Annotated in this window: 42 protein-coding genes, 1 tRNA gene and 1 pseudogene (1 of these 44 running past the window's edge); 21 read left to right on the forward strand and 23 right to left on the reverse strand. The window is 43.5% G+C overall.

The features are described 5' to 3' along the window. Together DES35_RS07415 and DES35_RS07420 are read right to left on the reverse strand one after the other, a co-directional pair. Positions 1 to 3,990 (reverse strand): annotated as a pseudogene (locus DES35_RS07415) (hypothetical protein); the annotation flags it as partial. A gap of 547 nt (positions 3,991 to 4,537) precedes the next feature. Then, on the reverse strand, positions 4,538 to 5,926 hold the full coding sequence (locus DES35_RS07420; RefSeq protein ID WP_114366262.1) for an SLC13 family permease: 1,389 nt from the start codon (positions 5,924 to 5,926) through the stop codon (positions 4,538 to 4,540). 181 nt (positions 5,927 to 6,107) lie between these two features. Between DES35_RS07420 and DES35_RS07425 the strand changes: the two genes are divergently transcribed. The 13 genes from DES35_RS07425 (at position 6,108) to DES35_RS07485 (ending at position 24,571) form a co-directional block, all read left to right on the forward strand. Beyond that, positions 6,108 to 7,346: a c-type cytochrome gene (locus DES35_RS07425; RefSeq protein ID WP_037361329.1), complete on the forward strand. Its 1,239-nt coding sequence runs from the start codon at positions 6,108 to 6,110 to the stop codon at positions 7,344 to 7,346. 18 nt (positions 7,347 to 7,364) lie between these two features. After that, complete coding sequence (locus DES35_RS07430) at positions 7,365 to 10,412, forward strand: TAT-variant-translocated molybdopterin oxidoreductase (RefSeq protein ID WP_114366264.1); 3,048 nt, start codon at positions 7,365 to 7,367, stop codon at positions 10,410 to 10,412. Between the two features lie 17 nt (positions 10,413 to 10,429). After that, on the forward strand, positions 10,430 to 11,833 hold the full coding sequence (nrfD, locus tag DES35_RS07435; protein WP_037361318.1) for an NrfD/PsrC family molybdoenzyme membrane anchor subunit: 1,404 nt from the start codon (positions 10,430 to 10,432) through the stop codon (positions 11,831 to 11,833). Further along, the gene (locus DES35_RS07440; RefSeq protein WP_037361320.1) at positions 11,805 to 12,368 is read left to right on the forward strand and encodes a DUF3341 domain-containing protein; all 564 of its coding nucleotides are present in this window, start codon (positions 11,805 to 11,807) and stop codon (positions 12,366 to 12,368) included. Before nrfD ends, DES35_RS07440 begins: the two co-directional genes overlap by 29 nt. Next, positions 12,352 to 12,945 carry a c-type cytochrome gene (locus tag DES35_RS07445; protein ID WP_051889493.1) on the forward strand — a complete coding sequence of 198 codons (594 nt, stop codon included), beginning with the start codon at positions 12,352 to 12,354 and terminating at the stop codon, positions 12,943 to 12,945. Before DES35_RS07440 ends, DES35_RS07445 begins: the two co-directional genes overlap by 17 nt. A gap of 11 nt (positions 12,946 to 12,956) precedes the next feature. Further along, the gene (locus DES35_RS07450; RefSeq protein ID WP_037361322.1) at positions 12,957 to 14,216 is read left to right on the forward strand and encodes a hypothetical protein; all 1,260 of its coding nucleotides are present in this window, start codon (positions 12,957 to 12,959) and stop codon (positions 14,214 to 14,216) included. A 13-nt stretch (positions 14,217 to 14,229) separates the two neighbouring features. Next, positions 14,230 to 15,261 carry a cytochrome c oxidase subunit II gene (locus DES35_RS07455; RefSeq protein WP_114366265.1) on the forward strand — a complete coding sequence of 344 codons (1,032 nt, stop codon included), beginning with the start codon at positions 14,230 to 14,232 and terminating at the stop codon, positions 15,259 to 15,261. A gap of 26 nt (positions 15,262 to 15,287) precedes the next feature. Beyond that, positions 15,288 to 17,087 carry a cytochrome c oxidase subunit I gene (locus DES35_RS07460; RefSeq protein ID WP_051889494.1) on the forward strand — a complete coding sequence of 600 codons (1,800 nt, stop codon included), beginning with the start codon at positions 15,288 to 15,290 and terminating at the stop codon, positions 17,085 to 17,087. A gap of 67 nt (positions 17,088 to 17,154) precedes the next feature. Continuing rightward, entirely contained in the window at positions 17,155 to 20,013 is a 2,859-nt protein-coding gene (locus DES35_RS07465; RefSeq protein WP_244906335.1) for an FAD-binding and (Fe-S)-binding domain-containing protein, read from the forward strand. Positions 20,014 to 20,063: 50 nt separating this feature from the next. After that, positions 20,064 to 21,218, forward strand: coding sequence for an exo-beta-N-acetylmuramidase NamZ family protein (locus DES35_RS07470; protein WP_114366362.1), 1,155 nt, complete (start codon positions 20,064 to 20,066; stop codon positions 21,216 to 21,218). 37 nt (positions 21,219 to 21,255) lie between these two features. Further along, entirely contained in the window at positions 21,256 to 22,092 is an 837-nt protein-coding gene (locus DES35_RS07475; protein WP_160171970.1) for an aminotransferase class IV, read from the forward strand. An 8-nt stretch (positions 22,093 to 22,100) separates the two neighbouring features. Continuing rightward, a complete protein-coding gene (locus tag DES35_RS07480) occupies positions 22,101 to 23,207 on the forward strand; it encodes a M14 family metallopeptidase (RefSeq protein ID WP_037358188.1) in 1,107 nt (368 codons plus the stop codon). Next, positions 23,189 to 24,571 (forward strand): NAD-dependent succinate-semialdehyde dehydrogenase, encoded by a 1,383-nt coding sequence (locus tag DES35_RS07485; protein WP_114366267.1) that lies wholly within the window; start codon positions 23,189 to 23,191, stop codon positions 24,569 to 24,571. Before DES35_RS07480 ends, DES35_RS07485 begins: the two co-directional genes overlap by 19 nt. On the opposite strand, the gene hemB is transcribed toward DES35_RS07485, so the two are convergent. From hemB to DES35_RS07530, 8 genes are all read right to left on the reverse strand, one after another. Then, complete coding sequence (hemB, locus tag DES35_RS07490; protein WP_037358190.1) at positions 24,568 to 25,548, reverse strand: porphobilinogen synthase; 981 nt, start codon at positions 25,546 to 25,548, stop codon at positions 24,568 to 24,570. The two genes, DES35_RS07485 and hemB, sit on opposite strands and share 4 nt — an antisense overlap. A gap of 367 nt (positions 25,549 to 25,915) precedes the next feature. Beyond that, positions 25,916 to 26,974 carry a DUF1972 domain-containing protein gene (locus DES35_RS07495; RefSeq protein ID WP_051889268.1) on the reverse strand — a complete coding sequence of 353 codons (1,059 nt, stop codon included), beginning with the start codon at positions 26,972 to 26,974 and terminating at the stop codon, positions 25,916 to 25,918. Position 26,975: 1 nt separating this feature from the next. Next, positions 26,976 to 29,000: a dipeptidyl-peptidase 3 family protein gene (locus DES35_RS07500; RefSeq protein ID WP_051889269.1), complete on the reverse strand. Its 2,025-nt coding sequence runs from the start codon at positions 28,998 to 29,000 to the stop codon at positions 26,976 to 26,978. A gap of 61 nt (positions 29,001 to 29,061) precedes the next feature. Then, complete coding sequence (gldA, locus tag DES35_RS07505) at positions 29,062 to 29,979, reverse strand: gliding motility-associated ABC transporter ATP-binding subunit GldA (RefSeq protein ID WP_037358198.1); 918 nt, start codon at positions 29,977 to 29,979, stop codon at positions 29,062 to 29,064. A gap of 2 nt (positions 29,980 to 29,981) precedes the next feature. Further along, the gene (gene xseB / locus DES35_RS07510; RefSeq protein WP_037358199.1) at positions 29,982 to 30,230 is read right to left on the reverse strand and encodes an exodeoxyribonuclease VII small subunit; all 249 of its coding nucleotides are present in this window, start codon (positions 30,228 to 30,230) and stop codon (positions 29,982 to 29,984) included. A gap of 9 nt (positions 30,231 to 30,239) precedes the next feature. Further along, positions 30,240 to 37,517, reverse strand: a complete 7,278-nt coding sequence (sov, locus tag DES35_RS07515; RefSeq protein WP_114366268.1) for a T9SS outer membrane translocon Sov/SprA — start codon at positions 37,515 to 37,517, stop codon at positions 30,240 to 30,242. 6 nt (positions 37,518 to 37,523) lie between these two features. Next, positions 37,524 to 38,108: a Holliday junction branch migration protein RuvA gene (gene ruvA / locus DES35_RS07520; RefSeq protein ID WP_037358201.1), complete on the reverse strand. Its 585-nt coding sequence runs from the start codon at positions 38,106 to 38,108 to the stop codon at positions 37,524 to 37,526. A gap of 759 nt (positions 38,109 to 38,867) precedes the next feature. Beyond that, positions 38,868 to 39,635, reverse strand: coding sequence for a DUF2797 domain-containing protein (locus DES35_RS07530; protein WP_235183063.1), 768 nt, complete (start codon positions 39,633 to 39,635; stop codon positions 38,868 to 38,870). A gap of 73 nt (positions 39,636 to 39,708) precedes the next feature. Between DES35_RS07530 and DES35_RS07535 the strand changes: the two genes are divergently transcribed. Both DES35_RS07535 and DES35_RS07540 read left to right on the forward strand, forming a co-directional pair. Further along, a complete protein-coding gene (locus DES35_RS07535) occupies positions 39,709 to 41,226 on the forward strand; it encodes a GH3 auxin-responsive promoter family protein (protein WP_114366269.1) in 1,518 nt (505 codons plus the stop codon). Continuing rightward, the gene (locus DES35_RS07540) at positions 41,223 to 42,053 is read left to right on the forward strand and encodes a hypothetical protein (RefSeq protein WP_037358209.1); all 831 of its coding nucleotides are present in this window, start codon (positions 41,223 to 41,225) and stop codon (positions 42,051 to 42,053) included. The genes DES35_RS07535 and DES35_RS07540 overlap by 4 nt, the downstream gene beginning before the upstream one ends. Here DES35_RS07540 and mtgA read toward each other — a convergent pair. Genes mtgA through DES35_RS07555 form a run of 3 tightly spaced genes read right to left on the reverse strand, consistent with a single transcriptional unit; the run spans position 42,050 to position 44,679 of the window. Beyond that, positions 42,050 to 42,748, reverse strand: coding sequence for a monofunctional biosynthetic peptidoglycan transglycosylase (gene mtgA, locus DES35_RS07545; RefSeq protein WP_185714354.1), 699 nt, complete (start codon positions 42,746 to 42,748; stop codon positions 42,050 to 42,052). The two genes, DES35_RS07540 and mtgA, sit on opposite strands and share 4 nt — an antisense overlap. Then, positions 42,741 to 43,346 carry a Maf family nucleotide pyrophosphatase gene (locus DES35_RS07550; protein WP_037358211.1) on the reverse strand — a complete coding sequence of 202 codons (606 nt, stop codon included), beginning with the start codon at positions 43,344 to 43,346 and terminating at the stop codon, positions 42,741 to 42,743. Before DES35_RS07550 ends, mtgA begins: the two co-directional genes overlap by 8 nt. 10 nt (positions 43,347 to 43,356) lie before the next feature. After that, positions 43,357 to 44,679: an MFS transporter gene (locus DES35_RS07555; protein WP_037358213.1), complete on the reverse strand. Its 1,323-nt coding sequence runs from the start codon at positions 44,677 to 44,679 to the stop codon at positions 43,357 to 43,359. Between the two features lie 260 nt (positions 44,680 to 44,939). Here DES35_RS07555 and rocD point away from each other — a divergent pair, with 260 nt between their 5' ends. Beyond that, entirely contained in the window at positions 44,940 to 46,190 is a 1,251-nt protein-coding gene (gene rocD, locus DES35_RS07560) for an ornithine--oxo-acid transaminase (RefSeq protein WP_051889271.1), read from the forward strand. Next, entirely contained in the window at positions 46,187 to 46,807 is a 621-nt protein-coding gene (locus DES35_RS07565) for a thioredoxin family protein (RefSeq protein WP_051889272.1), read from the forward strand. The genes rocD and DES35_RS07565 overlap by 4 nt, the downstream gene beginning before the upstream one ends. A gap of 16 nt (positions 46,808 to 46,823) precedes the next feature. Here the strand turns inward: DES35_RS07565 and DES35_RS07570 are convergent, their stop codons facing one another. Next, positions 46,824 to 47,333 carry a DUF1648 domain-containing protein gene (locus tag DES35_RS07570; protein WP_125039426.1) on the reverse strand — a complete coding sequence of 170 codons (510 nt, stop codon included), beginning with the start codon at positions 47,331 to 47,333 and terminating at the stop codon, positions 46,824 to 46,826. A gap of 236 nt (positions 47,334 to 47,569) precedes the next feature. Here DES35_RS07570 and DES35_RS07575 point away from each other — a divergent pair, with 236 nt between their 5' ends. Genes DES35_RS07575 through DES35_RS07585 form a run of 3 tightly spaced genes read left to right on the forward strand, consistent with a single transcriptional unit; the run spans position 47,570 to position 50,956 of the window. Then, the gene (locus tag DES35_RS07575) at positions 47,570 to 48,667 is read left to right on the forward strand and encodes a Nif3-like dinuclear metal center hexameric protein (protein WP_084180136.1); all 1,098 of its coding nucleotides are present in this window, start codon (positions 47,570 to 47,572) and stop codon (positions 48,665 to 48,667) included. A gap of 6 nt (positions 48,668 to 48,673) precedes the next feature. Further along, positions 48,674 to 49,450 carry a zinc ribbon domain-containing protein gene (locus tag DES35_RS07580; RefSeq protein WP_037358220.1) on the forward strand — a complete coding sequence of 259 codons (777 nt, stop codon included), beginning with the start codon at positions 48,674 to 48,676 and terminating at the stop codon, positions 49,448 to 49,450. A 54-nt stretch (positions 49,451 to 49,504) separates the two neighbouring features. Then, entirely contained in the window at positions 49,505 to 50,956 is a 1,452-nt protein-coding gene (locus DES35_RS07585; RefSeq protein WP_037358223.1) for a tetratricopeptide repeat protein, read from the forward strand. Positions 50,957 to 51,042: 86 nt separating this feature from the next. On the opposite strand, the gene DES35_RS07590 is transcribed toward DES35_RS07585, so the two are convergent. From DES35_RS07590 to DES35_RS07625, 8 genes are all read right to left on the reverse strand, one after another. After that, a complete protein-coding gene (locus DES35_RS07590; RefSeq protein ID WP_037358226.1) occupies positions 51,043 to 51,522 on the reverse strand; it encodes an ExbD/TolR family protein in 480 nt (159 codons plus the stop codon). A 1-nt stretch (position 51,523) separates the two neighbouring features. Beyond that, positions 51,524 to 52,057 (reverse strand): ExbD/TolR family protein, encoded by a 534-nt coding sequence (locus DES35_RS07595; RefSeq protein ID WP_037358229.1) that lies wholly within the window; start codon positions 52,055 to 52,057, stop codon positions 51,524 to 51,526. Between the two features lies 1 nt (position 52,058). After that, positions 52,059 to 52,379 carry a hypothetical protein gene (locus DES35_RS07600; RefSeq protein ID WP_125039427.1) on the reverse strand — a complete coding sequence of 107 codons (321 nt, stop codon included), beginning with the start codon at positions 52,377 to 52,379 and terminating at the stop codon, positions 52,059 to 52,061. 22 nt (positions 52,380 to 52,401) lie between these two features. After that, entirely contained in the window at positions 52,402 to 53,223 is an 822-nt protein-coding gene (locus tag DES35_RS07605) for a MotA/TolQ/ExbB proton channel family protein (RefSeq protein ID WP_037358232.1), read from the reverse strand. Between the two features lie 40 nt (positions 53,224 to 53,263). After that, positions 53,264 to 53,351 (reverse strand) — tRNA-Ser (locus tag DES35_RS07610). A gap of 71 nt (positions 53,352 to 53,422) precedes the next feature. After that, on the reverse strand, positions 53,423 to 54,451 hold the full coding sequence (locus DES35_RS07615) for an asparaginase (protein WP_084180137.1): 1,029 nt from the start codon (positions 54,449 to 54,451) through the stop codon (positions 53,423 to 53,425). Continuing rightward, positions 54,448 to 55,227 carry a TatD family hydrolase gene (locus DES35_RS07620; protein WP_037358236.1) on the reverse strand — a complete coding sequence of 260 codons (780 nt, stop codon included), beginning with the start codon at positions 55,225 to 55,227 and terminating at the stop codon, positions 54,448 to 54,450. The genes DES35_RS07615 and DES35_RS07620 overlap by 4 nt, the downstream gene beginning before the upstream one ends. A gap of 25 nt (positions 55,228 to 55,252) precedes the next feature. Beyond that, the gene (locus DES35_RS07625; RefSeq protein ID WP_125039428.1) at positions 55,253 to 55,660 is read right to left on the reverse strand and encodes a hypothetical protein; all 408 of its coding nucleotides are present in this window, start codon (positions 55,658 to 55,660) and stop codon (positions 55,253 to 55,255) included. Positions 55,661 to 55,792: 132 nt separating this feature from the next. Here DES35_RS07625 and DES35_RS07630 point away from each other — a divergent pair, with 132 nt between their 5' ends. Continuing rightward, positions 55,793 to 56,773 (forward strand): LuxE/PaaK family acyltransferase, encoded by a 981-nt coding sequence (locus DES35_RS07630; RefSeq protein WP_037358485.1) that lies wholly within the window; start codon positions 55,793 to 55,795, stop codon positions 56,771 to 56,773. 111 nt (positions 56,774 to 56,884) lie between these two features. On the opposite strand, the gene DES35_RS07635 is transcribed toward DES35_RS07630, so the two are convergent. Beyond that, positions 56,885 to 57,671, reverse strand: partial view of a fibronectin type III domain-containing protein gene (locus tag DES35_RS07635; protein ID WP_114366270.1) — the 3' portion only. Its footprint extends 3,842 nt past the window's final position; 787 of the gene's 4,629 nt are visible here — the last part of the coding sequence; its start codon lies beyond the right edge, outside the window; it ends in the stop codon at positions 56,885 to 56,887.

Genomic DNA, 57,671 nt, shown 5'->3' on the forward strand with positions numbered 1-57,671 from the left:
CTGAAAGGCCCATGCGCCAGTACAGGGTAACGGCGTGAACTCAATGGCACCTGGGTCAGGGGTTGTGGTTCTGGGGGTTCCGTTGATGTCGGTAGAGACGATGGAGAGCAGATTGGCCCCTATGTTGTTAATCGCACCGGAGGATGGGGTGTAGTTGTTTTGAGTAGGATTGAGGAAACCCGGATTGGCGAAGACGGAGTTCTGGTCCTTACCGGTAGCCTGCCATGCAGCAAAGTCGTTTAAGGCTGAGCCATGAAACCAGACGTTGTTTTGGTCGCTGAAGTAGCCGTTGTTGTTGTAGGAGATACCGGTATTGGCAGTGCCCTGGTAGACGACGTATTTGGTACCACCGTTGGTTCGGGTATTGACAAAGAGGTTGTTTCTTACGTCCACATTGGTGAACGTTCCGGTGAAGAAGGCAGCAGCATTGGTGCTGGAACCCGGGAAGAGGGCATCTTCAACGACTATGGTATTGTGGTACACATCCCAGTGCTGAGAGCTGATCATATAGAGGGCATAGAGGAGGCCACCTCCGTTCATGTTGTACACTAAGTTGTTAAATAATCTGTTGCGTTGGCCTGCAGTAGTACTGCCGCTGATATAGAGGGGATACATGCTGGCAGTGTTTGCCGTAGTGGAACTTGTATGGGAGTCTCTTACGCGGTTGTTGGAGAAGACCGAGTTGTTTATCCATGAGAACAGTGTTATGCCATAAAAGGTCGTCACTGTGGTACGGCCGGCTCTGGATATGTCGTTGTTGTTGAAGATCATGGAATCCTGACCTCGGATGTAGGTGCCATACACATAAAAGTCTTCGATGAGGCAATTTTCAATTTTGTTACCAATAGCCAGATCAGTGGAAGAGGAACCGCCACCGATGCTCAATCCGTAATATCCTCCACGTATAATTGAATTGGTAATTTCGATGTAATCACCACCTTTTCCGATAGCTGTGGGTGAGGATTCGTTGGTACCGATGACTACGGGGTTGTAGTTAAGGGAAGTTAAGGTAGAGTTGACTTCAAATCGGCATTTGTTAAATTTTAGTCTTTGGGAATTTCCTGTGACGAAGAGTGCGGTGCCGAATTGAGTCGTTGTATTGCCCTGCGATAGAATTTCAAGACTATCGATTTCAATCCATTGACAATTGTTGAAAGTTAGAGTGGAGCGCTGGGAGGTATTGGTAGAGGTGAACTGCAGCACATTACCGTTTCCGTTAATTTTTATTGTGTTTACGGAAGAGGTGGACGTAATGTTATTGAAGGCGACTTGCTCGGTGTAGGGTCCCGAAAATGGAGTCACATTTACTGTAATGGGGCCACAGACTCCGGAACTGGAGACTGCGCTTGCAAAGTCGTTAAAACTGACAAAGTTGGTACCACTGGGAGCGGAGAGGGCATTGATGGTGTAGGTGCCGGCGAGTCCTTTTCGAATGCCGAGTCTTTCGATGGAGTTGTTGGAGGGGTCAGTATCAACGCCTGGTCCGCTGGCGGAGATGGTGGCGGTCAGGTCGTAGATGGTGGAGCTGTTGATGGCAAATTTTCCGAGGATAATGTCTACGAAGTTACCTGTTGCCAGCACTCCGTTCCATGTGACAGGGTTTTGGGTTATTGTATTTACCGTCCAGGAGATGGTGAGTGTATTGACGGTATCTTGCCCGACATTGACAGCCCTGACAACTACATCGGCCGAGTCTCCACAGAGAGCGCCGGAAGGTTGGATAAAAGTTGTGAGACCGGGATTGGGGCCAGGCGGGGGATCGAATTCATAGACACCGGGATCTGGCAGAAAGGCTCTGGGCATTGAGTCAAAGTCGAAGGGGACGAGTCCTCCGAGGTTTTTTCCCATTGAGTTGAGTTGGGGGGCCAGAGGCCTGTAGTTGGCCTGAGCCATGTTGATGAATTGTGGGTCTGTAAATACGCTGTTGGAATCAGCACCGGCATTTTGAAAGTCTTGCAGGGTGTTAAAGGATGCACCTCTGAAGAAAGTAGGCGCTGACATAGTGACATTAGGGTCTTTGAAATAGGCATTATTACTGGTGCGTATGTTGTTGGTATTGCTGGTCAGGTAGGTAAGAAATCGTTCACCTGTGCCAGGTCTGGAGAGGTAAAGGAGGTTGTTTCTGACTTCGCATCCAGCCGTGGGAGTACCTGCCACCCAAATCAGACGGGTAGTAGAAGAGGATGAAGAAATGGTGTTGAATACGATGGTATTGTGAAAGATTTTGGTGTAATCGGTCGTACCAGACAGATAGATGCCATAGTACACTCCATTGGTTTGGATGTCGTAAATCAGATTGTTGGCAATGATGTTGGGGCTATTGGCTGTACCGGCTGCTACACTGATAAAGATGGGGTAGGCCGTAAATGTATTGGTGTATGGTGCTGCCCCGTGGGCATTGTGGATGCGGTTGTTGAAGACTCGGACACCGCTGCCACTGGTTCCCTGGTAGAAGCCGTAAAATGTACTGATGGTAGTCCGGGTAGGGCGGCTGATGTCGTTTCCAAAGATTTCGAAGTTGTCTTGATTAAGGGCATAAATACCGTAGAGGTAGAAGTCTCGTATGGTGTTTCGGATGATTGAATTGCCGGTGCCGCGGGCGGTGGAGGAGGATCCGAGTACAGTGATTCCATAGTAACCTCCAATGATCACATTCCGCTCGATGAGATTGTTGTTTCCGTTTAATCCTGCGGTGGTAGCAGAGGTAGTGCTGTTTGAGAAGGCGATGGCGGCATATGCTATGGAGGTGGAGGAGGAGTTGGAGATGATGGAACAGCGCCTTATTACGTTCCAGTCAGCCCCGTTTCTAAACAGTACGCTGAAACCCTGAGCACCTGAGTCGCTGCGGATGGTCAGGGAGTCGATGGTCATGTATTTGGTGCCGTTGAGCTCAAGGGTTATGCGATCGTTGGTATTGGGGGAGAAAAAGTTCAATACGGCACCATTGCCATTTATGGTAATGGTATTGGTGGCAGAAGTTCCCGTGATGTTGCCAAAGGAAACTTTTTCCAGATAAGGGCCTGAGCCTGGTGCTACGTTGACGGTGACCGGACCGCAGACGCCAGCTGAGTTGATAAAATTGGCAAAAGCAGTGAATGTTTGAAAATTTGTTCCGGAGGTTGGAAGTGCGGAATTAATTGTATAAGTTCCTGAAATAGAAGGTATGAGTGTTGCATTTAGGGTGTCATTGGCATTAAAGGGGTCATTTACTCCGTTAGGATTGGAGGTCCAGACCTTAATTTGGTAGATTGTATTGGCCATAAAATTCCAGGTCCCTAAAGTCAGGGGCAATTGGCTTGGTCCTGTACCTCCAACGGTATCTAACGTTTGGGTAAAGAGAATGGGAGTTTGGGGGATTCCGTTCATGGACCAGTTTACGGTAACAGTATCGATTTTATTGGTTCCAAAATTGGCAACTTTAACGATTATGGGATGGAGTCCGGGACAAAATGCCTTTGGGGAATCGAGTGAGGCAATTCCTGCATCGTTGGGAAGGGTTGGGGCTGAGATGATTTCCCACTCGCGAAAGTTGGGATTGGAGGTCTGACCCGGACCGGTCATTTGAAAAGAGGTAATCCGAACGCGAGTAGTAGTGACTTTTGGAAAGCTTACCTGATTGGAGCAAGCCGGGGGTAGGTTGGAAAACGTATGGTGATTGACCCAGTTAGTTCCATCCCATCGTTGTATCAGTCCTCCGGTAAGTAGTCGAGCGTTGTTTTGAGCATGGTGAATGATGAATTGATCAAAAGTTTTTGGCGAAGTCCATTCAAACATAATCCAGTCTACTCCAGGGGTAGATGTGGGTGGGTTGGAGGTGGGAATCCACATCTGCTGTGTGCCACAGGTTCCAAAATCCAAATCGTTGAGTGTACTACAGGGTCCGGTGTTGCACTGGCTCGCAGAAGCCACGGCCTGCGGGGCTATATTAATTTGTGCATAGAGCCCATTGGCTAACAGGATTGCTGTAAGAGATGGTAAAAATTTCTTCATCGGGAATTTGATTTGAATGTTTATACGAATTTAAGGTTTTTTTTAATGTATATAAGAAATATTTATGTGTAATAAAATTTCCATATATCATCATTAAAAGGGCTTGTTTTGCAAATTAAGATTGTTCTTTTCGAATTATTAAAATCAGCCTAAGTCTTTATTTTTTACTAAGATAAAGTGAAGGCGGGAAGAACGCTTAGGTAATTAGTGGTATTGGTTGGTTTAAAAAACTTTAAAAATTTGGCAATCATCCTGGTTTTGCGTGGAGAGGTTTGCTGCTTTGGATGGTTTTGTAGCATTCTACTGAACGAGTTGAACAAGTGCATCTCATCAGAATTGTCGTGTCCATTGATTTTTGCGCCAGGGCGTAGGCGGATATGAGCCGCAGCGGGCGGGCAGTGTGGCACACGGGCGAGGAGGCGGAGCGGCAGCAAGCCACCGCAGCCCAATGTGCCAGGCCCGATCCGCAAGGGGAATAGGAGCCGTAGACCGGCCTCCGGCCGCTGGTGTCAAGCGGCCGGGGGAGGCGCCCACATAATACGCGTGATTAGGAAAAGTTTTTAGAAATGAGCATTAGGGCGGTGAAAATGCCAATGCTGATCAGGTTGAGCAGCAGTCCTTTGCGCAGCATGGAGCTTTGTGCTATGTGACCGGTGCTGAAGGCAATGGCATTGGGAGGGGTGGCGATGGGCAGCATAAATGCACAACTGGAGGCCATGGCGATGGCCATACCGGTGTAGAGGAAAATTTGAGTATCGGTGACTGTAAGTGCAGCGGCCACAGGCAGCATCAGACCTGTGAGGGCTACATTGGACATGAATTCGGTAAGTAATACGGAGGCTGAAATTAAGCCTAGAGATGCGATGAGATCGGAATTTTCCTGTTGACTGAAAAAGGTGGTGAGTAGTCGGGTGAGATGTGTTTTTTCGACCATAAGTGCCATGGTAAGTCCTGCGCCAAAGAGCAGCAGGATTCCCCAGGAGAGATTACGGGTGTCGGACCAGTCGAGTAGAGGTTTTCCGGTGTCTTGGCCTGAAGGGATAAGAAACAGCATCAGGCCACCTGTGAGGGCTATGGTGGTGTCGTTGAGGTAATCAAATGGAAGAAAGGGAGCCGTAAACCACAGGATGACGGTAAATATGAATATGTAAAACACTCTGTACTGGGCAGTGGAAACCGGGGGTAGCTGGTGGTACAATCGTTTGATGTGCTCTTGCAGATTGGGGTCGAGGGGTGAAGATTTTTTTGAAAGGAAATACAGAAATAGAAAGGAAAGCAGCAGGAGGCTCACTGGCAAGCCTATGGATGACCACTGCAGAAAAGTAATGGGTGGCCAGTGCTGCTCATTGTAAAAGCCGGCAAATACCAGGTTGGGTGGTGTGCCAATAAGGGTGGCAATGCCACCTATATTGGCTGCATAGGCGATGGTCAAAAAGATGTTTTCCTTAAACGAGGAGGATATATGTATATGCGATTCGATCACGGAAATCAGGGCGGTGCATATCGGGAGCATCATAATAGCTGTGGCGGTATTGCTTATCCACATGCTCAACAAGTAGGAGGATAGACCGGTTGCGATTAGTACGGAATTGAGATTTTTGTGAAAATGGTACAGGAGCCACAAGGCCAGACGGCGATGGATCTCCCATTTTTCTATGGCAAGGGCTAGCAAAAAGCCGCCGAGAAATAGAAAAATGACGGGGTTGGCGTATTGAGAAGTGGCTTCCTTGAGGGTGGTTGTACCTGCAGCGGGGAGCACTACGATCGGAAGCAGGGCCGTGACGGCGTAATGAACTACCTGATTGGTCCACCATATGAGCATCCACGCAAAGAGGGCCAAGACCAGAGATTGATCAGAGGTAAGAAAATTTTTTAAAAAAATCAAAACAAGAAGGAAAGCAACTACACCTGAGAGCGCTTTTAAGAATTGTTTCATCAAAGAGAAGAGTGAAAATAAAGGCAATTTTCAGCAAAGAAGCTGAAATTGTAAAGGATTCTGAATTGTTTAGAACGATTTTAAATTGTGAAGATGCATTTAAACCTGGGCGATTGAAAAATAGTTAGAAACATAAATTTGCGAGCAAAGTGTAAAAGCATCGAAATCATTTATGAAGATTATGAAAAAGTGTGTAAGCAGGCTCAGAATGGTGTGGGTAGTCCTGTGTGTGATGCTGAGCAGCCTGATGGTTTCAGCCCAGGATTTACCTGGAGATCCAGCCAATGGTAGGAAATTGTTTAATGCGCAGTGTGCAGCTTGTCACAAGCTGGACAGAAGGCTTGTGGGTCCTGCGATGGCTGGGATTACCGAAAGAAGATCGCAGGAATGGTTGATCCGATGGATCAGAAATAATGCTGAGCTAAGGGCTAGTGGGGATAAAGATGCCATTGCCGTTTATGAAGAGTACAACAGGTCTGCAATGCCGGCTTTTCCGTTGCTTTCAGACCAGGATATATTGGATATTCTCGCATATACCATAGTCGGTGATCAACCTGCCAGTCCAGCCGGTGATGGTCCTGTGACTACACAGGCACCTGCCAAACCTGAGCGGGGTCTCAATGTGTGGGTGTTGGCCGGTTTATCCCTCTTCTTGTTGATTTTGTTGATGATTTTGGTCAAGGTAAAGAATACGTTAAAAGTAATCAAAGGAGAAGAGCCGACCTCAGTCCTTGAGGATTTTTCAAAAGGTGTACAGGTAGCGGTTAAAAATCAAAAGCTGATTGTACTCCTTACGGTTGTGGTATCAGTTTTTTTATTAAAGGAGTTGTACTGGGGATTGATGTCAATAGGTGTGGAGCAGGGTTATATGCCTGAGCAGCCTATCGCATTTTCGCATAAAATACATGCAGGCGAAAATGGTATAGATTGTAAATACTGTCATTACGGTGCTGAGAAAGGAAAGCATTCCAACATTCCTTCTGCAGCGCTGTGTATGAATTGTCACAAGTACATACAGGAGGGTCCCAAATATGGCACAGCTGAAATAGATAAAATTTATGCGGCTGTTGGTTTTGACCGCGAAACACAGTCGTATATCGAAGGTTATGAAGAGAAACCGGTGAAATGGGTAAGAGTGCACAACCTTCCGGATCTGTCTTATTTCAACCATGCTCAACACGTAAATGTAGCTGGCCTGGAGTGTCAGACCTGCCATGGTCCTGTAGAGGAGATGGAAGTATTGTATCAGTATTCAGAGCTTACCATGGGTTGGTGTATCAACTGCCACAGAGAGACGGAAGTCAATATCGAAAATGGTTATTACAAAGACCTTCACGACAAATTAAAGGCTAAGTACAAGTCCGATAAAATCACCGCTGAAATGATTGGCGGACTGGAATGCGGTAAGTGTCACTATTAAAAAAAATCAAGGCTTAGTATGGCATCAAATAAAAAATACTGGAAATCAGAAGAGGAATTGTACAATCCTGCTCTGACGGAGCAGCTTGCTGCCGCTGAATTTCCCGCAGATTCGGAATCGCTTTTTACAGCATCCGAATTGCTCCTTCAGTCCACGCAGACAAGCAGAAGAGACTTTTTGAAATATCTGGGCTTCAGTACAGCAGCTGCTACATTGGCTGCATGTGAAGCGCCTGTCATAGAATCAATACCATATGTAACCGCACCTGATAAGCTTGTGCCCGGAGTTGCTGCATATTTTGCTTCTCTGTACGACGATGGAAATGACTATGCGGCCATACTTGTTAAAACACGTGAAGGACGACCGATAAAGTTTGAGCCAAATAAGGAGGCAGGGGTAAACAGTGGAACTAATGCAAGAGTACAAGCTGCAGTACTCAATCTCTACGACAGTACCCGCCTGAAGTCTCCTTTAAAAGATGGAAATGAAATCAGTTGGGACCAATTTGACAAGGAGATCGTAGAGGGGATTAAAAAAGCTGCCGAAACCGGAAAAATATTTGCCCTAGTAACACCGACAATCAATAGTCCAGCAGCTCGCTCTATCATCGAGAAATACAGAAGTAACTACAACAACTTTACCCATGTAGAAATCGATGCATTCCCGACAACCCGTTCATTGGATGCATGGGAAATGGCCACTGGTGTAAGAAAGTTTCCGTTTTATCAACTAGACAAGGCAGATGTAATTGTATCTTTTGGGTGCGATTTCATCAATGGAATACATGGCCAGGCTGTAGAAAGTGATTATGCTACCAGAAGAGTACCGGGGCCGGATATGTCAAAACACATTCAGATCGAAGCTAATATGACACTTACCGGTGCCAATGCCGATAAGAGAATTAAGTTAAGAGCTTCGGAAAATACTGCCGCGTTGCTTTCACTCTACAATGCACTTGCCCGTAAGATGGGTGTTCCGACTGGCAAAAATGTTTCGACAAGTATCGATGCAGATATCAATAAAATCGCCGAACTTCTTGCATCCAGGAAAGGAAAGTCACTCGTATTGAACGGTTATGACAACAAGGAAGCGGAGCAAATAGCCATAGCCATCAACATGCTTCTTGAGAATTTTGGAAGCACCATTTCTCTGACCAAGAGAAATAATCTAAGAGCGGGCGACGACAGGAAATTTGCTCAGCTGGTCGATAATATGGAGAAAGGCCTTGTAGGATTGGTAGTATTTGCGGGAGTTAATCCGGCCTATAACAAAGTAAGTTCAGAGAGACTTGAAAAAGCTTTGGCCAAGGTGCCAGTTACAGTTTGCTTTTCTGACAAACTTCACGAAACCTCCCGTATCTGCCAGTATGTAGGAGCACTAAGCCATGTCTGCGAATCATGGGGTGATGGATCACCTAGTACCGGTGTGGTGCATTTCATGCAACCTACCATTCATAATATATACAATACCCGGCAGTGGCAGCAATGTCTATTGAACTGGTTAGGCATCGATGGGTCGTATTATCACTACATCAGGTCCTTATATGCCGGGAATGATTTCAATGAACTTCTGCATGACGGAGTATACAAGACAGATGAAACCACTTCGATTTCACTGGTTCAAACACCCGAAGTACTTGTAAATGTGCAAGTACCAAAGACAAGTTCAGCCATCGAGCTTATTGTCTATCAAAAAGTTTCACTTGGAACCGGAGAACTGGCCAACAATCCATGGCTTCAGGAGATGCCAGATCCAATTACGCGGGCTTCATGGGACAATTATGTAACCATGAGCCGAGCAGATGCCGAGAAGCTAGGAATAATTAATAGAAATGTATCCAACGGAGCCTTGAACGGTAGTTACGTAAGTTTATCCGTGGGCGATAGAAAAATTGATAAAGTCCCGGTATTAATACAGCCTGGTCAGGCTGAAGGCACTATTGGCCTGGCGGTAGGCTACGGACGAGAGGGCATGGGCAGAGTAGCGGATGGAATAGGTGTAAATGCTCATATTCTCGCAGGTAATGCACATGTTCTGACAGGTGTTGAGGTCAATAAAGTAGATGGTGAACACGAATTTGCCTGTGTTCAGCTACATCATACCATGATGGGCCGAACTATTGTGAAGGAAGTTTCTCTTGAAGACTTCATCAACAGGCCTGCTCAAGATAATGGAAGAGGATGGAATGAGAAACCAAAATTTGAAACCTACAGAGGTCCATTAGATTCAAAAGAAACAAGTCTCTGGGACGAATTTGACCACGAAACCGGTCACTTTTGGAATATGTCCGTCGACTTAAATCTGTGTACCGGTTGTGGAGCTTGTGTGATTGCCTGTCACGCAGAAAACAATGTGCCTGTTGTAGGTAAAAAAGAAGTTCGCGTTTCACGCGACATGCACTGGCTTCGCATCGACAGGTATTACTCGAGCGACATGACTGAGGAAATTGCTGAAGAACAAGGATTGTCCGGAGTCAAAAAATTTGCATTGATGGAAATCCCCTCCGACAATCCTCAGGTAGTTTTTCAGCCGGTGATGTGTCAGCATTGCAATCATGCACCATGTGAAACTGTATGTCCTGTAGCTGCTACTACACACAGCTCAGAAGGTTTAAATCACATGACATATAATAGATGCATCGGTACCCGCTACTGTGCCAATAACTGTCCATATAAAGTTCGTCGTTTTAACTGGTTTTTGTATAATGAAAATCCGGAACAATTTGAGATAAACTATGCCATGAACGACGACCTTGGCAAGATGGTGCTAAATCCGGATGTAACGTTGAGGTCACGCGGGGTTATGGAAAAATGCTCTTTCTGTATTCAAAGAATTCAGCTCGGAAAGCTACAGGCGAAAAAAGAAGGCCGAAAAGTAAAAGACGGTGAGATCCAGACAGCCTGTATGAGTGCTTGTAGCACGGGTGCCATTACTTTTGGGGACGTAAACGATCCTGAAAGCCGCATAGCAACACTTAAAAACGAAGAACGTATGTATCACCTGCTCGAGGAGGTTGGCACAAATCCATCCGTATTCTATCAGGTAAAAGTCAGAAATCTTGTATAACATAACGAAGAGGAAATATGCATTACGAATCATCAATTAGAGAGCCATTAATTATAGGTGATAAGACCTATCACGACATAACGGTAGAAGTGGCTCGTCCTGTGGAAACAAGCGCTCCCAGATCTTGGTGGATAGTATTTTCCATATCCTTATTTGCTTTTTTATGGGGAGTAGGTTGTATCCTCTACACCATTGGAACCGGTATTGGAGTATGGGGACTGAATAAAACTGTTGGTTGGGCATGGGATATTACCAACTTTGTTTGGTGGGTTGGAATAGGTCATGCTGGTACATTAATTTCAGCAGTGCTTTTGCTGTTTCGCCAGAAATGGAGAATGTCCATCAACCGTTCGGCCGAAGCTATGACGATATTTTCCGTTATTCAGGCTGCTCTTTTCCCCGGAATTCACATGGGTAGAATCTGGCTGGCATATTTTGTATTTCCGATTCCCAATCAGTTTGGTCCGTTGTGGGTGAATTTCAACTCTCCGTTGCTTTGGGATGTATTTGCAATTTCTACCTATTTTACTGTTTCCCTGGTGTTTTGGTACACGGGATTAATTCCCGATTTTGCAATGCTGAGAGATCGGGCAGTCAGACCTGTTCAGAAGCACATTTACAGCATCCTCAGCTTTGGCTGGGGGGGTACTGCCAAAAGCTGGCAGCGATTTGAAGAAGTATCTTTAGTACTTGCCGGATTGGCTACTCCATTGGTTTTATCTGTGCACACCATCGTATCGATGGATTTTGCTACCTCAGTGATTCCTGGTTGGCACACGACAATATTTCCTCCATATTTCGTCGCCGGAGCTATATTCTCCGGATTTGCCATGGTGCAAACGCTGCTTATCATCATGCGCAAAATGTTTAAAATGGAACACTACATAACCATACAGCACATTGAGTTGATGAATATCATCATCATGGTGACAGGCTCAATTGTAGGGATTGCTTACATTACCGAGCTGTTTATAGCATGGTACTCGGGAGTGGAGTATGAACAATATGCGTTTCTCAACAGAGCTACCGGACCTTACTGGTGGGCATACTGGAGCATGATGACCTGCAATGTAATCTCACCGCAAGTGATGTGGTTTAAAAAAGTTAGAACCAGCCTGATTGCTTCTTTTGTGATTTCGATAATCGTGAACATCGGAATGTGGTTTGAGCGCTTTGTAATTATTGTAACCTCATTGCATCGCGATTATCTGCCATCTTCCTGGACTATGTTTAGTCCGACTTTTGTGGACATTGGAATTTTTATCGGAACCATTGGATTTTTCTTTGTACTCTTCCTGCTATATGCCAGGACTTTTCCTGTCATAGCACAGGCTGAACTTAAAACAATTTTGAAATCTTCATCTGAAAAGTACAAAAAACTTCACACAAAATATGAGCACAGCCATTCAGACGCACACTAAAACGATAATTTCTGCCATTTTTGATGACGATGACGTAATGCTTAAGGCAGTAAAAAGGGTTAGGGGAAAAGGTTTTTACATTCGCGAAGCATACACACCATTCCCGGTTCATGGCCTTGACCATGCCATGGGCTTAAAACCCACCAACATAGGCACTGCAGCTTTTTTCTACGGATTGCTTGGCCTGTCGTTAGCCATCTGGCTTACCTATTATACCATGATTCACGATTGGCCGATGAATATCGGAGGAAAGCCCAGTTTTACATGGGGTAAAAATATGCCGGCATTTGTACCGGTCATGTTTGAGCTTACGGTCTTTTTTGCAGCTCACCTGATGGTGTGGACTTTTTTTATCATCAATGGCCTGTATCCGGGAAGAAAGCCCATTAATCCGGATCCGAGAACCACAGATGATAAATTTATGATCGAAATAGAGGCCAATGGCAATGAGAACGACCTGATAGAATTGCTGAAAAATGAGGGAGCAATTGAAATCAATAAAAAAGAAGAAGAGACAAATGGGAACCATCACTGAAATGAATTCACTAAAAGTTTTTGCTGCAATAATTTTCTTATCCGTTTTTGCTTCGTGCAGTAGAGACTATTCCAAACCCGGAAGAGAATATATGCCCAATATGTATAGGGTAGCATCCTACAAGACGTACGAACCTAATCCAAATTTTAAAGATAGCCTGGGCGCACGGCCAGTCATAGAGGGCACTGTACCGAGAGGATATTTTGTCTATGAGGCACAAAATACACCTGAGGCGTATGAAGCTTCCTTAAAGAGGAAGGAGTTTCCTTCCAGATACAGAGAAATCAGCGAAAAGGATTTCGAAGAAGGAAAAAGACAATACACTATTTATTGCGCTGTGTGTCATGGTGAAAAAGGCGATGGCAATGGCATATTGGTTGAAAAGGAAAAATTTGCCGGAGTACCTTCCTATGCTTCAGCAAGTCGTCCGGGTCTCACTCCCGTTTCCATCTATCATGTTATAACTTATGGCAAAGGGGTTATGGGTTCACATGCTGCCCAAGTACTACCAGATGACCGGTGGAAAGTTGTTCACTATGTATTGCATCTAAGAGAAGAATTGGATAAAAACAACTAAAACGACACAAAATGAATTTTACGCTTAGCCCAAGACTAAAAAATATTGGTATAGTCCTTTTGGTGGTTGGCATTATCTCCCTGATGTATAGTTTTTTTATGGCTGACTACGGGCACCATGCTGGCCACGATTCAACCCATGAAGCTGTACATGCGGCTGGTCACGAAGACCATTCAGCTCATAATAGACCATGGGCCGCGCTTATGGTAAATACATTCTTTTTCCTCGCCATCGCTCTTGGTTCTCTTTTCTTCCTTGCCATTCAATATGCTGCACAAGCAGGCTGGTCAGCAGGAATTAAAAGGGTGATGGAGTCAATCGCAGGTTTTCTCCCAATTCCTGCTGCTGTTATGTTTATCATTGTGATTGCCGGAGTGGTACTTCATAAGCATCACATTTGGCATTGGACGGCTGAGGGCATCAGTGATCCAAATCATCCAAATTATGATGCAATCATTGCCGGTAAAACAGCTTATTTGAATACACCCTTTTTCCTGATTCGAACTACTGTCTATTTGATTGGCTGGTACATGTTTTTCTACTTTTTGAAAAAAAATTCTATCATCGGCGAATCCTCCGGAAATTGGGAATGGTGGAAGAAAAACTGGAGAATATCCGCAGGTTTTCTTGTGTTTTTTGCCATTACATCCTCCACAAGTGCATGGGATTGGATCATGAGTATTGATACTCATTGGTTTAGCACTTTGTTTGGCTGGTATGTTTTTGCCACCATGTTTGTGACTGCTGTTACAGTGCTAACTTTAGTGGTTTTGTACCTTAAGGCCGAAAACTATTTGGAATGGGTCAACGAAAACCATTTACATGATCTGGGAAAATTTATGTTTGCATTTTCAATCTTTTGGACCTATCTGTGGTTTAGTCAATACATGTTGATTTGGTATTCCAACATTCCGGAGGAAGTAACTTATTTTATGCCAAGGTACACTATTTACAAATTGCCGTTTTTAACAATGTTAGCTCTGAACTTTGTTTTCCCAATACTGGTGATTATGTCCCGAACAGCAAAAAGAATCGGAGGCTTTATTGTTATAGCCGGAGTGTCGATTTTGGTTGGTCACTGGCTGGATGTCTTTAACATGATCATGCCAGGCACTGTTGGTGAGAATTATGGTTTTGGAATTGCCGAAATCGGTATTTTCCTCGGATATGTTGGGGCTTTTATTCTGGTTGTTGGGCGGAATTTGGCGAAAGCGCCTTTGCTTATGAAAAATCATCCCATGTTGATAGAAAGTAAACATCACCATATTTAAAAACTAAACGAAAATGATGACATTGATTGGAATTGTAACAATTTTACTTGTACTTTTGGTAGCTTGGCAGTTGATACGAATTGCCGAACTCTCAGCAGAGATTAAAAAAGAAAACCTTACCGGACTGCCAAATGTCAAAGAAAACGATGTTCAAGGTAAACTGCTTTTTGGCTTTCTAATATTTTTAATGGCAGGTTTTTTGTACACAGTGGTAGCCTGGGGACCTAAAGTATTGCCCACTCCTGCCAGTGTGCATGGTGAGAAAACCGAATTCCTGTTTTATCTTTCACTGGGAATAATTACTGCTGCATTTTTAATAACACAGCCGATTTTGTTTTATTTTTCGTACAAGTATCGCGGAATAAAAGGGAGAAAGGCTTCCTACATGGAGCACAATAACAAACTGGAACTGATTTGGACGCTTGTACCTGGTGCAGTACTGGTATTGCTTATTTCGTATGGACTGGCCACCTGGGTCAGAATTATGAATCCTAAGTTTGATGAAGACCCAATAGTCATTGAGCTATATGCAAAACAGTTTGGCTGGACTGCACGAATTGCCGGAGAGGACAATAAGCTTGGATATGCCAATGCGCGGTACATCGAAGATGTTAATATTCTTGGCATTGATAAAAATGATCCCAACGGCCTAGATGATATTGTAGTACAGAATCTGATAAAGATACCTGTCAACAAACCAATTAAATTAAAAATGCGTTCGCAAGATGTAATTCACTCTGCCTATCTTCCTCATTTTAGACTGCAAATGAATTGTGTTCCCGGCGCTATTACGGAATTTTCCTTTATACCAAATAAGACTACAGCCGAAATGAGAAATGATCCAATGGTAGTACGGCAAGTGAGTGAAATCAATAATATCAGAACAGCAAAAGGCGAAGACCCGTACGAATTTAACTACATTTTACTTTGTAACAAAATCTGCGGCTCTGCACACTATAACATGCAAATGGTTTTTGAAGTAGTGTCAGAGGAAGAATATAAAGATTGGCTCAAAGAACAAAAAACCTTCGCACAAAGTATATAATTTAAAAAAATAAATATTCCTGTCCTATGGCTAATGATGTTTTGACACCCGAAGTAGCTCATCACACTGAGCATCACCATCACAAGGAGACTTTCTGGACAAAATATGTCTTCAGTATGGATCACAAGATGATCGCCAGACAATTTTTGATCACGGGTATTGTGATGGGTACCATCGGTATGCTGATGTCGATTTTATTTCGTTTACAACTGGCCTGGCCTGAGCAACCGTTTCCCATCCTAAAATTTTTTCTGGGTAAATGGGCCAGTGAAGGCGTAATGGATCCATCTATGTATTTGGCTCTAGTCACCATACATGGTACGATCATGGTATTTTTTGTATTGACGGCAGGATTGAGCGGTACGTTTTCCAACCTTTTAATTCCATTGCAGATAGGCGCCAGAGATATGGCTTCTGGTTTCCTCAACATGTTATCGTATTGGTTTTTCTTTGCCAGCAGCCTGGTGATGGTCATTTCCCTTTTCGTACCTGATGGGCCTGCTGCAGCAGGATGGACTGTATATCCACCACTCAGTGCCCTTCCGCAGGCGATGCCGGGTTCAGGAACTGGGATGACCCTATGGCTTGTATCAATGACTCTGTTCATAGTCTCTTCACTACTTGGAGGCATAAATTACATCGTAACGGTACTCAACATGAGGACTAAAGGAATGTCGATGACCCGCCTGCCGCTCACCATTTGGGCATTTTTTGTCACTGCCATTTTGGGTGTTTTATCGTTTCCTGTGCTGTTGTCAGCTGCCTTACTACTGTTGTTTGACAGAAGCTTAGGCACAAGTTTCTATCTTTCAGATATCATGATTCAGGGAGAAGTATTGTCCAATACCGGTGGAAGCCCCATTCTCTATGAGCACCTTTTCTGGTTTTTAGGACACCCGGAGGTTTACATCATTTTGCTACCTGCTTTGGGCATTACCTCTGAGGTAATTTCAACCATGTCCAGAAAACCCATATTCGGATACAGAGCAATGGTGGGTTCCATCCTTGCAATTGCCTTCCTTTCATTCATTGTTTGGGGGCATCATATGTTTGTTACCGGGATGAATCCCTTCTTAGGTTCAGTATTTACTTTCACTACGCTGCTTATAGCTATACCTTCGGCAGTTAAGGCTTTTAACTACCTTACGACATTGTGGAAAGGAAATCTTCAATTTTCACCCGCTATGTTGTTTTCCATAGGTCTGGTGTCTACCTTCATTACAGGAGGTCTTACTGGTATTATTCTGGGTAATTCCGCACTGGATATCAATGTGCATGACACGTATTTTGTCGTAGCTCACTTTCATATTGTAATGGGTCTTTCGGCAATTTTCGGAATGTTTGCCGGCATCTATCATTGGTTCCCGAAGCTCTTCACCAGAATGATGAACCGAAAGCTCGGCTACTGGCATTTCTGGCTTACTTTCATTTCTGCATATGGTGTGTTCTTCCCGATGCATTTCCTGGGAATGAGCGGACTGCCAAGGAGATATTATACCAACACTGCATTCCCTATGTTTGACAATCTTGCGGATATCAATGTTGTTATTTCTGTTTTTGCCATAGCTGGAGGTATTGCCCAGTTGATTTTCTTCTACAACTTTATTTACAGCGCTTTCAGAGGACCAAAGGCTCCACAGAATCCCTGGAAATCCAATACCTTGGAGTGGACCACGCCCGTTGAGCACATACATGGCAACTGGCCGGGTGAGATACCCACCGTGCACAGATGGGCATACGACTACAGTAAACCGGGCGCTCCTGAGGATTTTGTACCTCAGACCGTTCCCCTGAGTGATGAGGAAAAGAATACATTTCACAATTAAAATTTCCGAATGCAGTTTGAGCCCCGCATATTAGCGGGGTTTTTTGCTTATGAAAGCTGATTTTTTAATGAAAAAGCTGAGGAAGGCTGGTTTTGCCGGCGAAATTTATACAGATTTACTCCGAAAGTCACTTTATGCTACGGATGCGAGTATATACAGAGAATATCCCATAGCTGTAACCTATCCGACCGGTGAGAGGGATGTGCAGATACTCATCAATCTATGCCGTGAATATTCCCTGCCCATCATACCGCGTGCTGCCGGTACTTCGCTTGCCGGGCAATGTGTTGGAACCGGAGTGGTCGCCGATACATCAAGGCACATGACTTCAGTGGTCAGATTTGACCAGGTAAATGGTGTAGTAAGGGTTCAACCAGGAGTGATTCGCGATGAATTAAACCGATACCTGAAACCTTACCGATGGTTTTTCGGGCCCAATACATCGACTTCAAACCGATGTACGATCGGCGGCATGACCGCCAATAATTCCTCTGGTTCTACTTCCATTAAGTATGGTACCACCAGGGATAAACTTCTAGCTGTGAGGGGAGTGCTGTCCACCGGGGAAGTTGTGGAATTTTCGGAAGGGAATCATCCTGATGCAATTATTCATAAAATCCGGCAGCTGCTGAGCGAAAGGGATCTTCTGGAGGAAATAGAAAGAAATTACCCCAAAAAATCCATCCACAGGCGCAATACAGGATATGCTCTCGACATTATAGCTGACCAACTCAAATCGTCCAAAGGCCTACAGGGCGTGAACCTTGCCAAATTAATAGCTGGCTCAGAAGGTACTTTGCTGTTTCTCACTGAAATAACACTGAAGCTGGATCCACTTCCTCCACAATATCCGGCTGTGATCTGCGCACATTTTACATCGGTGAAAGACAGCCTTAAAGCTGCCCGTATTGCTATGGCTTATGAGCCGTATGCCTGTGAGCTGGTTGATAAGATAATACTCGATTGTACCAAAGAGAACCTTGAACAGAGAGAAAACCGCTTTTTCATTCAAGGGGATCCAGCAGCCATTTTGGCTATTGAAGTAAGGGCAGACGACAGGGAGGTATTGAAATCAGTGGCTCAAAAAGTCGTGGAGCATTTGCAATCTGAAAAGCTTGGCTATGCATACCCCGTTCTCTATGGTGAGGATTCAGATAAACTTTGGTCCTTGCGGGCTGCGGGACTGGGGCTGCTGTCAAATATTCCCGGCAGCGCCAAAGCAATAGCTTGTGTAGAGGACACTGCTGTGGATGTAAAAGACCTGCCTGAATACATTGAAGAGTTCGACAAGATGATGGAAAGTTTTGGTCAGCGGGTCGTACACTATGCACATGCCGGAGCTGGTGAAATCCATCTCCGTCCGATTCTGAATCTCAGAGATGAGCGTGATTTTAGGCTACTTCGCCAAATCAGCACATCCTCAGCACAATTGGTAAAAAAATATCGGGGATCGCTATCCGGTGAGCATGGAGATGGGAGAGTAAGAGCTGAATTTATACCTACTTATTTTGGTGAAAAGATCTTCAATGCATTGGTGCAGGTAAAAAAAATTTTCGATCCCTATAATCTCCTGAATCCCGGAAAAATCATAGAGGCTCCCCCAATGGATATCTCGCTCAGGGAAGATCCTAAAACCCCACTTCAGCAAGTTTCAACTTTTTTTGATTACAGCAAGGAAGGGGGTTTTTTGGCTGCAGTTGAGAAGTGCAATGGTTCGGCTGACTGCCGTAAGCCGTTTAGCTCAGGTGGGGTTATGTGTCCGTCCTACCAGGCGACATTGGATGAAAAAGACAGCACACGCGCCAGAGCTAATGCACTGAGGGAGTTTGTATCAGGAGTAGCCAATGGACAAAAGGGTTTTGCGCATCCGGAACTGAAAGAGGTGCTCGATTTGTGTCTCGCCTGTAAAGGGTGCACAAGAGAGTGTCCCAGCAATGTAGATATGGCCTCCATGAAAAGTGAGTGGCTCTACCAATATCAAAAAATTCATGGAAAAAGCATTCAAACGCTCTTCTTTGGATATTTTGAAAAATTGGCCCCTTTGGCCTCGGCATTTCCAAACCTTTCCAACGGCATTTTGAATTATCCCCTTTCAGAAAAATTGCTGAAAAAATTCATTGGAATTACCCCTTCCAGAAGTTTACCGCCTTTTAAACAACCTACTTTATGGAGGCGATTGAAAGAACTGAAGAAAAACAACCCTGCTCATCCGAAAAAATCGGTTTACCTGTTTGTAGATGAATTTACCAACTACTACGAACCGGAAATTGGCGAGAAAGCAATTTCATTTTTGCAAAAAAATGGATATGAAGTAAGAACAGTAAAGCATCCCGGGAGTGGCCGGGCGATGATATCCAAAGGACTGCTACCTGCGGCCCGTAAGAATGCCGATACCAATGTAGCCTTATTTTCTTCGATCCTCTCGGAAAACGTGCCACTTATAGGTATTGAACCATCTGCTATACTGACTTTCAGAGATGAATATCCAAGACTTGTAAGTAAACAATTTCGGGAAAAAGCTAAATGGATTTCAACCTACACCTTCACACTGGACGAATTCATTCATACCGAATTACGTGCAGGCAATATCTCTGTCTTCAAAAAGCCGGAGTCAAAAACAATACATTTACACGGCCACTGCCATCAAAAGGCGTTAAGCTCCATGCGCTATACCAAAGAAATACTTCGGGATGTAGGTTACCCCGTTAAGTTAATTCCGGCTGGTTGTTGTGGCATGGCTGGAAGTTTTGGTTACGAAGTACAGCATTTTGATATCAGTAGGAAAATTGCTGAAATGGTGCTTTTTCCTTATATCCGTCAGTTGGAGGTTACCGATCACTTAGTGGTAGCCACCGGCATATCTTGCCGACATCAGATTCTGGATGGTACCGGTATAAAGGCCTTACATTGGATCGAATTACTTTAATTTGGCCGTAAATATTGATCATAAAACTTCCTTGCAGCATTCCAAAAGTTATGAATAAAGTTTGTTTAGCCATTTGTTTTATTTTAATTGGAATGGGTTTAGGACGCTCACAACCCCTGTCGGGAATTTATCAGGGTTCGGAGTGGTTGCCGTTGTTGTATGGGAAGAAATTTGCTGTGGCAGCACACCATGCTTCAGTACTCGATAGCGTTCATTTGATTGATTTTTTATTAGAAAAACGCCTAAAACCTGTAATGATTTTCACTCCTGAACACGGGCTATCGGGCATGGCATCTGCAGGAGAAAAAATCGTTGATTCTGAGTATAAAGGCATTCCTGTGATATCGTTATACGGCAACAAGAAAAAACCAACAGCCGAGGAGATGAAATCAATTGATCTTGTGCTTTTCGATATGCAAGACATGGGAGTGAGGTTTTTTACCTACATCTCTACACTGACCTATCTGATGGAGGCATGTGCCGAAAACAAAAAGCCAATCATTGTACTTGACCGGCCCAACCCTCATGCTCATTATATTGATGGACCAGTTCTTAAACCGGGATTTGAGTCATATGTAGGTCTTCATCCCGTCCCCATAGTATATGGATTGACGATCGGAGAGTATGCGCGGATGGTCAATGGAGAGGGATGGCTGAAAGGCGGGATGAAAGCGGATCTCACCGTAGTAAAAATCAAAGGATATCATCGAAAGATCCGTTATTTTCCACCCATTCCGCCATCGCCGAATCTGCGTACCAAAGCAGCCATGATTTTATATCCTTCACTTTGTTTATTTGAAGGGACTCAGGTGAGCGTTGGAAGGGGAACAGAGAAGCCGTTTGAAGTTTTTGGAGCTCCCTTTTTCTCCGAAGGCGATTATTACTTCATTCCCGAATCCAGAGCAGGTGCGACTAATCCACCGTATCAAGGTCAAAAATGCAGAGGTTTTGATGTGAAAATTTTTGCTGAAAACTTCATGGCACAAGCCGAGTTTATTTACCTTGACTGGTTGATTGCAACTGTCGAACTGCATGAGAATCCCCCAAAATTGTTCAATGCATTTTTTGACAAATTAGCCGGTACTGACCAACTACGCAAACAACTGCTCTCCGGAAAAAAGGCTTCTGAAATCAGAGACAGCTGGAGAAGTGATTTAGAGCAATACGCAAGAATCAGAAATAAGTATTTACTTTATCCGGATTAGACGATTGCAAATGGTGTATAATTTCAACGGATCATTATTGGAATCAAAACAGATTGAACTCCCAGTGGATAACAGGGCATTGCTCTATGGCGACGGTGTGTTTGAAACGATTAGGTATTCCTACGGAAAGTTGCTTTTTTGGGAAGATCACTATTTCAGGCTTATGGCCTCACTGCGAATTATCCGGATCAGAATACCCGTGCATTGGACTCCTGAATATCTTCGTGATCAAATACATGAAACACTAGAAGCCAATCATCTGGAAAAACAACCGGCCAGAGTGCGGCTGACCGTGTGGCGTAAGCCGGGAGGCAGGTATCTACCAGATGTGCATGACCCCGAATTTTTAATCACATGCCATCGACTCATATCCGATGAATATGAGGCCCCGGAAAATAAAGTAACTGTAGATATTTACAGAGATATTTTCAAACCTGCCAATTTGTTGTCCAACTTAAAATTAATCGGAAGTCAGCTTTATGTGATGGCGTCCATTTTTGCCGATGAAAACGGTCTGTACGATGCGCTGCTGATCAACGACGCAAAACAAGTGGTGGAGTCTTCCAAAAGCAATCTTTTTGCACTTTATGGGACAGAAGTAGTAACACCACCTCTCACCTCAGGTGCATTGAGAGGAGTAATCAGACAAAGACTTTTAAAAGCGTTACCTGACATTGGTCTTAAGGCTGTGGAAAAAGATCTTACTCCATTTGACTTGCTGAAAGCGGATGAGCTCTGGCTCACCAATGCGATAGTGGGTATTGTACCCGTACATCAATACAGAAGCAAAGAATATTCTACCCTCAAAGCCCTGGCAGCCCTTCGCTTGCTGAATGAACTGGCCAGACAGGACACCTTTGACCTTTCATTTTGACTTAGAAGATGATCAGCAATCTCTCATCCCATATACACCTCACGCCGGAAAGGTGGTATGCCTGGCTTCAACATTTTTTTACCGATAACAACGATTGGTCCATTGACCGGGGGTTTTCGATCGAAAAAAGACCAATTTATTGTATCTCAGCAGGAAATGGAAGCCAAAAAATCGTATTTTGGTCTCAAATGCATGGCAATGAGGCGACAGGTACATACGCCCTGAGTGATTTGCTGACTTACCTAAGCCGCGAAAGACCACTATTTGAAGCATTGAAAAAACACTACACCCTTGTTTTTTTACCAATGCTCAACCCTGATGGAGCTCAACGATTTTCGCGCTACAATGCTCTGGGCTCAGACCTGAACCGGGAAGGTTTGAAAACCATATCTCCCGAAATGGAGATTCTTAAAAAAGCACTTGAGAGCTCTACGGCATTGGCTTTTAATCTTCACGACCAGCGGAATATTTTCAGTGTAGGGCGCTCATCCTTACCGGCATCACTTTCTCTGTTGGCTCCGTCAACCATCACCACAAAGGGGCTTGAAGCAAGAAAGCATTCCATCCGTCTGATTTCAGCCGCATTGGAGAGGTTTACAGTCGAAGAGATTCGATACGTGGCCAGATTTAGCGACGAATATTATCCAAAGGCTATGGGCGAATGGTGCACAGATCGCGGTATTTCAGCGATTTTGGTGGAGGCAGGTGGTTATTACAATGACCCTCACCGGATTTTTGCCCGAAATCTGATGACAAAATTTTTACTCTTTTGCCTGGAAGACCTCCTTACCAAAGACACAGGCCATAAAAACCTCTATCAAACATTACCCGTCAATGCTCAGGATCTCAGAGATTTGGTAATCAGAAATGTCAGAATGCAGTCACCATCTGGTGAGATTACTTTTGACATTGCTTGTACTGGAAAATATTTACCAGATCAAAACCAATGGAGGTGGATGATAGACGAAATCGGGGATTTAGATATGATATACGGTTATAAGGAGGTTGATTTGAAATCTGAAGAACCCATATCTTTTCAATTGTTTAGTCCAGGAGATTTTCTGTACATTGACAAACTTCCCAAAAGCTGGCATCAATGGTTTACCACGATTTAAATTCATTTGAAAGTATTAACCCTTTCACCGGCGAGAAATATGCACGGTTTGAACTGCTGAAATCCTCCGAACTTGAAGAGGTCATCGCCAAGGCTGCGGAAGCTTCCCGAAAATGGAGAAAAACTTCTCTGAAAGAGCGATTAAAGCACATCGAAAACCTGGCTCAGCTACTGGAAAACGAATCGGAGCATTATGGCCAAATCATTACCCTGGAGATGGGTAAACCTCTGAAAGAAGCTGTGGCTGAAGTCAAAAAGTGTGCATTGGCCTGCAGATATTATATAGAGCACAGTACTGCTCATTTGAAGGGCAGGAAAGTCTCCCTTGAACCAGGTCGGCAGGCTGAAATCCACTACGAGCCTACAGGCGTTGTTCTTGGAATTATGCCCTGGAATTTTCCCTTTTGGCAGGTGATCCGATTTGCGATACCTACTCTGGTGGCTGGCAATACTGTATTAGTAAAGCACGCCCCTAATACACCACGGTCGGCTTTGATGCTGCAGCAGCTCTTTATTAGAGCAGGATTTCCGCAAGGTGTTTACAACAACATTTTTATTCACACATCGCAGGTAGAAAACCTCATAGCAAAAAGGGAGATCACAGGAGTGTCGCTTACAGGTAGTACTCGGGCGGGCAGGGCAGTAGCTGCCCTTGCCGGGCGATATTTAAAGCCATCGGTATTGGAACTGGGAGGAAGCAATACCTTATTAGCCTTGCCAGATGCCAACATAACTAAAGTAGCCGACCAGGCTGTAAATGCTCGCTTTATGAATGCCGGACAAAGCTGTATATCTGCCAAGCGAATACTGGTACCCGCTGAAAAATACGATGCCTACACTAGAGAACTGACTCTGAGGATAAAAAAATTAAAAACTGGCAACCCCTTGCTTGCTGATACGCAAATCGGCCCGTTGGCAAGACTTGACCTGGCAGAATTGGCAGAGCGCCAAGTGGAAGAGAGTTTGAGGGCCGGAGCCAGGCTTGTGACAGGTGGCAGCAGATCAGGTACTCTATTTGCCCCAACTCTACTCACAGATGTAAAGCCCGGAATGGCGGCTTTTGATGAAGAACTCTTTGCACCAGTGGCGGTGCTTATTTCCTATCGGAATGAAAAGGAAGCAGTGAATCTTGCCAATAATACTTCTTACGGACTAGGAACAGCAATATTTACCAATGACATAGAACGTGCTCGCAAGCTTATTCCAAAATTTCAGGACGGTGCTGTCTATATCAACGAGTGGATTCATTCGGATCCCAGACTCCCCTTTGGTGGTGTAAAAGACAGTGGCTATGGACGGGAGCTTTCCAAAGAAGGATTGCTGTCTTTTGTGAACATAAAAACCGTAGTAGTCAACAACAATTAACGCTCCTGAAGCCAACCGGCTATTTCCGGGGCAAAATAGCTGGCGATCAGGTCGGCACCTGCTCTTTTGATAGCAAGAGTAGCTTCCAGCACAGCTGATTGATAGTGAAGCCAGCCTTTTTCAGATGCGGCTTTGATCATGCTGTACTCTCCGCTCACGTGGTAAGCAGCTACGGGTACATGAACCTGATTTTTGACTTCCCTTATTATATCCAGATAGTGTACAGCTGGTTTAACCATCACAATGTCGGCACCTTCCTTCACATCGTCGAGCACTTCCTTTATAGCTTCAATTCGGTTTGCAGGATTCATCTGATAGGTTTTTTTATCACCAAAACCCGGCGCACTGTCGAGGGCATCTCTAAACGGACCGTAAAAGCAAGAAGCATACTTGGCTGAGTATGCCAAAATACCGGTCCTGGTATGGCCTGACTGTTCCAATGCTCTGCGTATGGCTCCTACTCTTCCGTCCATCATATCGGAAGGTGCGACAAAATCAGCTCCAGCTTCTGCATGCGATACAGCCATTTCAGCCAATACCTCCACTGTTGGATCGTTTAGAATCTCACCATCTGCCACTATTCCGTCATGGCCATACGTGCTGTAAGGGTCGAGCGCTACATCGGTCATCACCACCAGGTCAGGTACGGCAGTCTTTATAGCGCGGATGCTTCGCTGCATCAGGCCTTCCGGGTTCAACGCTTCTGCTCCGGTATTGTCTTTTAGTTCATTCTTGCATTTGACAAAAAGCAAAACGCTTCTCAAACCCAGATTCCGGTATTTTATTGCCATTTCAACAGCTACATCGAGCGTATATCTCTTATATCCGGGCATGGATGGAATGTCTTCCTCTTTCCTATGTCCTTCGATAATAAACATAGGTACTATAAAGTCTTCTGTTCGGAGGGTAGTTTCTTCTACCATTTTCCTTATACTTTCGTTTTTGCGTAGCGTTCGGTTTCTTCTGTGGAGATGCATAGGGAGTTATTACTAGTGACAGGCAAATGTCTTTATTAAATTCTATTGGTTTTTTACCTTGTGAAGCAATCAAAAGGTTAAAATAATTTTCGATACATATGCAACCTGTACGTATGCTGAAACAACGACCAAAACCTGCGGACACGCGTTTGCCAGATTTTTATGGATGTTTCAAGCGGCAAGGTTCGGCCTCATCGATTCGAGGTGTTCAGGAATTTATATTTTTAATCTGAAATTTTTTCAGAGGATCTCTCGAGTAGTTGAAATTTGTGTAGTGGATTGAATTTTTTCTCAAAAATCCAACTCTGACTGCTGAAGGCACGAAGCAGCTGATGCCTTTACTTTTTGTTTCTGAAAAAGGTTTTTTTTAAATTCTCTCCCGGAGCAGTATTTTTTCATAATGCTTGTAAATAGTGTTCCATTGATGTTCAGCTCTCAGCACAGGAATGCCCTTGGGCGGATCCAGATGCAACTGATGGGAAAGTTCGTCTGCATTTCTGAATGTTGGAAAACCGTACATATCAGCAAGATATTGGTTGAAGGGATTTCTGTGTGCCAGGACCCTGCGATGATGGGAAAGTACCTGTATTAATGAAGGATTGGTACCTCCGGCCGAGTGACCATGGAGATAATACCTGCAATTTTTTCGCAGCCATAGCGCATGCTCCTTTTTGAAAACACTGCCAATAAATTGAATATTCGGAGTCTGACAATATTTTTTTTTGAGAAATCTTCCATGGTTGGTATCGGTAGAACCGGCGATGATCAGTTCTGCCGGGCTATTTGCTTGAATCCAGCCTTTTATAATGGTTTCAATTTGATTTTCCGGTTCAAGTCGTGCCATTACCAAATCAAAGATACGATCCTTCCAGTGCTCGGGAGGCTTCGGAGTCACGGAAGTGTCATCCTCGCCATAGGCGATGTAGGTAATTTGTGCCAAAGGATATTTTTCTGTCAGATAGGAATGAATCACCGGATGATCCGCTATCAAAATATCAGCTGCTGATGCCGCTGTTCTTTCGCTCCATCTCAAAAAACGTCTGACCGGAGCCGTGTATTTTTCTCTTTTCCACTCAAGGCCGTCCATATGCTGGACTATCTGGCAGTTACCAGGTAACAGGTTGCTCCAAATTGCTGAACTGGTATAGCCCAAAAGCAGGATGGCATCAGGTTTCCACTTTCTGGTTTTCATTATTGAAAGCAGGTCGTATATGAACTGGCCTGCTGCTCCTATCGGAGGGTCGAAGATGTTTACAATGTCAAGATTGGCCGCTGAAGTGTCTTTATCGGGATGTCTTGAAGACCGGCTGACAAGCACCTGATGGCCTGATGCAGAAAAGTAAAGGGCGAGCTTTTCTGCCAGCCATTCAAATCCTCCATATGCATTGGGGATCCCTCTGCTTCCAAGAATGGCTATTCTTGCCATATCAATTGGTCAAAGGAAGGAAGCTGTATTGTCTTCCATACTCCAGCATTTGCTCCTTGAAAGATGTAGGATATTCAACCTTGATGTCAACAATTTTTCCGTTGAGCTCTACAGGAACGAGCTTAGGATTAATAAAACCGGCATAAGGCGGAATATTCAGGGCCTCCGTCCTGCGCAGGACTTCTGCATGCAGTTCTTGGTCTACTTTTACTCCATACAATTCTACAAGTCTTTTTGCGGCAGCAAAATCGCCTTCGCTTTTGATGCGTTGTATTTCGCGTAGCAGTTGTCCGATGAGGTTGCGCATTTCATTATAGTCGTTTACAATGAAATACGTTTTGCCGTTGAGGGATTTTTTTTCAATTATGTTGTTTGGCTTTCCATGTTCATAGAGCCATTTGGCTATGAGCTGCCGGTTTCTCATATGGTCTTCTTCAAGTTGTTCTCCAGGTTTTAGTCTTCTTAACTGAAGCATAAGACCGTTTCTGATATAGCTGTCGTACTCTGCTTTTCCTATTTCGGGGGAGTCAATCAATCCTAGTTGTAACAGGTATGGGTCGGTAATGAAGTACAGTGCTACAAGGTCTGCGCGGGCTTCTTCGATGGTGGAGTAGTAAAGGGAAAGCCTTTCGCGTGCATCGTTTATTCCAGGTTTTGGCTGGCCTGAAGCATGGCCAATGACTTCATGCAGGGCGGTATGGAGTTTTGAAGCCTGACCGCCATATTTAAGTGCTCTTTCCAGTTCAGCGGTGGTAAAGCAGAATTCTTCCAATATAGGTTTTAAACCGGCTTTCTCATATGCGTCTTCGATATTGCCAAGGCTTACGGATTTGGAGCCGTATTGTACTCTGATCCAATCTGCATTGGGCAGATTCACTCCGATGGGGGTAGCCGGCGATGCATCACCGGCCTCTCCTGCTACATGTACCACTCTGTAAGAGATGCCTACTACCCTTTCTTTTTTGAAGATCGGGTCAATGGGAGAGTTTTTCTCAAACCAGTTGGCGTTTTCAGAAAGTACTCGCATTCTTTTTGTCGCCTGAAAGTCCTCGATTTGTACTATGGATTCATAGTTGGCTTTATAGCCTATGGGGTCGTTGTACACTTCAATGAACGAGTTGATGTAATCAATGGCGCCGTCGGTGGCTTGCACCCATGCAATGTTGTACTGGTCCCATATGCGCAAGTCACCGGTTTTGTAATACTCGATCAGAAGTTGGAGAGCTTTTTTTTGTTTTTCATTTTCAGCTACTTCGGTAGCCTTTTCAAGCCAATAAACGATTTTTTCAATAGCTGCGCCGTACATTCCGCCTACTTTCCAGATCTTTTCTGCCAGAGAGCCATCAGGTAGGCGTACCAGTTTGCTGTTTAATCCATACGATGGTGGAGTAGGGTCATCGGGTTTCATCATTGCTTTGTAAAAATTTTCGGCTTCTGCAGTGGTGATTCCAGGCTCGTAGAAATTTACTGCACTTTCGAGTACCGGATCGCTGCCCTCGTCGCGTACTACTTTTCTGGCTTCAATATTTGGATTGAAAATAAATTCCAGAACATCCTCGGGCAGGCTCTGATGGGTTTTTTTCAGAAGTGTAAGAAAATAATCCCTGGAAAAGCCGGGCTGAAATTTCTGGTGGGAGTAGTGGTGATGTGCTCCATTGGAAAACCAAAAGCGCTTGACATATTCCTCAAATGCGCTCCACTGGGGGTCAGTTTCTGTATTGTCTAACTCGGATATGATTTTGTCAAAGCAGTGTCGTAGCGTGAGGTTGTAGCGGTGGTTTTGGTCGTAGATGATATCACGCCCTGATAAGCCGGCTTGCACGAGGTAGTATACCAGAAGTTTCTGATTGACTGAAAGGCTGTCAAATTCAGGGATTTGGTATCGAAGAATGCGTATATCTGCGAAGCGTTCTGCTTCCCACTGAAAGTCATCTGTCATGGAGTTTTGAGTTGGTGTATTGGTGTTGCAGCTTTGAAGAGCTATGGCTGTGGAAACAAATGCGGAGGTAATTTTTTTAGCTACCATCAGAGATGCGGTTTAAATTCGACATGGATTGTATAAAAGCTTGGCGGAGGGGGTGGTACGGTTATGTGGATTCTTGTGCGGGCAAAACTTTGGTAAGTTCTCTGAAGATGTCTTCAATTTTAGTTTCCCTTTGCTGAATATTGAGTATGGCATTTTTTGTCCGCACTGCTTGTTCGAAGATGTTCTTGCGGACATCGACCTGAGCAGGGGCCTCTATGATCCAGTGCTTGCCCTCGCGTCTGGCCCGAGTGATGCCATCGATGGCTTTGAACCATGCATTTGATACTTCTTTTTCCAGCTCTACGATCAGGGTTTGTCGGCCGGAGGCTTTTCGTAGGTTTTCTGTAGAAGTGTCGGCTACGATTTTTCCTTTATTGATAATGATGACTCTGGAGCAGAGAATTTCTACTTCTTGCATGATGTGGGTGGAAAGCATTACCGTTTTCGAATGCCCTAGGTCGCTTATCAGACGGCGGATTTCGACGATTTGGTTGGGATCAAGACCGGTAGTTGGCTCGTCGAGGATAAGCACTTCTGGGTCGTGAAGCAGTGCATGTGCCAGTCCTACCCTTTGCCGATATCCCTTGGACAGCTGGCCGATTCGCTTGCTTACTTCGGGGGTGAGGCCGGTCTTTTCGATCATTTCATCGACTCGAGCTTTTGAGACGCCGGTGATTCCGGCCATAAACTGAAGGAATTCTCTAACGTACATGTCCAAATACAGGGGGTTGTGTTCAGGCAAATAACCTACTTTTCGCCTGACGGTCAGGCTATGAGTGGATATATCGAGTCCGTCGATTAGTGCCGTGCCGGAGGTTGGTGGAATAAAACCAGTCAGAATTTTCATCATGGTACTTTTTCCAGCCCCATTGGGTCCTAAAAATCCTACGATTTCTCCCTTTGATATGGAAAACGAAACTTCATTCAGGGCTTTTTGAGTGCCATATAGTTTTGAAATGTTTTTTACTTCAAGTGACATAATCAAGGGATATCGTTGGTGGTGATTTCCTGCCCTTCATTTTCTGCTTCCTGCAGTCTATTGAGGATATCCTGAACGGTTACTTCCGTTTCAGAGAGTTTATCCCGGCAGAATTTGATCAGGGTTTCCGCTTGGCGCACCAGTTCTACCAGTTGGTCTGGGTCGATATCGTCCTTTTCCAGTTGACTAGCGATGTCGTGCAGCTGATCCATTGCTTCTGAAAAGGTAGTCTGTTTCTGTGTGTTTTCCATCGGGCGTGGTTATTGAGCCAAATTTACGCGAATTGATATTCCCACATTGGTGTTGGAAGTGGGGAAGGCATTGGAAGTTTTATAGGTGGAGATGATCTGGTCATAAAACACTTTTGCATTCACGCGGGCGCTGATGGCATAATCGGCCGATACCTTAATGGTAGTGATGCGACTGCCGGCTGTTACTTGGTCAACTCTTTCTACGATTCTTCTAATAATGACCTGATTATCACGGATCGACACATCGGCTCTAAGTTCCAGGTTGCTTTGTGGTTTACGACCGGTTTCGCCCAGACTGACAAATTGGAGTTTAACATCTTTGACTACATATCCTGCTCCTACGACAATTTCATTTCCACGGGAGTCAGTCAGCTGATTGTTTGCCAGACTGAGGTTTTGCATCCGGTCTTTTTTGTAATCGATTCTGAGGGTCATGGAGTTTTTCATTCGTACATTAAAGCCAATCAGTGGCGACCATTGCTCTACGATGGTAGCTGAGGCGATCTGGAATTCAGGCAGAAAATCTCCATTTTCGTTGATGGGTGGTTCACCGTCTTCCAATCGCTGCTGAAGGATGAGATTTGTGTTGAAATTGCCAAGGGTATAGGTGCCCGTATAGCCGTGGCGGAGGGCGATGTTGGTGAAGTGTTTGTTGAAAAAGGGAATCTTGTTGAGCCCGTCATAAGTAAGCTGCCAATTGGGCAGTGGGATGGAATTCCGGCTGAATCTTGGGTCCAGGTCAATGGTTTTTGGGTCAAGTCCTGCAAATGCTGCGATGAAAGCCGGTATCAATACATCCTGTGAAGCATAGCTGTAGCCTTGCCATCCGTAGGCAGAGGTATCGGGATTGTCGATAAAGGTGGGATTATAAGTTGGGTCTGTTTGTTGCCGTTGATTTACCAGTCTTAAAGAAACATCTTCGCGGTATCGCAGGAATCGCTCGTACACATCGCTGCGAAACTCAGGACCTCTAATCCTTTCGAAGGAAGTGCGAAAAGCCCAGAACGAGGTGGTGTAAGTACCCATTTGAAAAAGGTTTTGCACCTGATAATCGAAAGCTGTGGCATCGAACCGGAAAAATCCGTTTTGATTGAAGGTGCTGTTTCGTTGTGAGGTGAGTTCGATTCGAAAGGTATTGATGGGTTCCAGAGTGGCGCGTAGGTTGAGGTTTTCGGTTAAGGTATTTGAAAATTGATTGTTGAGCAATGGGGTTTTGGTGATCCATTCATTTTCTGCGGCCAGGGGTTTAATGTCTTTTTGTGAGCCGAAGGCAAAGTCTAGTCCGGGAGCTCTCCCTTGCTGGCCCAGCAGTTCAGGCTGTGGCATGAATCCGGGCAGCAGGGTTCCTCTGGTCAGAGTGTAGCCTCCTCCAACATTTCTGACGGTCATAAGAATTCGGGCTGATGTCTTTGCAAATTTCCTCAAGACAGATTCCTTATCTTCTTCTTGTTGTTTTTCGGATGGGTTTTGGTTGGTATTCCCGCGCAGATTGGCTGGTATATTGGGCCTTTGCTGACCTGGTCTTTGGGGTTGTTTAATCTGATTTGCTTCTTTGAAAAATTTAATTTTATTGTAGAAATTGACCAGATTGGCCTGTCCGTTTACTTGCCAACTTTGGGAGTTTTGGATGGTGTTGCCCAAATTGAGGGAGTCGTTGTCTACGGCTGTGAGGGCGAGCAGGGAGTTCGACATCCAGTCGTAATCGGCTGTGTATCGTACGCTGGCGTTTATGAAGTTAAGCAGTGGTATTTTGCCAAATGGCAGGTCGTAGTTGACATTCAATGTGTGGTGGTAGTTGGTAGGTCTTCCACCGGCCAGGAGGTTTTCACGGATGGCGTTTCTTACGGAGTCAGCTGTCGATGGGCCATCGGGTTCGTCCACACGGGTAAACATGCGCGCCTGAAAATCAGCTCTTAGGGCCTTGGTAAGATCCCAGCTTAGGTCGTAGATGCGGTTGAAGGTAAAAGCCTTTTGGTAAGTGGTAGGAAGTCTGAAAGTTGGATTGTCTGTGTTGCGCATTTCGGCTTCGTTGTAGATACGCCAGAGCTCGGTTCTAAAGGTGAAGCGCGAAGGCATGTAGTTGAAATTAAAGTCCCTGATCAATGCCAGGTGCTTGTTTTGGAGGAATTTGATTTTTTTGAAGGGTTCGACTGGCTTTACCTGTGCCTGATAATTGTAATTGAGTGCGCCCTTGTAATCCCGCCTTACATCAGAAACGGTGTTGATATCTCGGAAATAAATTTCATTGAATGAATAGGAGAGTGCAAAATTTTCAATGTCGTACAACTGGGGTTTTCGCTTGGTATTGGTGCGTTCTTTTCGAACATTGGCAAAGTTGATACCGCGCCTAAGGGTATAGGTTTGGGCAATTCGGCGCAGGGAATCGCGTTCGCGGTTGGTTTCTAGATTTCTAAGTGCATCGGGAAATTCGATGTCCATGTCGAGTGGGTTGAACATGGGATTGCGCCATTCTTCGGCATAGCCAAAGAACATGGGAATTCTCAGCCGTACTTTTTCAGAAAAAAACTTCCCAAGCTCAAAGTTCGACTGCAGGTCGTAGGCAATGATTTCTTCCTTGCTTCTGGCGTTTACATTTTGGTCGATGGACCCGAAGCCTACGGTGGAATAATTTCCTGTAAGGGTAATGTTGGCAAAATCGGCCAGTTGGGCATTTACCCTTCCGGCGGCTGCATATCCTCCACGATTGTCAAACCCGCCGAGTCGAAGTTCGTTTACCCAGATTTCGGCACATTTTGGCAGGCCATCGTCATTGGGGTCACCGAGTTGTTTTTTGGGATTTCTGACACCTATCATGATGGTCCGTACATTGCCCAGATTGGGCACACCTACGATGGTGATTTTTCGTCCACCTCTATCTACTGTGAAGCGGGTTTGCAGCGGCACTCCTGCTCTGTCACGCTCGAGTTTGATTTTTCTGATTTCATCCAGGTCAATGTCAAATTCGTTTTCGAGTGGCCAAATTTGTCTTGGGTCGACCTCTCCCCATTGGGTCACGACCAGTGGGATTTCATATTCGTAGTAGTTTTGGCTAAAGTCGGCTCCAAGGCGGATGAAGGCGGTGAGGTCCCCGTCTCGAAGGGGATTGGTCAGGTCCCGGGCTTCGGCATGTACAAACATCCTCAACCTTTTGTAAAGACGCATGTCCATTGCCAGGTTTCTGAATACGGCTCTTGCGTCGCCATCTTTGAGGTCGCAGACCCTGATGGCCAGGGATTGTTCATCCTGCTGCTGGATAGAAGAGGTGGCAAAGAGTTCCTGCCGCTCGATACCCGGAGGTAATACATAGTTGATGGGTACGCGTTGGCCGTTTTCTTCCAGGTTTACAACATTTACTTCGAATAGGGTGCCATCGCTGTCGTCGTTGGCCAGGTCGTCGCGCATGCCGCTCAGGGAAAAAGGATATCGTCGCCATTCGCCCCTTACCAGCTCAAAGGCTGCAAAGCGCAAAACGATGGGATTTTCCCAATTGTGCAAAAACAAGCGAATGAATCGGATGGATCTAAAGTCGCTGATAGGACCTATTACTTTGTCGGGCGTAAAAATCGGAACCTTAAACTGATACCAGGTTACGGGTTTTCGGCTGCCGTCAGGCAATACATCTGTGGTGGTCTGGTACACATCGGTGATGTGATTTCGGCCAACTTGCAGGTCTTGAGGTCTGATGGAAATTCGATACTGGAAGTAGGTCTCCGAGCGCTGAAGGGTTTGGTCCATGTTTACATCTTCCATATCAGGGCGGTTGGTAGCAGTATTTGGGTAACCATCGGGCTGAGAGATGTCGCTATTGCCCTGGGGATTATTCCATTTTTTATACCGCTCGAGAATATCGGCCTGCAGATTATCGTAATTGTTTGAGCGGTAGAACTCGTAGTTGTCGGCTGCCGGATCGTTGAATACGGCATTGTATACTGCCGAACCCGTTCCAAATTGCGCAGCTAAGCGCTCCAGGAAGGTTTGATTTCTCAGTTTAAACCATTGTCGCTCTAATTCGTCATTGAGGCCGTCCATACCGACGTCTTGCACTTCCCTGGCTCCGGGTTCATTGTTAAAGGCTTGTACCTGAGGAACAATTTTCGGTACATAGCCCCAGGCGGTGGAATCAAGTTGTGCAAAGTTGCCATCGATCGGAAGTCCTTGTTCGAATGCCTGGCGGCCATCTTTCAGAATGTCTTCTGAGATATTGCCCAGGTTGATGTAGAGGTCACCTCCTTTGAGCGTGGGATCTTCCAGAAAAGGATCCAACAACCAGAATTGGATGAATTCAATGTTTTGTTCCTCAAAATTGTTGGTGAGCAGTTCGCGCATGATTCCTCCCCACCTGGAGCGCGGATTGTTGAGCTTTCCATCTGAATTAAGTCCGGCCGAAATACCGGGTTCTCCTTCTACATCAAAGTTGTAGGGACCTCTTTCTTCGGGATAGTAGGCGATATCGAGAGTGGGAATGTTTCGAGGCATGGCCGGGTCGAGCCTTCGGTTGGGGAAAACCTCCTTTACAAGGATTTCGCGCATGTAATGGTTGGACCGCATGACCCGGTCGGCACGCACATTGGCCGGGGTCTGGGAGTTGGCCTGAAAGAACAGGGGATCAATGGTGTACCAGGCGATCCTTGCCCGGTTAAAGCCGATTCGAATGTCGTTGTTGAGTTCGGCTTCAGGGAAGAGTTCGCTCTGACCGGAGGGTATACTGGCCAATTGCCATCGCATGGGGTTTCGTATGTCGATGAGTGTTTGTGAGCTTTCGAAATCATCGATGTAGGTGGTTTCTTCACGGTCTAATTTAATAGCTCTGGGGGAGCCGGGTATCAGCTGTGCAAATTCTCCCTGGGCGTTAATGGTTGATGGGGCTTTGGTGGAAATAAAGGGCAGTGCATCGACGAGTTTTGTAAGGATGGGAGCTTCTTTACTGTATTGGGTATTGAGTCCCCAGATGGTGTTGGCAATGGGTTCGAAGCCTAGATTTACTTTTTGTGTAAACGGACGTTCTCTCAGGTGTAGAAGGGTACCGCCAATGTTCCAATGTTCGCTTACACGGTGATCTACGTTGATTCCGGCAAAGGATTTCACATTCGCACCAAAGAGGGCATTGTTTTCAAAGTCCACTCTTATGGGTAAGCCAGAGTTGATGATGCCCTCGTCAAGTATCCTCACACGCCCAAGGTTGTAATCTACGGTGTATTGTGTGCCTTCCTGGAGTTTTACTCCACCGGCAGTCACGGATACGGAGCCTCGCGGAATGTTAATGGCATTCAGTTGTATTTCGCTGCCTGATGCCGACTTATACCTTCCTCTCAGAAAAAATTTATTGAGTTTGGTCATCTCCTGTGCTCTGAACCGTGTACTGTCGTAGAGCTGCTGAAAGACGTATCGCTGCCTTAGTTCATCGTTTTCGAGTTTTGAAGCCAGATGCCGCCCGAAGGGTTCCACCACGGGAAAGTAAATTCTTCCTGTTTGTGGATTAATGGTCACATTTGGCACGAAGTCGAAAAATCCGTCGGGAAAGGGGTCGTTGTTGTTGTTCAGCCGGTCGAGCCCCATTACACGAAGCAACAGTTCATTTCGGAGATTTCCCTCTGGCAGAAAGGGGATGGGCACGCCGGTCTCATCGTTCCAATAGAGCACATCGAGTTTAAAGTCTTGAGGATTAATCTGGAATGCGTTAAGAGAGTAAACATTTTTCATCATCAGATGCCAGATAGGCACGCGTACATTGAGCAGGGTGGCTTTGAGCAATTTCAGTACAAGGGTAGCGGGTGGAGATACACCATCGTTGCTAAATTCACCGACCTGATAGGTCTTTCCATTAGCAGTGTATTGAAAGGCGACTGCCAGCACTTCGTCCTGGTTGAGGGCCTGGTTTAGAGAAATGTACCCGAGCTGTGGGTGAAAAGTATATTCATTAGGTGAAAGGAGGCGTGCATTGGTTAGGTCTTCGAAATCGATACCGGGTTCAAATCCTGCCTGGGTGAGCAATGCATTAGCCTGGGCAATGTTTCGAATGCCGGGGTATTCGTTTTGCAAAATGGTGGGGTTAAGTTTATTCATTTGGTTGTGAGGCAGTTCAGGGTCTCTCCTGTCTATTGTGCCTGAGAAGATGTCGGGTCCTGCCGGTCCGGATTGGGTGTTTCTGTAAGCCCAATCCACAATATCTGCCTCTCCAAGGTCCATAAAGGCAACAATATTTCTTACATTTTCTGTGACATTTCTTCGATTGGTGACCCATACTTCAATTCTGGTGATTTGAACAGGAGAGGTAATGACGGGCAGATTGTTCAAAAATCTTTCGTAGTTGGCTCTGAAATAATGGGATAGAAAGTAATGCCTGTTGGCTTCGTACTGATCTGCCTGAATGAAAAATTCCTGTACAGCACCGCCCCCTTGCAGATTGATGGAGGATGTCTGGCTCCTTTGCTCCGAAAAGACGGTAGTAACAGTTGTTTTACCAAATTGCATTTGTGCCTTGATGCCAAAGAGGCTTTGCACACCAGTAATCAATGAACTGTTGAGCGGCATGTTTACATTGCCAAACTCGAGTTTTTTCAGAATTTGATCTTCTTCGCCGGTGAATTGGGTTTTGATTTGGTTGTCGAAGGCAAAAGTGGCCTGGGTGTCGTAATTAAATCCGAGATTTAGCCGGGTACCGATGCGCCCGTTTACGTTCATTTGGATGCGCTGGTTAAAGACAAGGTTGAAGGTACGGCGGTTACGGACAGGTATCATGGGATTTTCCAACCGTTGAAATCTCCCGCCAAGGGTGAGCGTGGCCGAACCTTGAGGGCGGATTTCAATGGTATTACTCCCAAAGATGTTTTTAAACGTCTCTCCTTTTACTTCGATCAAAGGCAATAGTGCCGACGCATTGTCGCGCGGGTCACCTCCGGTATTTCGATCGCGAAGTCCGCTCCCGCTTCCCGATTTTTCTGTCCAGTACTTTTGGTCTTCTTTTTCAAAAAATGTTTTCTTGTACTCTTCAGGTGTAAAGTACTGTGTTTCAATAACTGTGTTTCCTATCAGACGTCGTACGATGTACAGGTTTTTGACCGGGTCATAGTCGAGCTCTGTTCTGAAATTGGCGGGGTCTTTCAGGTTGAGCGATGATGGGCTCCTTGGATTGTATCGGGTAGAGTCTTTGGTAGTATCTGTGATGGCTTTTACAGCAATTTTTGAAGACGCACTTCCGGAAAAAAAATAGGGGATTTTAAAGGAGGAAAGGACTAACGAAAAAACAAGTATAGCCAGAAATTTCCCAAAATTTTCTGCAATTTTCACCCTTCTCTACAGATTCTTTAGCGCTAATTTTATTATTCCCTCAACATCCAAATCCGGATTCTCAATTGTTATTTTTTCTATCACTTTACCGGCCACAGGTCTTGGGTAGCCCAAAACCTCTAGAGCAGATAACGCGTCTTTAGCGGCTTTATTATTTGATGAAATTGTTTTGATTTGCAAGGATTCGAATGCGCTCCCAGCCTTGTCGCGCAGGTCCACGATGATTCGTTCTGCTGTCTTTGCCCCTATGCCTTTGACGGCTTTTAGTCTGGCCACATTGGAGGAGGAAATCACATCGAGCAGCTCGTCTGATCTGAGGTGGCTCAGGATCAATCGGGCTGTGTTGGCTCCTACCCCTGATACCGTGATAAGCAGTTGAAAAAGGATGCGTTCGGCCTCGTCTTTGAAGCCATACATAATGTGAGCGTCTTCGCGTACGATAAAATGAGTGTAAAGCTTGTGTTTTTCTCCCTGTTTGAGTTTTTCAAAAGTGAAAACACTTATCTGAACTTGCCATCCTACTCCATTGCAGTTGAGCACACAGTATGTAGGAGTTAGTACTTCAACTATGCCTTCCAGAAAATAATACATTATTATTTGCAGAAATCGATTGCCGACAAATGTAAAGCAATCATGTGGTAGTAGCTGAATCAGAAGGTATGGCTGAAGTAGGTACTTTGAAACCGAAAAACTCTTAAACCAATTTTTTAAAGCGTACAATACAGAACCTGAGTGACAAACTCTCTTTTCAGCCTAAGATTGAAAGGAAGTGAAGATTCTTACTTTATCCAGCATAGAATTCTTAGTCAGATTATAAGGTGTGAAAGTTGATAAGCATTTGTATTTCTTCCATCCAGGAAATTGTCTTAATTGATATGGCTTGCCTATGCATGAAGTCATTGGGATAATCCAAAACATTGTAAGTTTTTTACCGCATTCATTCAAAAGACACTCTGCTTTTCCATCCTTTCCTACTAGGGCATCCTTATTATTTGGTGGTCTGTATCTGAATGGATACGGCTGATTCATTTCACTTAATCGGATTATATATCTGATGTAATTTTCAAAAAAAGAAAAACTCATACTTCTAAAGCGATAAAGAGGACTTTGTTCAAAATATTTTTTTAATTTTTAAATGCATTAGATTGCGTAAATCTTCGATATTTCTGCCAGGCCATTTGAGAAGATTAAAATTTTTCTGTAGTAAGGGACAACAATCTCAATAAGTGAATCTAATAGCAGGTGTGTACCATTATCCTTTAAGTAAAAAATATTTATAAATGGAGAAAAAAGGGAATATTTGTGGGTAAAATTTGTTTATACGGCATTCATATAAATTTAGATCAAACATTATGTGATTTCTATCTCAACATGCCTTCCTTCATACGTCCGGATATTAAACACTTTGTTGTTGTCAAGTATTAAATATTGGCCTCTGATGCCAGTAAGTATTCCTTCTACTGACTTTTTGGTTTCGATGTTTATTGTAGTGATTTTATCTGGTTTTTCCAAAGAAGGATACTCAAAAGTAAATAGTTCTGAATGGTCAAGAAATTCATTTTGTCTGTCCCTGAAAGTTTCCAGTATTTTGTTTTTTTCAGCAAGTAAATCTACATCTGGGTCGTTCCATCTCAACATTTCTCTCCATGCAGTTTTATCTGAAAAAATTTTTTTCAATTCTACCTCCCATACACCGGCCTCATACCTGTTGGAAGTATGGAGTATTGGCAATGCTTTAATGGCGCCCTGGTCTATCCACCTTGTGATTTGCTGGGAGGTCCGCGTCACACCCACTTTTAAACCTCCGGATATGGCCAGATAAACTGTATGAGGTTGCAGCTGGTATGCTTTTTCAGATTCCAGGTCTCTTTCTTCGATGCCCAGATGCGCTTTGCTCAATTCTGGTTTTAGGATGGCTTCTGATGCTTCAGGCAATGTGTAATAGCAATTGTAGCAGAAATTCATCCGAAATACATTATTTACCAATTTGCCACAAAAGCACTTTATATCGCCTAAGTACGTAATTTTGAATTTCCGGCCCATAAGCTCGTTAAGAAAGAACAAATCTTCTTCAGTATTGAGATAATATTTGACAGGTTTATCCTGATAAACAGCCATTTTATGTAAAAATCCCGATGATATCATACATTAATACTTCCTTAATTTTACACACGGTAAAATTAGATAGTGCATGCTGAAATCTTTAATAAACAATGTGTTGAAATGGAATTTACAATGGAGGCTCGATGAAATTGAGTTTTTTAAAGAATTTCCGGAGAAAATTCAGCGTAAAGTACTCAAAGAACTTGTTGAGAATGCAAAATATACTGATTATGGTGTACGACATCAATTTCAAAAAATCGGATCCTATGAAGACTTTCGCAAAAATGTTCCCATTGTACAATATGAAGACATAGAACCGTATATCGCCCGGGCCAAGCGAGGTGAGCATAATGTACTCTGGCCCGGAGAGGTAAATTATTTTGCCAAATCATCAGGAACCACCAACGACCGGAGCAAATACATCCCGGTCAGTATAGATGCTTTGGAAGAGTGCCACTACAAAGCAGGCAGGGATATGTTGGGAATATATTTCAGCCTTTTTCCGGAGAGCAGGTTATTTCATGGGTTGAGTCTGAGAATAGGAGGTAGCACACAGTTTATCAACGAAGCCAACGGGAGCTATTCCGGTGATCTGAGCGCTATATTGATTAAAAACTTTCCTGCATGGGTACAGTGGCGCTCTACTCCGGATCAAGAGATTGCCCTGATCAGCGATTGGGAGGAGAAAATTGAAAAAGTAATAGAAATAACCATCAAACAGGATGTCACCAGCATGGCAGGTGTACCATCATGGCTTTATGTGATGGCTCAAAGGATTATCCAAAAGACTGGTGTGCGCCATCTACATGAAATTTGGCCCAATATGGAGTTGTATATTCACGGTGGAGTCAGCTTTGTGCCCTACCGCCATGCGTTTCAGAAATTGTTTCCGGGCGACAGAGTGCATTACCTTGAGACATACAACGCGTCTGAAGGCTTTTTTGGAATTCAGGACCTCAAAGAGCCGGGTGCAATATTGCTAATGCTTGACTACGGGATTTTTTACGAATTGATACCCGTGGAAAAACTTGATGGAGCTGCAGAGCATATAATACCTATCTGGGAAGCACAGACCGGTGTCAATTATGCATTGGTGATATCAACCAATGCCGGACTTTGGAGGTATATGCCAGGTGACACCATTATTTTCTCTGAAACCAAGCCTCTCAGATTTTCGATATCCGGCAGAACGAAACTGTATATCAATGCGTTTGGGGAAGAGCTCATGATTGATAACGCAGAGAGGGCCATTCGAAAGGCTTGTCTTGAAACGCAAGCTGAGGTCAGGGATTTCACTGCTGGTCCACACTATTTTGACGGACATGGCAGCGGTGCTCATGAATGGATCATCGAATTTGAGAGAAAACCTCGGGATTTTGCTGCATTCTGCACTATTCTTGACGAGGAATTGAGAAGACTTAATTCGGACTATGATGCCAAAAGGTATAAAGATATGACGCTTAAAGCTCCCATTGTTCATCAGGCACCCGACCAACTCTTCTACAATTGGCTTAAAAGTAAAAATAAACTTGGAGGCCAGAATAAAGTTCCTAAACTTAAAAACGACAGGGTCTTACTGGACGAATTGCTAAACCTGATGAAATGAAGACAATTACTCCACTAGTAGTATGCCTTCTCTCCATAGGTACATCCTATTCTCAAAGCCCATATGCCGAGGGTATTGATACAATACTTTGGATAGATGATCTGGAGCTTCAAACTTTTACCACAGACAATCTGGGAAATGTGTATTTAATTTACGAAAATGAAATAAAAAAGATAGCACCATATCCGCAATCTCAGGGACTAACCATTAGTTTTTCTGAACCGCCTCTTGGTCGGGTAGCTTCAGTAGACGCCTTTAACCCGATGAGGATTCTGGTGCGATACCAACCGTTCAATCAGCTGATATTATTGGATAATAAATTAAATAAAATACAGCAAGCTTTTCAATTAGAAGATATTGGATTGATGGATGTCCAACTTGCCTCAATGACTACTCAAAATCGTATTTGGCTCTACGACCAGGTCCTGGACCAGGTAATGCTCTACAATCCAAGGCTTGAAAGCATTGAGTTTTCAACTCAAAACTTAACTCAACTGCTCGGACAGGAAAATACACCTGTATACTTGCAAAGCGATGCCACGGGTTTGTATATTTATGCACCTGAGACCGGCCTTATGGTTTTTGATGTCTTTGGAAATTTTGTGAAAAATGTGGCTGTCAGAAACTTGAAGTCCGTACAGGTGAAAGACCGGAAATTGATTGGGCTGGATGGAAGAAACATTCTTATTTCAGGCCTTACTGTCAATTTCATCAGGAGAATCGAACTGCCCTTTAAAGAGCCAGTAAAATCCATCAGAGTGGAGAATCAGTTGATGTTTCTCCATTTTGAGGGCAAAGGCCTTTTGATAGCCCTCTTCCCGGGTTAGTAGCAGCATTCATTTAGATGCAAATACTGAGTACCGCCAAACATTTTCATTTGTTTTTGAATCCATTGTGACCGTCTGGCTACGTAGGGGCCTGGTGGTTGAGCCCTCCATTTGCGGGGGTTAGGCAAAATTGCTATGATTTGCGAGGCTTCTTCTCTGGTGAGATTTTTTGCAGGTTTTCTAAAATAATATCGGGCAGCAGCTTCTATTCCATAAATGTGTTTTCCCATTTCAATCACATTCAGATAGGTGTGAAGTATTCTTTTTTTTGGCCAGTAAAATTCTAACAATGTTGTAAAATACGCTTCCAAACCTTTTCTGAACCAGCTTCTTCCGGGCCACAAAAAGAGATTTTTAGCCAATTGCTGAGTGATGGTACTGGCTCCCCTGAGTTTTTTCCCTTTTTTAGTATTTTCCAAAGCTTTTTTCATGGCCTGGAAGTCAAAACCAGAGTGTTTGAAGAAATTCTGGTCTTCGGACACTATGGCGGCCAGATAAGCGTATTCACTTATTTCATAAGCTTTGGACCATTGGTACTGCAATGGCAAAGAACTACCTGCAAATTCAATGGACCGGATCAACATGAGAGGGGTACCGGGTATGGGGATAAATTTGTACAAGATCACCAGCGCATTGGTCAGGAGAAAAAACGATACAATAATCTGAAATATCAGCCTGGCAAATTTTTTAATCATTCTCACTGTCAATTGAGCGAATAAAATTCCTGAGCTGTATATACAACTCCGCTGTAGGCAGGCCCACCACATTGGTGTATGAGCCCTTGATTTTGCTCACCTTTACCACTCCCAGCCATTCCTGCATGCCATATGCTCCAGCTTTGTCAAAAGGTCTGTAATCATCTACGTAAAACTCAATTTCCTCATCGGTAAGCGTCTCAAAATATACCTCTGTACACACAGAAAAGGTGGTCTGCAGGCTGAGGTGAGCCAGTGTGACTCCTGTGAAGACCTGATGCCAGTCATTTGAAAGCCGATGCAGCATTTCTATGGCGTTTTGCCGGCTTTCTGGCTTTTCCAGAGCTTCGTCTTTGTGCCATACAATGGTGTCGGCCGTTACTAAAATTTCTTTATCCGTGAGATTTTTAAAATATGCCATTGATTTTTTTCTGGAGAGATATTCGGCTATATCTGCTCCTTTAAGATGTAGAGGATAAGATTCATCTACACGCATTTTCACTATTCGGTATGGCAGATTCATCAGATAGATCAACTCATGTCTGCGCGGACTTGCCGAGCCGAGCAGCAGCTGGTAGTCTTTTAACATGGATTTCATAGCTGTGAAACTAAATGTATCTGGAAGCTTTTTTCTTTCGGACTTCTCTCATTTTCACTCCTGATAAGAAGATGATGGCCAGTAAAAAGAAAACGGCCAACATAAGTGCTGATGATTTCATACTGCCTGTGATGCCAATGATGGCCCCGTAGAGGAAAGTACCCACTACGATTGCAATTTTTTCAGTTATGTCATAAAAACTGAAAAAACTTACTGTGTTTTCAGTAGGGGGGATCATTTTGGAATAAGTGGAGCGTGCCAGGGACTGAATGCCCCCCATTATAAGTCCGACGGTACTCCCCAGGGCAAAAAATTTGTACATCACATATGCATCGTTTGCGTCAAGGAAGTATGCCATAGTGGATACAGTAATCCAGATACTTACATTCACCATCAGCGCTCGGATGTTGCCTACTTTTGAGGAAATAAAAGCAAACAATTGTGCTCCGGCTATTCCAAAAAACTGTATCAGAAGTATGGTGAGAATTAGTTGATTGCTCTCGAGCTTTAGCTCCTGACTGCCAAACAAGGTGGCAATCAAAATAATGGTTTGCACACCGACGCTAAAGAGAAAAAAAGAAAACAGATACAATTTTACATATGGCATTCGCATGATTTGTTTAAAGACTTGCCTGATTCGGATATATCCTGATACCAGGTATCCCCTTCTGAATCGGTTTGTTCTATGGGTCTTGGGCAGGTATTTAAACGTAATCTGAGCAAAACCCGCCCACCAGATGCCAACGGTCAGAAAGCTAAATCTGGTAGCGTGAGCTGCATTTTTAAAACCGAAAGTTTCGGGATAAGTGATTGTAATTAAATTTATAATCAGCAGCAAGCTGCTTCCGAGGTAACCTAATGAATAACCTCTGGCACTCAGTTCATCATGTTGTTCAGGTGGTGCTATTTCCGGTAAATAGGAATTGTAAAATACAATACTGCCCCAAAAACCAATACTTGCTAAAATACTGAGCGCCAAGGCTGCAATTACCTGATTTTCGCTCGTAAAAAAGTACAATGCCGTTGAGCTCAAGGCTCCCAGGTAGCAGAAAAATTGCAAAAATTTCTTTTTGCTACCGGTAGAATCCGCTATACCCGATAAAATAGGGGATACAATTGCTACCAACAAAAAGCTCAAAGACAGAGAATAACTGTAAATTTCGGAATTGGCAAAAGTTCTGCCGAGAAACTGAACCGCCCCATTACCAGCTGACGTGACAGAAGCGAAATAAATCGGAAAAATCGCTGTGCCAATTACAAGTGAATACACAGAATTTGCCCAGTCATAAAATGCCCATGTCCATTGTTCTTTAGGCAGCTTGCGTCTGTACATGCAAAAAATTTCGGGCGAAGATAGGGAGGTGCTTTTACTTTAAAAATAAATAGTCATTTTTAAGAGGACATCACTTCTATTGCTGTATTGAATGGGGCTCCATGCTGATCCATACTTCTGGTCATTATCTTTGAAATGCATTCATGGGCATTATTGCACAATTGAAACCCATGGTTATCGGCCATTAAAATTCATTTTATTTAGAGTGCTCTCTTAAAAGCCTTACTTTTGTGACAAATACTTGTATAAAGAATTTTGCTATGATTTCTCAAATGGAAGAGATTACCTCTGCATTGGCCATCGAATTGGAATACAAATACGGCGCACACAATTATCACCCCATCCCGGTGGTGATTGACCGGGGAAAAGGGGTCTATGTCTGGGATGTAGAAGGAAAAAAATATTTTGACTTTCTCTCAGCTTATTCTGCTGTTAATCAGGGGCATTGTCATCCGAAAATAATCAATGCTCTTATCGGACAGGCACAGAAACTCACCCTCACTTCCCGAGCATTTCACAACAGTGTATTGGGCATCTTCGAAAGATACATCTGCGAACTCTTTGGTTATGAGCGGGTGCTACCGATGAATACCGGAGTAGAAGGGGGTGAAACTGCCGTCAAACTCGCTAGGAAGTGGGCCTATGAAATAAAGAAAATACCCCAAAATCAGGCAATTATACTCTTTGCTGAAAACAATTTCTGGGGGAGGACACTTGCAGCCATCAGCTCGTCCACTGATCCGGAAAGCTATACTAATTACGGCCCATTTTTGCCCGGCTTTCAGATTATACCGTACAATGACCTTGCAGCATTGGAAGCACATCTTTCGTCCAATCCCAACATAGCTGCCTTTATGGTAGAGCCCATTCAGGGAGAGGCCGGAGTGATTGTCCCTGACGAGGGATATCTGGCAGGAGTCAGAAAATTGTGTACCAAATACAATGTCTTATTTATAGCCGATGAAGTACAAACAGGAATTGGCCGCTCTGGCAAGATGCTGGCCACTGACTACGAAGACGCCCGCCCTGATATACTTATCCTGGGCAAAGCTCTTTCAGGTGGTGTGATGCCAGTCTCTGCAGTCCTGGCAGATAGTGAGGTGATGCTCACCATCAGACCCGGGCAACACGGCAGCACCTTTGGTGGCAATCCTCTGGCGTGCACTGTAGCTATGGCAGCTCTTCGTGTGGTCATAGATGAGGATTTACCAGCTAATGCCCGAATAATGGGAGAGATGTTCAGACAAAAAATGACGGAAGTGATGAATCAAAGACCTGATTTGATTTCAGATGTGAGAGGAAAGGGCCTGCTAAATGCCGTTCAGATTAATGATAGCCCGGACAGTAAAACTGCCTGGAATCTATGTCTGTCGCTTAAAGATAAAGGCCTTCTGGCAAAACCTACACACGGAAATATTATTCGGTTTGCACCTCCTCTGGTCATAGATAAAGAACAAATGCAGGAAGCTCTCGATATACTGACTGAAGTTTTTCTTGAGTTTAAAAAATGATAAGCACTACTACAGACCGTAAGCTTTGGCTCTCTTCAAAAGTTGCCAAAGCTTTTTCTTTTGATGAATATCTCTATCAGATTGAACAAATTTTATCCCAACCATACCCGGAAAGTGTTCAGAAACAGAATAGCTATCATACTTATATAGCAATGAATTACCAGCGAATGAATCGCTGGTTAAAAGTATTGAAGCCAACATCTTTTACATTCAGCTTTTCGGTACAAAAGTCTCTCGTACTTCTCACACTCACAGAAAGCTGGTGTGGGGATGCAGCGCATATCCTTCCAATACTTTACTTTATCTGCAAACAGAATGGCCTTGAATTGAAACTCCTTTACCGAGATGAGCATCCGGATTTGATGGACGCTTACCTGACAAATGGCAGTCGCAGCATTCCTAAAGTAATCATACTCGACACTGAACTCAATGAGTTGGGCAGCTGGGGTCCCAGACCAGCTGATGCGCAGAAATTGTACAACCGCCTGAAATCCAGTACAAGCGATTTGAACACTATCATTCACAAACTTCAGCTATGGTATAACCGAGATAAGGGGGTGCATACTTTTTTGGAAGTACAGGAAGTTTTAAAGTCACATTCCAGTACGTACTTTTAATCTTTAATACAATACCCTACACTCTGCTTTTTCGACGTTTTAATTCAAAGGCAAACTTAAGAATCAGCAAAATAATCGGAACAGATAAAATTACAAAGACGATAATCGAAAACAAATTAGGCGATAATGGATCATAACCTATTGGAAACCAAATGGATCGGTAGACGATTATCAAACTACCTGTAGAAACAATCAGCTTACAAATCGTAAGGAGTTTAATTAGAAATCTTTCCGAAATATCTCTTCTATGATCATCATTGGTATTTGGCGATAGCAGAAGATCTGGATTTTTCTGAAGGGATGAGAGCAATGCGTACAGCAGTAAAGCCATGAATGGAAGAAAGTAAAGATTCGATTTGTGACCTGCTTTGTCGGGTAGTCCATTCAGGCCGTAAGATATGTAGATTTCATCCGGAAGCCTGGAATAAGAATCAAATACGATAAAAAACGATATAATTATCAGCACAATGGCCAGACTCTCAAGCAGATAATCTATCACAAGTAAGAGCTTTAGAGGCTTTTTCACGACCATTGCTTTAAAGCATCAAAGAAATAGCTTCACAAATATATATGCAATACTCACAAAAAAAATTATTGATTTGAAAAAGTAAATACACCTTTTTACATGAAATAAAAACAATTTCTTTACTTACAGTTTAAACAAGGTTCATTAAAAAAGAAAACAATCCTATGAACTTTCACTTTTGATTGCGCCTGTACATTTGAGTACATAAAAAGAATAGAAAGCAAACGGGAATAAATATGGAAAAATTAAAGAACATTTTAGCCAGTTTGTCCACGCATATACCTGATAGCATGAGTGAAAGCTATGACAATACAGGGCTTCTTATAGGTAGCGATGATATGGAAGTACACAAAGTATTGGTCGCATATGAAATCACAAACGAGGTCATAGATGAAGCCATTTCATTGGGCTGTCAGGTGATTTTGACTCACCATCCTCTTATATTTAAGCCTTTAAAGAAGATTACCGGACAGAATGAAGTCCAGAGAATGGTCAAACGAATGATAAAGTCAGGTCTAGCCCACATTGCGGTTCATACCAACGTTGACAACATCGTCAGCGGTCTTAATAAATCGCTTTCAGACCAAATCGGCCTTACTAACTTCAGAATCCTTAAATCGGGTAAAGACCGGTTATTTAGTCTTGTCGTATTTGTTCCGAAAGGAGACTTTGAAAAGGTCGAGCAGAGCATATTTAAGGCTGGAGCAGGACATATCGGCAAGTATTCCCATTGTGGTTATTCCGTTGATGGAAAAGGGAGTTTTCTACCTTTGGAGGGCTCTAACCCGGCCATTGGGCAGCTGGGTCAGCTGGAACGTGTGGATGAAAAAAGACTTGAAGTAATAGTACCAGGCAGAAAACTCACATCTGTACTATCAGCTATGAAAAAAGCCCATCCATATGAAGAGGTTGCGCATTTCATAATTCCGTTGGAGAATGTAGATCCGGAATCGGGCTCCGGAGGCTTGGGTGAGCTTAGTCAAGCAATGGATTTTGATGACTTTATTGTTCATCTCAAATCTGTTTTAAATTTAAAATCAATAAAAATCTCAGTAAAGCATCCGGAAAAAATACAAAAAGTAGCAATATGTGGAGGATCAGGAAGTTTTCTTATACAGGAGGCTAAGGCCTCCGGCGCCGATGTCTTTATCACGGCTGATGTAAAGTATCATGATTTTTTTGAAGCAGACGATTCCTTTGGTATTATTGATCCGGGGCATTATGAGAGTGAAATAATGATTGTCAATGAATTTGCAAAATTTTTGGAGAAAAATTTCCATACATTTGCAGTCCTACTTTCAAAAGTTAATACAAACCCCGCAATAACAATTTAACACTTTATGAGCCAGGAAGTTACCGTAGAAATGAAACTTCGAGCACTCTACGATTTACAACTGATAGATTCCAGAATCGATAAGATAAAAGCTATTCGAGGAGACCTGCCACTAGAAGTTCAGGACTTAGAGGATGAAATAGAAGGATTGCATACAAGAGTCGATAAGCTTAAAAATGAAATTTCCGAGCTGGAAAACGACATAAAAGCCAAGAAGATTTTTATAAAAAGCTGTCTCGATAAAATAACAAAATATAAAGAACAGCAAAAAAATGTAAGAAACAACAGAGAATTCGAAGCAATATCCAGAGAGATTGATTACCAGGAGCTCGAGATCCAGCTGGCTGAGAAAAGGATGAAAGAGGCCAAATCCAGAATCGAAAACAAAAATGCTCAAATAGCCACTGCCGAAGAGAAAATAAAAGAACTGTCAAACCATCTTGACTTCAAAAAACAGGAACTTGAATCCATAATGAGCGAAACTGCCAAGGAAGAAGAACTCTTGAAAAAGAAATCAGAGGAATTCGCATCTTTGATAGAACCTAGATTGTTGGCAGCCTACCGTCGCATCAGAGAACGGATGAAAAATGGCTTAGCTGTGGTGCCTGTCGAAAGAGGAGCATCAATGGGGTCATTTTTCACCATTCCGCCTCAGCGTCAGCTTGAAATTCAATCGAGAAAAAAAATCATCATCGATGAACACAGTGGCCGGATTCTGGTGGATTCTGATTTGGCGCGTGAGGAAGAGGAAAAAATCAATCATCTCATCTCTTCCGTATTGTAATTGAAGACGTTTTCAAAAATATTTGGGAGGGGTTTCGTATCGAAATCCCTTTTTTTGTTTATTTTAAATATCTCACCCGATCAGACAAACGGATATTTTGATCACTCTCGCAGGATAGTACTTGCCTACGAACGGATTCAGGATTTTTATCTAGCTGACGCTTCTAAACTTTTACAAGCTGAGGCCAGGCAAGCTCCGAAAAATGTGGCTGTGGAAGCTGCTATGGCTGCATTGATCTTTGCAGAAGCTACGGCTCGCGATGAAGACGTATTTACAAAACAGAGCATTATAAGACTTAAAAAGATACAGTCAAAAATCAATAACGATACAGCTAGTAATGTTCATCACCTAATAGCCGAAGTTGAAATAGCCATTTATTGTGGTCTGCTGCAGGTTAGGCTAAATAATCGGCTCAGGGCAGCTTCAGAATTCCTAACCGCATATACTACATCCAAAAATGCATATAAAATGCACCCTCAAAATCCAGTTGTGAAACTTCTTTGGGGTAATATGATTGCAACTATTGGAAGTTTACCTCCCGAGCTAAGAAAATATTTGTCCTTTGTGGGGTATACAGGCGATGTAAAAAAGGGGGTGGATCTGATGAAAGAGGCACATCGACGCATACTAAACAACAAGACTTACAAAATCTATTCGACCAGGGCCAATATTCTGTTTTTAATATCTGCAAAACAATTAGTGGATAATGAGGAAATCCTCCCGGAGAGTTTTGGAATTGATCCGATGGAAAATTATGTAACTGCAATTGTATCGGCTAAGGTACTCATGGAGCAGGGCTATAATGATACTGCACTTAAAATCCTCAAACAAATCCAACCAAAAGAAGGGCAGTTTCCCCTCCATTATTTTCATTATTTGTTTGGTAAAGGGTTGTTAGCTGCCGGAGATTCGGAGTGTGAAACAAGTCTTTTGACGTTTTTACAGAATTATAAAGGCATGCATCATGTAAAAGCTGCACATCGTCTGTTGGCATGGCACTACCTGCTGGCAAATGATATAAAAAAAGCGGATTCATTGATGGCTTTGGTGCCAACTGTTGGGCTGTCGGTTATAGGACCTGATCAACAAGCTGAAAGAGATGCAGAAGAACGGTTAAATCTAACTCTTATCCGCTCGAGAATATTGTTTGATGGAGGATATTTGGATGAAGCTTTGGAAATTCTCTTGTCTGATTCTGGAAAGAAGTGCTGTAAAGATCCCATCGAAATGGCTGAATACCATTATCGACTTGGAAGGGTATACCAGAATAAAGGATGGATATATCCGGCGATTGAAAACTTTGAAAAAGCATTTTCTCAACACCAACAGCCTGCTTTTAACAGAGCCAACTCGGCCTTACAGGCCGCTTTACTCTATGAGAAACTTGGAATACATGGTAAGGCGACATATTATTATTCCAAATGTTTGGAATTGAAAAATTTTCCTTACCAAGAGGGCATTCATCAAAAAGCAAAAGCCGGTCTCATCAGAATGGGTGCTTACTGATCGAAAAGTGATTTTTTTTGAAAAACAAAAAGGCTATTGTCATAGAACGAACAATAGCCTTTTTTCAAGTGATAATCTTTTAAAAGTTACTTTTCTCCGAAGGGTTTTCCTTTTATGGTCGAATAATTAATTTTTAATGCCTGTGCTCTTCTTAGTTCAAATTTAAGGTCTGTGATCAATCCCATTTTCACTGTTTTATCCGCCTTTATTGAAACCGTCATAAGTGGCCTTTCAGCTTCATTTCTGCGCTCTCTTTCGTCTGCAATATATGGGCCTATGTCGTTCAGCGTGGCAAATTGATCATTAAGCTGAATTCTGGGTTCTGTACCGAACTGGGCTTGTAGCGATTTGATCGGAGGACCAATATAGATGTATGATACAAGCGATCTCCTTTCGAGCTTTACAATCTCAGTAGCAAAGGGTTTTCTGTTTTGCACCAGAAGAGTAACTTCTCGCATTACAGTTGTAACCATAAAAAAGAAAAGCAACATAAATACAATATCTGGAAGCGATGCAGTGGAGATTGCCGGTTGACTTTTACCTGTTTTTCTTCTAAATTTTGACATGTTATTTGAGTTTTACAGGTTCTGCTTCTGAAATTTTCATTGGATAGTAGTCTGCTATTTCTTTTGCCTGGTTCTCTGTCAGCAGATTAAATTTTCTCCCAAATCTCTTTAAGGATTCTTCGTCTCTGAGTTCATTGTAAGCTGCTGTCAGTTCATTCTGCACCGCTACATACATTTCGTATGAGGTACCTCTGTCGTTTTGAAGGGAAATGACGTGTTTCTCCGGACTTTCAGAAAGGTTATCCTCTTTACCGAAGTTTGAAATGTGTCTTTTTGCATAATCTTTCAGATCTTCGAGTTTCATGTATTGGTCGTCTACTAGCAAGAGGTCCTGACTATTGACCAATACCCTGAGGATGTTTCTCTCTTTGATGGGGGGTTGCTCCGGTGGTTCACGTTCGTCATAGGGGGGTAATTTTCGGGAAATACCGGAATCCACATCCATTGTGGTAGTTACCAAAAAGAAAATCAAAAGCAGGAAGGCAATATCTGCCATGGAGCCTGCATTGATTTCCGGGGCTGCTCTTCTTGCCATTTTATTTGAATATTTTCGAAACTTCTACATACAATATTGCCACAATTGACAATAGCGTAAGAATATAGAAAGTCGTAAGACCTGTTGCTACCATTTTTGAGGTTACTTCCGTAATGTTCATAGAAGCGGGATAATTGACATAGTCGCTTCCATCAGCAGAGGTGTACCCAACCAAAGAAATTATCAACAACACAGCAATCCCGATTAGAGCATTCTTTACTTTGCTGAAATGGGTAAAAACCTTTGATATAGCGAACCCAACTATTGTAGCTACGCAAATGCCTATCAATATGTAGGTCAATGTGATACCAAAATCTATCATAGGTCGAGGTTTTCAGTTTTTTTTATTTACTTTGTTTATGGTTGTATTTGACCAACAGGTCTATCAGAGAAATGGAAGCCTCTTCCATAGAGTTGGTGATGCTGTCGATTTTGGCAATGATGTAATTGTAAAACACCTGAAGAATCATGGCTACGATAAGACCAAATACAGTGGTAAGCAGCGCTACCTTAATACCACCAGCTACCAGTGAAGGAGAAATATCGCCAGCAGCTTCAATTGCATCGAACGCTTGAATCATACCAATTACTGTACCCATAAACCCCAGCATTGGAGCAAGTGCGATGAAGAGCGAAATCCAGGATACTCCTCTTTCGAGTTGTCCCATCATTACCCCTCCATAGGAAACGATTGATTTTTCTACAATGTCGATTCCTTCACTGTATCTGTCAAGTCCCTGGTAGAAGATGGATGCGACAGGCCCACGAGTGTTGCGGCAAATTTCTTTGGCTTTTTCAATACCGCCACTATTGAGCGCATCTTCTACTTTGGCGATAAGTTTTTCATTATTTGTATTGGCCAGGTTGAGATATATTATTCTTTCAATACTGATGGCAAGACCCAGGATTAAGGCTATAAGAACAATTCCCATAAACTCCGGACCACCTTCAATGAATTTTTCTTTGATGATTTGGTGGAAAGTTTTTTCTTCCTGTACTTCTTCCACCGGAGTAGCCTGGATTGATGTTTCACTTTGTTCCTGGGCCTGTGCTTCTGTCTGCTCAGATTGTACCTCTGTGGTTTGTTCGTCCTGAGCTACAATGGAGGTAGAAGAAAACATCAGCATTAAAGCTGAAATTGCAAGTGCAGAGAGCGCTTTTCTCATACTGTTGTTGATTTGGGTTATTAAATTTAGTAAAATTTAGCGGAGAGAAAGGGATTCGAACCCTTGATACCCTTTAGGGGTATACACGCTTTCCAGGCGTGTTCCTTCAACCACTCGGACACCTCTCCAATATTTTACGAATTAATCGTAAAAACGGGCGCAATTTAACAAAATTTCATTTTCATCAACAAGGCTTAAATTATTTTACCGTTAGTTCACCGGATATTGATGTCTGAAACATTTTTCTGAAATCATTAGGATTTTTGATCTGTGGTAAAATGTTCATCGTCTTGGTGATAGCTGCTTCTCGAGTCATATCGTATCCGCTGATTACATCCAAATCCATGAGCCATCGGCTTACTTCGTATTTTCCCATCTTCACCGATCCCGATTTACACTGAGATATATTGATTACGGGGATATTTCTATCTCTGAAACTTTTTAAAAGTATTCCTAGCTCCGGGTCTTTGGGGGCGTTGCCTGAGCCGTAAGTTAGTAGAATCAGCGCTTTGAGTTCGGCTGAGTTTTCAAGTACTTTTCGAATCCATTTGAAGTTTATACCAGGAAAAAGACTTATATTCAAAATATTTGAATCAATCTGCGGCTGGAACTCCAGGGGGTTTACCGGCGCAGGCATCAGATACGGATGATTGAGAGTAATCTCGAGTCCTGCCTCTCCAAGCAATGGATAGTTTGGACTGGAGTAGGCTTTGAAGGATTCAGAAGAATGCTTGTACGTGCGATTTCCTCGATAGAGTTTATATTCAAAGTAAATGACGGATTCTCGTATAGCTGGTGTACCATCAGGATCTTCCAAAAGTGCTAATTCAATACTGGTGAGCAAATTTTCCTTTCCATCCGTACGGATGATGTTGATGGGGAGTTGAGAGCCGGTAAAAATTATAGGTTTATTCAGATTTCTGAGCATAAAACTCAAAGCCGATGCGGTAAATGCCATAGTATCGCTCCCATGTAATACCACAAAACCATTGTAGTGATTGTAATTTTCATAAATCTGTGTTGCGAGCTTTACCCAAAGTTCTGGAGTCATCTCTGTAGAGTCTATTGGCTGCTCCCAACTGTGGAAATCGATAGATGCCGGAAGGTCATTCAATTCCGGAATCAGCTTGTAGAGTTGTTCAAATTCGACAGGTATCAGGGCACCATTTGTACCTGTTTTGGACATTCCGATAGTACCGCCGGTATAGATAACCAGAATTTTTTTCATCGCCATGCTATTGGGAAGAGATTTTTAGCATTGTTCCAAGTGATGCTCGCCAATTCGCTAAAGGTTTTTGAGTAAATTTCTGAAAGTTTTTTTACGGTTTCCACCATTAAGGCCGGCTCATTTCTCTTGCCTCTATGAGGCATCGGGCTGAGGTAAGGAGCATCTGTTTCCGTCAAAATTCGCTCCAGTGGAACATGTTTTAAAACATCGGGTAGAGTAGTTTTTTTATAGGTTACAACCCCACCTATGCCCAAATAAAATCCAAAATCTACTATCCAGGCGGCTTGCTCTTTATCTCCGGTGAAGCAGTGAAAAACACCTTTAAGACCAGTATTGCGAAAGGGGTTGAGTACCTCGGCGATTTCATTAAATGCATTTCTAGAATGAATGACTAATGGTAAATCAAATTCCAATGCCCAGCGGATTTGTTCTTTAAATGAGGCAATTTGGACTTCTAGTGTTGAAGTATCCCAATAGAGGTCAATACCCGTTTCGCCAATAGCGATGATTTTATCAGAATTGGCTTTCAGGTAAGAATAAATTTTGGCTAGCTGGATTTGATAGTCTTCTTTTACAGAGGATGGATGAAGGCCTGCCATCGGATACACATCCATGTGGTCAATCACAAGACGGTGAAGGGGTTCAAGTGTGGTGGCATCGATATTTGGTAAAAAAAACTTCTCTACTCCAGCTGTTCTGGCTTTTGAAAGCACCTCGTCGAGGTCTTGATTAAAATCGTTAAGATAGATATGGCAATGCGTGTCTACCAGTTTCATGCGGCAAAATAAAGCCCATTGCCTACTATTGCGGAAATTGTATGCGAATATCCGGACTTAAGGCTTTCACAGAGACGTTTAAAGCGCGGTCTACTAGCTGCATTCCTATTCGGATGGAATCTCCATCAGCCAGGCCGTCCACAGGTATTTCATATTGAATTTCGCCCTCGAGACTTTTAACTTGTCCTTTCGGAGTAATATTTTGAATTCGCGCATTGAAATTGAAAGTGTCCTCAATATTCCCCATTTTCAGACTGTAAAGTTCTATCCAGAGGTTGTGGTAAAATGGACTGGCCTTGTCGAAGGGGGGAAGGGTATCTTCCTGGTTCAGGCCAATATCACCGTCACCATCTCTAAAAGTCATTTCAATTTTCAACATTCTGATTTCCAATGGTGAAGAGATGAAAAATTCGTGATTTTTATATTCAATCACTGGGATTGGATCGAAACTGCTGAATTTCCGGCAACCCTGAAACAGGGTTGGGACTAAAATGGTTAAAAAGGCAAGTTTGATTAATTTTGTGAACCAGCGGATATCCATCGCTGCTAAATTAAAAACAATTTGTTGAAATTCGATCCAAACGAACTTTTGAACCCAGATCTTCAGGCAGATAAATTTACCGAACTTGCCTTGGAGGTTTTTAAATATCAATACGCGCATAATTCAGTATACCGTCAATATTGCAACCTGCTCGATGTATCGGTCAGTTCAGTCACTGATATTGACAAAATCCCCTTTTTACCGATAGAGTTTTTCAAACAATTCAAGGTCGTTTGCGACGATGCACCTGTCGAAGCGATATTTAGAAGTAGCACTACTACCGGGTTTATCCCTTCGGAACATCATGTATCGCTCGACTGGTATGAGAAAAGTTTTTTAGGAGGTTTTATGTACTTCTATGGGATGCCCGGTGCCTATTGCATTATCGGTGTATTGCCTTCCTATCTTGAAAGGGGCGATTCGTCACTGGTGTATATGGTCGATCGCCTGATGCGTATCAGCGGACACAAGGATGGGGGATTTTATCTGTATAACTACAGCGAATTAGAAGATAAGTTACAGAGGTTGACAGACAAGGGTGTTCCTCTGATACTATTTGGGGTCACTTTTGCCCTACTGGATTTAGCGGAGAGAAGAAACCTTGAATTGAGCACTACAATCATTATTGAGACCGGGGGGATGAAGGGAAGGAGAAAGGAGCTGATAAGGTCTGAACTTCATGACATATTGCATTCAACGCTTCGACCCAAAAGAATTGATTCTGAATATGGTATGACGGAGCTTCTGTCGCAGGGGTATAAAATTGGAGATGCTCCTTTCAGACCGGTGCCATGGATGAAGGTGTTGGCAAAAGAAGTTAATGACCCATTTGGAACATTTACCGACAAAACCGGATTGCTGCACATCATTGACCTCGCAAACATATATAGCTGTTCTTTTATAGCTACGAAGGATTTAGGCAGGGTTTATCCAGATGGAACTTTTGAGGTATCAGGGAGGTATGATCATTCTGAAGCTAGAGGGTGCAACCTAATGGTCATGTGAGTGCCATCGTGTTGTAGTTAGCAGAAGTTTTCTTCTCCCTTTACACCAGTACAAAAGAAAAAAGCCGTCTTTTAAGAAGACGGCTTTTGTGGGGGCAATCTTTTTCTTGAACTACCTTACCAGGGTAAGCTTTCTGTTGATTAGACCATTGCTGCTATGTATTCTGAGCAGATAATTACCTGCTGGCAGATGGCCGAGGTCCAATTTTTCTGCAAAAACTCCGGATGCGCTCAGCCAAATCCTATGTAGGAGAACTTTACCGGTCAAATCCGTGATTTCAACTGGGATGGCAGCTTGATCATCACTGAAAGTTATTTCAAAAATACCGGTACTAGGGTTTGGATATATGCTTATCCTGTCGGCAAGCCGGTTCTCATCCACTCCAATGTTGAACTTCAAAGTGTCGCAATATGTAGCGGCTCCGCACTTGTTAAAAGCAGTAAGACAAACCGGATATACGCCATTGGAGGGGAATGTCACTGTAGGATTGAACTGGCTGCTGTTTCCAGCTGACCCAAATGTCCAATACACAGAGTCAGCGTGCGTCACTGCGGAGTTGAAATTCACTACATAATTGGTAACGGAGTATGTAAAAGAAGCAGTAGGTATAGGCTGTATACCTACGGTCACTGGAGTGCGAATGTTTGAACAACCGGTGGTACCGTAGTGAATGTAACCATTGAAATTTCTGGGCTGGAAGGTAGCACCAAATGGATATGATTTACCTACTCCTTCCAGTATGTCCAGTTCGGCATTTGAAGCAAGTATATTTCCCACTGCTGTTCCATTGGTGTAGTTGACATTGGTCGAACCAGTGGTGGTAACATAGAACGCGTGAGTGCCTTGGGAGAGAGTTATTGGAGTGGACAAAGTCAGCTTGGTAAAAGGCCCGGTTTGA

This window comes from Schleiferia thermophila (assembly GCF_003337435.1).
In the GTDB taxonomy this organism is placed as follows: Bacteria; Bacteroidota; Bacteroidia; order Flavobacteriales; family Schleiferiaceae; genus Schleiferia; species Schleiferia thermophila.

Coding starts and splice junctions, on each gene's coding strand:
- DES35_RS07465 (WP_244906335.1), top strand. CDS start 17,155: ATGAAAAAGCTGAGGAAGGCTGGTTTTGCCGGCGAAATTTATACAGAT.
- DES35_RS07480 (WP_037358188.1), top strand. CDS start 22,101: ATGATCAGCAATCTCTCATCCCATATACACCTCACGCCGGAAAGGTGG.
- DES35_RS07580 (WP_037358220.1), top strand. CDS start 48,674: ATGAGCCAGGAAGTTACCGTAGAAATGAAACTTCGAGCACTCTACGAT.
- DES35_RS07590 (WP_037358226.1), bottom strand. CDS start 51,522: ATGTCAAAATTTAGAAGAAAAACAGGTAAAAGTCAACCGGCAATCTCC.
- DES35_RS07620 (WP_037358236.1), bottom strand. CDS start 55,227: ATGAAACTGGTAGACACGCATTGCCATATCTATCTTAACGATTTTAAT.
- DES35_RS07455 (WP_114366265.1), top strand. CDS start 14,230: ATGATGACATTGATTGGAATTGTAACAATTTTACTTGTACTTTTGGTA.
- DES35_RS07495 (WP_051889268.1), bottom strand. CDS start 26,974: ATGGCAAGAATAGCCATTCTTGGAAGCAGAGGGATCCCCAATGCATAT.
- DES35_RS07445 (WP_051889493.1), top strand. CDS start 12,352: ATGGGAACCATCACTGAAATGAATTCACTAAAAGTTTTTGCTGCAATA.
- rocD (WP_051889271.1), top strand. CDS start 44,940: ATGATTTCTCAAATGGAAGAGATTACCTCTGCATTGGCCATCGAATTG.
- xseB (WP_037358199.1), bottom strand. CDS start 30,230: ATGGAAAACACACAGAAACAGACTACCTTTTCAGAAGCAATGGATCAG.
- DES35_RS07540 (WP_037358209.1), top strand. CDS start 41,223: ATGAAGACAATTACTCCACTAGTAGTATGCCTTCTCTCCATAGGTACA.
- DES35_RS07450 (WP_037361322.1), top strand. CDS start 12,957: ATGAATTTTACGCTTAGCCCAAGACTAAAAAATATTGGTATAGTCCTT.
- DES35_RS07530 (WP_235183063.1), bottom strand. CDS start 39,635: ATGGCTGTTTATCAGGATAAACCTGTCAAATATTATCTCAATACTGAA.
- DES35_RS07615 (WP_084180137.1), bottom strand. CDS start 54,451: ATGAAAAAAATTCTGGTTATCTATACCGGCGGTACTATCGGAATGTCC.
- DES35_RS07485 (WP_114366267.1), top strand. CDS start 23,189: ATGGTTTACCACGATTTAAATTCATTTGAAAGTATTAACCCTTTCACC.
- DES35_RS07420 (WP_114366262.1), bottom strand. CDS start 5,926: ATGAAACAATTCTTAAAAGCGCTCTCAGGTGTAGTTGCTTTCCTTCTT.
- DES35_RS07605 (WP_037358232.1), bottom strand. CDS start 53,223: ATGAGAAAAGCGCTCTCTGCACTTGCAATTTCAGCTTTAATGCTGATG.
- DES35_RS07460 (WP_051889494.1), top strand. CDS start 15,288: ATGGCTAATGATGTTTTGACACCCGAAGTAGCTCATCACACTGAGCAT.
- DES35_RS07440 (WP_037361320.1), top strand. CDS start 11,805: ATGAGCACAGCCATTCAGACGCACACTAAAACGATAATTTCTGCCATT.
- hemB (WP_037358190.1), bottom strand. CDS start 25,548: ATGCATCTCCACAGAAGAAACCGAACGCTACGCAAAAACGAAAGTATA.
- gldA (WP_037358198.1), bottom strand. CDS start 29,979: ATGTCACTTGAAGTAAAAAACATTTCAAAACTATATGGCACTCAAAAA.
- DES35_RS07535 (WP_114366269.1), top strand. CDS start 39,709: ATGCTGAAATCTTTAATAAACAATGTGTTGAAATGGAATTTACAATGG.
- DES35_RS07425 (WP_037361329.1), top strand. CDS start 6,108: ATGAAAAAGTGTGTAAGCAGGCTCAGAATGGTGTGGGTAGTCCTGTGT.
- DES35_RS07555 (WP_037358213.1), bottom strand. CDS start 44,679: ATGTACAGACGCAAGCTGCCTAAAGAACAATGGACATGGGCATTTTAT.
- mtgA (WP_185714354.1), bottom strand. CDS start 42,748: ATGATTAAAAAATTTGCCAGGCTGATATTTCAGATTATTGTATCGTTT.
- DES35_RS07565 (WP_051889272.1), top strand. CDS start 46,187: ATGATAAGCACTACTACAGACCGTAAGCTTTGGCTCTCTTCAAAAGTT.
- ruvA (WP_037358201.1), bottom strand. CDS start 38,108: ATGTATTATTTTCTGGAAGGCATAGTTGAAGTACTAACTCCTACATAC.
- DES35_RS07500 (WP_051889269.1), bottom strand. CDS start 29,000: ATGGTAGCTAAAAAAATTACCTCCGCATTTGTTTCCACAGCCATAGCT.
- DES35_RS07470 (WP_114366362.1), top strand. CDS start 20,064: ATGAATAAAGTTTGTTTAGCCATTTGTTTTATTTTAATTGGAATGGGT.
- DES35_RS07575 (WP_084180136.1), top strand. CDS start 47,570: ATGGAAAAATTAAAGAACATTTTAGCCAGTTTGTCCACGCATATACCT.
- DES35_RS07595 (WP_037358229.1), bottom strand. CDS start 52,057: ATGGCAAGAAGAGCAGCCCCGGAAATCAATGCAGGCTCCATGGCAGAT.
- nrfD (WP_037361318.1), top strand. CDS start 10,430: ATGCATTACGAATCATCAATTAGAGAGCCATTAATTATAGGTGATAAG.
- DES35_RS07600 (WP_125039427.1), bottom strand. CDS start 52,379: ATGATAGATTTTGGTATCACATTGACCTACATATTGATAGGCATTTGC.
- DES35_RS07550 (WP_037358211.1), bottom strand. CDS start 43,346: ATGAAATCCATGTTAAAAGACTACCAGCTGCTGCTCGGCTCGGCAAGT.
- DES35_RS07430 (WP_114366264.1), top strand. CDS start 7,365: ATGGCATCAAATAAAAAATACTGGAAATCAGAAGAGGAATTGTACAAT.